The 57,671-nt window shown below is 49.1% G+C and carries 37 protein-coding genes (2 of these 37 cut by a window edge); 14 read left to right on the top strand and 23 right to left on the bottom strand.

Annotation, left to right across the window (positions count from 1 at the left end; translation table 11 throughout):
- The 3 genes from kduI to EFB08_RS02500 all read right to left on the bottom strand — a co-directional run.
- On the bottom strand, positions 1-153 hold the beginning of the coding sequence (gene kduI / locus EFB08_RS02490; protein ID WP_123125313.1) for a 5-dehydro-4-deoxy-D-glucuronate isomerase. It extends 690 nt beyond the left edge of the window; 153 of the gene's 843 nt are visible here — the first part of the coding sequence; its start codon is at positions 151-153; its stop codon lies off the left edge, out of view.
- Between the two features lie 99 nt (positions 154-252).
- Positions 253-1,332, bottom strand: coding sequence for a LacI family DNA-binding transcriptional regulator (locus tag EFB08_RS02495; protein WP_123125314.1), 1,080 nt, complete (start codon positions 1,330-1,332; stop codon positions 253-255).
- Positions 1,333-2,025: 693 nt separating this feature from the next.
- Entirely contained in the window at positions 2,026-5,091 is a 3,066-nt protein-coding gene (locus EFB08_RS02500) for a beta-L-arabinofuranosidase domain-containing protein (protein ID WP_227006180.1), read from the bottom strand.
- A 725-nt stretch (positions 5,092-5,816) separates the two neighbouring features.
- Here EFB08_RS02500 and EFB08_RS02510 point away from each other — a divergent pair.
- A complete protein-coding gene (locus EFB08_RS02510) occupies positions 5,817-6,233 on the top strand; it encodes an SRPBCC family protein (RefSeq protein WP_123125317.1) in 417 nt (138 codons plus the stop codon).
- A gap of 166 nt (positions 6,234-6,399) precedes the next feature.
- Here EFB08_RS02510 and EFB08_RS02515 read toward each other — a convergent pair whose 3' ends face one another.
- The gene (locus tag EFB08_RS02515) at positions 6,400-11,154 is read right to left on the bottom strand and encodes a T9SS type A sorting domain-containing protein (protein WP_123125318.1); all 4,755 of its coding nucleotides are present in this window, start codon (positions 11,152-11,154) and stop codon (positions 6,400-6,402) included.
- A gap of 1,146 nt (positions 11,155-12,300) precedes the next feature.
- Here EFB08_RS02515 and EFB08_RS02520 point away from each other — a divergent pair.
- The 5 genes from EFB08_RS02520 to EFB08_RS02540 all read left to right on the top strand — a co-directional run bounded on the left by EFB08_RS02520 (position 12,301) and on the right by EFB08_RS02540 (position 16,538).
- Positions 12,301-12,702 (top strand): GlcG/HbpS family heme-binding protein, encoded by a 402-nt coding sequence (locus EFB08_RS02520; protein WP_123125319.1) that lies wholly within the window; start codon positions 12,301-12,303, stop codon positions 12,700-12,702.
- Positions 12,703-12,995: 293 nt separating this feature from the next.
- Positions 12,996-13,508 (top strand): GAF domain-containing protein, encoded by a 513-nt coding sequence (locus EFB08_RS02525; protein ID WP_123125320.1) that lies wholly within the window; start codon positions 12,996-12,998, stop codon positions 13,506-13,508.
- A gap of 3 nt (positions 13,509-13,511) precedes the next feature.
- Positions 13,512-13,934, top strand: a complete 423-nt coding sequence (locus EFB08_RS02530; RefSeq protein ID WP_123125321.1) for a hypothetical protein — start codon at positions 13,512-13,514, stop codon at positions 13,932-13,934.
- Positions 13,935-14,210: 276 nt separating this feature from the next.
- Positions 14,211-14,789 carry a heme NO-binding domain-containing protein gene (locus tag EFB08_RS02535; RefSeq protein ID WP_123125322.1) on the top strand — a complete coding sequence of 193 codons (579 nt, stop codon included), beginning with the start codon at positions 14,211-14,213 and terminating at the stop codon, positions 14,787-14,789.
- 519 nt (positions 14,790-15,308) lie between these two features.
- Positions 15,309-16,538, top strand: coding sequence for a PAS domain-containing sensor histidine kinase (locus EFB08_RS02540; protein ID WP_123125323.1), 1,230 nt, complete (start codon positions 15,309-15,311; stop codon positions 16,536-16,538).
- 26 nt (positions 16,539-16,564) lie between these two features.
- Here the strand turns inward: EFB08_RS02540 and EFB08_RS02545 are convergent, their stop codons facing one another.
- From EFB08_RS02545 to EFB08_RS02630, 16 genes are all read right to left on the bottom strand, one after another.
- Positions 16,565-16,978: a hypothetical protein gene (locus EFB08_RS02545; protein WP_125077630.1), complete on the bottom strand. Its 414-nt coding sequence runs from the start codon at positions 16,976-16,978 to the stop codon at positions 16,565-16,567.
- A gap of 624 nt (positions 16,979-17,602) precedes the next feature.
- A complete protein-coding gene (locus tag EFB08_RS02555; protein WP_123125326.1) occupies positions 17,603-18,520 on the bottom strand; it encodes a DUF808 domain-containing protein in 918 nt (305 codons plus the stop codon).
- Between the two features lie 650 nt (positions 18,521-19,170).
- Positions 19,171-19,617: a DUF937 domain-containing protein gene (locus tag EFB08_RS02565; RefSeq protein ID WP_123125328.1), complete on the bottom strand. Its 447-nt coding sequence runs from the start codon at positions 19,615-19,617 to the stop codon at positions 19,171-19,173.
- A 195-nt stretch (positions 19,618-19,812) separates the two neighbouring features.
- The gene (locus EFB08_RS02570) at positions 19,813-21,231 is read right to left on the bottom strand and encodes a glycoside hydrolase family 125 protein (protein ID WP_123125329.1); all 1,419 of its coding nucleotides are present in this window, start codon (positions 21,229-21,231) and stop codon (positions 19,813-19,815) included.
- Positions 21,232-21,285: 54 nt separating this feature from the next.
- On the bottom strand, positions 21,286-22,320 hold the full coding sequence (locus EFB08_RS02575) for a glycoside hydrolase family 43 protein (protein WP_123125330.1): 1,035 nt from the start codon (positions 22,318-22,320) through the stop codon (positions 21,286-21,288).
- 123 nt (positions 22,321-22,443) lie between these two features.
- Positions 22,444-24,936, bottom strand: coding sequence for a glutaminase family protein (locus EFB08_RS02580; protein WP_123125331.1), 2,493 nt, complete (start codon positions 24,934-24,936; stop codon positions 22,444-22,446).
- Between the two features lie 125 nt (positions 24,937-25,061).
- Positions 25,062-27,269: a hypothetical protein gene (locus tag EFB08_RS02585; protein WP_227006181.1), complete on the bottom strand. Its 2,208-nt coding sequence runs from the start codon at positions 27,267-27,269 to the stop codon at positions 25,062-25,064.
- A 15-nt stretch (positions 27,270-27,284) separates the two neighbouring features.
- Positions 27,285-28,406: a glycoside hydrolase family 76 protein gene (locus tag EFB08_RS02590; RefSeq protein ID WP_123125333.1), complete on the bottom strand. Its 1,122-nt coding sequence runs from the start codon at positions 28,404-28,406 to the stop codon at positions 27,285-27,287.
- Positions 28,407-28,480: 74 nt separating this feature from the next.
- On the bottom strand, positions 28,481-30,784 hold the full coding sequence (locus EFB08_RS02595; RefSeq protein ID WP_123125334.1) for a GH92 family glycosyl hydrolase: 2,304 nt from the start codon (positions 30,782-30,784) through the stop codon (positions 28,481-28,483).
- Between the two features lie 212 nt (positions 30,785-30,996).
- Entirely contained in the window at positions 30,997-31,737 is a 741-nt protein-coding gene (locus tag EFB08_RS02600; protein ID WP_123125335.1) for a basic secretory protein-like protein, read from the bottom strand.
- Positions 31,738-31,788: 51 nt separating this feature from the next.
- A complete protein-coding gene (locus EFB08_RS02605; protein ID WP_165864778.1) occupies positions 31,789-32,697 on the bottom strand; it encodes an ROK family protein in 909 nt (302 codons plus the stop codon).
- Positions 32,698-32,876: 179 nt separating this feature from the next.
- Positions 32,877-35,189 carry a GH92 family glycosyl hydrolase gene (locus EFB08_RS02610; RefSeq protein ID WP_123125337.1) on the bottom strand — a complete coding sequence of 771 codons (2,313 nt, stop codon included), beginning with the start codon at positions 35,187-35,189 and terminating at the stop codon, positions 32,877-32,879.
- 183 nt (positions 35,190-35,372) lie between these two features.
- Positions 35,373-36,293, bottom strand: a complete 921-nt coding sequence (locus tag EFB08_RS02615) for a PorP/SprF family type IX secretion system membrane protein (protein ID WP_123125338.1) — start codon at positions 36,291-36,293, stop codon at positions 35,373-35,375.
- A 13-nt stretch (positions 36,294-36,306) separates the two neighbouring features.
- Positions 36,307-39,387 carry a T9SS type B sorting domain-containing protein gene (locus EFB08_RS02620; RefSeq protein WP_123125339.1) on the bottom strand — a complete coding sequence of 1,027 codons (3,081 nt, stop codon included), beginning with the start codon at positions 39,385-39,387 and terminating at the stop codon, positions 36,307-36,309.
- 110 nt (positions 39,388-39,497) lie between these two features.
- Complete coding sequence (locus EFB08_RS02625; RefSeq protein ID WP_123125340.1) at positions 39,498-41,321, bottom strand: RagB/SusD family nutrient uptake outer membrane protein; 1,824 nt, start codon at positions 41,319-41,321, stop codon at positions 39,498-39,500.
- A 10-nt stretch (positions 41,322-41,331) separates the two neighbouring features.
- Positions 41,332-44,586 (bottom strand): SusC/RagA family TonB-linked outer membrane protein, encoded by a 3,255-nt coding sequence (locus tag EFB08_RS02630; RefSeq protein WP_123125341.1) that lies wholly within the window; start codon positions 44,584-44,586, stop codon positions 41,332-41,334.
- Positions 44,587-45,816: 1,230 nt separating this feature from the next.
- Between EFB08_RS02630 and EFB08_RS02635 the strand changes: the two genes are divergently transcribed.
- The gene (locus tag EFB08_RS02635; protein WP_123125342.1) at positions 45,817-46,839 is read left to right on the top strand and encodes a LacI family DNA-binding transcriptional regulator; all 1,023 of its coding nucleotides are present in this window, start codon (positions 45,817-45,819) and stop codon (positions 46,837-46,839) included.
- Between the two features lie 193 nt (positions 46,840-47,032).
- Here EFB08_RS02635 and EFB08_RS02640 read toward each other — a convergent pair whose 3' ends face one another.
- On the bottom strand, positions 47,033-49,225 hold the full coding sequence (locus EFB08_RS02640) for a PAS domain-containing sensor histidine kinase (RefSeq protein WP_123125343.1): 2,193 nt from the start codon (positions 49,223-49,225) through the stop codon (positions 47,033-47,035).
- A gap of 220 nt (positions 49,226-49,445) precedes the next feature.
- The gene (locus EFB08_RS02645; RefSeq protein ID WP_123125344.1) at positions 49,446-49,880 is read right to left on the bottom strand and encodes a hypothetical protein; all 435 of its coding nucleotides are present in this window, start codon (positions 49,878-49,880) and stop codon (positions 49,446-49,448) included.
- A 651-nt stretch (positions 49,881-50,531) separates the two neighbouring features.
- On the opposite strand from EFB08_RS02645, the gene EFB08_RS02650 reads away from it, so the two are divergent.
- The 6 genes from EFB08_RS02650 (at position 50,532) to phoU (ending at position 56,418) form a co-directional block, all read left to right on the top strand.
- A complete protein-coding gene (locus EFB08_RS02650) occupies positions 50,532-51,719 on the top strand; it encodes a porin (RefSeq protein ID WP_227006182.1) in 1,188 nt (395 codons plus the stop codon).
- 28 nt (positions 51,720-51,747) lie between these two features.
- Positions 51,748-52,650 carry a phosphate ABC transporter substrate-binding protein gene (locus EFB08_RS02655; RefSeq protein ID WP_227006183.1) on the top strand — a complete coding sequence of 301 codons (903 nt, stop codon included), beginning with the start codon at positions 51,748-51,750 and terminating at the stop codon, positions 52,648-52,650.
- 24 nt (positions 52,651-52,674) lie between these two features.
- Complete coding sequence (gene pstC / locus EFB08_RS02660) at positions 52,675-53,880, top strand: phosphate ABC transporter permease subunit PstC (protein ID WP_123125346.1); 1,206 nt, start codon at positions 52,675-52,677, stop codon at positions 53,878-53,880.
- A gap of 2 nt (positions 53,881-53,882) precedes the next feature.
- Entirely contained in the window at positions 53,883-54,767 is an 885-nt protein-coding gene (gene pstA / locus EFB08_RS02665) for a phosphate ABC transporter permease PstA (RefSeq protein WP_123125347.1), read from the top strand.
- Positions 54,768-54,847: 80 nt separating this feature from the next.
- Entirely contained in the window at positions 54,848-55,600 is a 753-nt protein-coding gene (gene pstB, locus EFB08_RS02670) for a phosphate ABC transporter ATP-binding protein PstB (protein ID WP_123125348.1), read from the top strand.
- 131 nt (positions 55,601-55,731) lie between these two features.
- Positions 55,732-56,418, top strand: a complete 687-nt coding sequence (gene phoU / locus EFB08_RS02675; RefSeq protein ID WP_123125349.1) for a phosphate signaling complex protein PhoU — start codon at positions 55,732-55,734, stop codon at positions 56,416-56,418.
- A 221-nt stretch (positions 56,419-56,639) separates the two neighbouring features.
- On the opposite strand, the gene EFB08_RS02680 is transcribed toward phoU, so the two are convergent.
- Positions 56,640-56,825, bottom strand: a complete 186-nt coding sequence (locus EFB08_RS02680) for a hypothetical protein (RefSeq protein ID WP_123125350.1) — start codon at positions 56,823-56,825, stop codon at positions 56,640-56,642.
- Positions 56,826-57,083: 258 nt separating this feature from the next.
- Here EFB08_RS02680 and EFB08_RS02685 point away from each other — a divergent pair, with 258 nt between their 5' ends.
- On the top strand, positions 57,084-57,671 hold the 5' portion of the coding sequence (locus EFB08_RS02685) for a YheT family hydrolase (RefSeq protein WP_123125619.1). The gene runs 372 nt beyond the window's last position; the window shows 588 of its 960 coding nt (coding positions 1-588); the start codon lies at positions 57,084-57,086; its stop codon lies beyond the right edge, outside the window.

Here is a 57,671-nt window from a genome sequence, read left to right on the forward strand (position 1 = left end):
GGCAATGTACCGGTCATAGTGGCTGTAGGTCAGGTGGAGTTTATCTGCTTGGAAGAGATTCTCAATCAGAAAATTCTGGCGCAGCGCCTGGGTGTCCATCGCTTTGGTTTCTGCAGGACTAACGGCATAGCGCACATCGTATTCAATACCCATGTTGGTAATTTTTAGGGGAATTATGGAAACGTTTACATAAAGTGATGCTTCCAAACGAAGGCATCTGATTTTGATTTCGGGTTATTTTCTGGAAAACGCCTATAAAACAAGCTCCTGGCCTGAGTAGAGAGGCGTAGCATTATCTTCGCCGCTGTTAGCTCCGGTAGATGGACGGGTTTTCAGTTCAACCGGCGTGGTAAGGGAAATGTAATTATCCTCGTCCTTGATTTTCTGCTGGATTAAATCCATCATCAGGGCGGCAGCCTTTTCTCCTACCAGGTAGGGGAACTGCTCCACCGAGGTAATGGCGGGTTCAATGATTTCGGAACGGGGATCGTTTGAGTACCCTGCCACCTTCAACTCAGCGGGAATGTTCACTTTCAGTTTCTTGGCGTAGTCCATCACCACAATGGCCGCCGTGTCATTGCAGGCGAAAACCGCATCTGGCAAACTGCCGGGTTTGAATAGGACCTCACAGTCAAGCAGGGTGTTTTCTTTGGTCAGTTCATGGAAGAACAGCAGGTTCTCCTCCAGAGGGGCGCCATATTCCTCCATGGCGTCTCGGTAGCCCGAAAACCGGTCGCGGTAAATGCTGCAACTGAGAGGGCCACCGATGTGAGCAATCCGGCGGGCGCCTTGTTCCAGGAGGTGCCGGGTAGTCTGGTAGCCGCCCTGGTAATCATCGCCCTGGATTTTATGGACCTGATAATTCAACGGTACCCGGTCAAAGAACAGCAAGGGCGTATGGGCGTTGGTGAAAACATCAAAAGGAGAGAAATCCTCGGTATGCAAGGTGGTGGACACAATCAATCCTTCTACCCGGGCGGCATACATGGCGTTCACCAACTGCTTTTCCAGTTTCACGGAGTCATTGGACTGGCAAACCATGAGATTGTACTCGTACTCCTGCAACTTGTTCTGGATGGCCGTGATCACCGTGGAGATGAAGTACATAGAGATTTTAGGCACGATTAACCCGATAGTGCGAGAGCGGTTGTTGCGCAGGCTGGCGGCCACAGCATTATGCCGGTAATTCAATTTTTCCACTGCCTCCCGCACGCGCTGCTTGGTGCTCTCGCTTTGGTGCGGATGGTCATTCAACGCCCTTGAAACCGAAGAAATAGACATCCCCAGCTCGGCGGCTATGTCTTTGATGGTATATTCAGGACGTTTCTTCATGTAGGTTCTTCAAAAAACTAAAGGTCTAATTTGCGCATTCACCTTGCCTACCATCCAGGGCAACAGCCTCTGCGGCCTAGGAAAAATTTAAGAAAGGAACAGAAGTTCTAACTGTACTTCTCTTTATCCAGTTCAAAGCAATATGCCCTTTCCAGAGCAGGTTGAAATTTCCTAATCAAACCCGAAGATATCACAATCAACGGCGACAAGAATCTTGGTCTGCCTGAATACTTTAACATCTTTCTTTTAGTTTTCAAGAAATGTCTGCTGAACCAGGTTGCCTTTCAACTCTACTAGATTCTACTAGATATAGAGAAACAATGCGACCAAATTAGACAAAACGGCCCTACATTTTGTTTCTCCGAATTCAATGGTCACTTAATTTAAGTGTACTCATATCACCAGAACCTGGCATTCTCAATCAACCGCACAACTAACTTTACCATGTTAGCTAATGATCTAGACAGATTAAAACATGATGCAATGCCACTGGTTTCTCTGGTGTTAGGTGAGAAGGCAAATAGCTCTGTTCTTGAGCTGCTCATGATCGTAGAAACCTGTTCGTTGTACCCATAATTACTAGAAAAATCAGCGCAAAGGGCTACACAACTTTAGTTTAACAAAACAGTCAAAAACACAATGGGGCCGTCACTTCTCAAAGTGACGGCCCCATTGTGTTTTTGACTTAAAGACTTATTTCAATGTTACATCCAGGTAAACAGAATGACGCCCATAAGTTTCATAGAATGGTTTATAAACCACATCATCAATGGTGAATTGCAACTGCCGAGGATCACCTTTGATGGACTTGCCTATATCTTCCGCATCCAGGGTTACTTTGCGCCATTCTTTTCTTGCCTCGGACTCCTGGGCTGCCAGCAAAACAGGGCCGTAAAACAGACTGGCTATGTTCTGCTGATCCATTACCGGATCCAGGTGAAACTGGAAAGGCATTCTCAATTCTACCACATCGCCATTCTTCCAGTTGCGGCTAATTTTCATATAACTACCAGGCTTCGCTTCCAGCTTTTGTTCCTGGCCGTTGACTTTCACAAAGAATCCTTTGGTAGCCCAGCCTGGCACCCGCACATTGAGGTCGAATTTTCCACTGCCTTTGATAGTCAGGCGGGTGTTGTCTTCATTGGGAAAATTGGTGGTTTGCTCCACGGTAACTTTGCGCTCTGACCAATTCAGGGTGGAGGGAACAAAGAGATTGACATAAAGCGCCTGGTTGTCTTTACTTTTGAAGTAAATGGAATTTTGCAGTTTGGTACTACTCTCAATTGCCGTACCGTTGCAACATGTAAAACCTGTCATTTCAGGGTTCCCGAATTGTTTGACAGACCCAGGTCTCAGTGGTACGTGGTAGGTATTGGCAGGGGTATTCTCGGCGACGGAAGCCAAAATATGGTTGTACAGTCCGCGCTCGTAATAGTCCATCAACTCAGCCCGCTGATCAAAGAGAAACAGGTCACTGGTCAGTTTTAGCATATTGTAGGTGGCACAGGTTTCGTTCTGCCCTCCGGCCGCAAAGCCGTTTTCATACAAGGTTCCCGGCTGGGCAACAAAGCATTCTGCGTTGTTAGGATTGCGTGCCCCGGCCACTCCGCCAATACTGTACATATAATCATTGACCATCTTATACCAGAAGTTATCGGCGATTTTATAGTACTCCGGGTTATTGGTGGCCCGGTACGTTTCTATACTCCCCACCACTTGTGGTATATGTTGGTTGGCATGCAAACCCCGAAAAAGGTCTACGTTTTTGGCCAGCCCATGCGAGTGCTTTGTATCGCCGTAGAATACCCTGATGTTGTCAAATAACTGCGCTGTTTTCAGGTGGTTCGGTTTACCGGTAATCCGGTAAAGGCGGGCCATCGCCTCATTCATGCCCCCGAATTCACCGGCAATGTAGGTGTTCCACATCTTTATAAGCGTATCGGTAGGCACCTTGGTTAAGCGGGCGTATACCCAATCGCCCATGCCCGACGCTGTGGCCAGCGCTTTTTTATTGCCGCTTACATCATAGACATCCATTAAGCCGGCTAAGATTTTATGCAACGTATAATACGGTGCCCACACCTGGTTCTTCTGCCCGCCGTACTTGGCACCGTTTTCCAGCATGATAAACTGATCTGGGGGATACGCGCTGATGTATCCGGTTCCCCAATTCCAATAATCGGTCCGGATTCCTTCATCACTGAGATCTGAATCATAGGTTGATTTTCCAGGACCAACCGGAACCGCTGAGGGGTCAGACACCTGTTTACCACCTGCTTCCTTCGCCTTTCCGGATAGTTGGGATAACTCGTGGAGGGTATTCACCATTTGGTCCATTTTCTGGGAGAAATTGGCCTGGAGTGTTTTGTCATATCCTGTGCCGGCGTAGGCTTGGGCTATGGCCGTGAGGTAATGGCCGGTAGCATGCCCCCTTAATTTGGTATCCTGACTGTCCCATACGCCCAAAGGCTTTGCTCCTTCGGGTTGCTTCTGGCCAAAGGCATGGCGGAACATGTAAAGAAACGAGTTAGGGTCCGTTTTGGCTAAGGTGTTTATAAACTTATCGCGGTTTTCAGTGAACTGGGTTTGTTGGCCTTTGGCGTTGGTTTTCAGAGACACTTTACTTAAATCAAAGGCCGCCAGCTTTACATTTGGCGCAGTTGATTTCTTGGCTGCTTTTACTGTAACATTTGCCTTGGGTTGAAAATTTGTTCCCGCCACACGCCCTGTAATAGTATAACGTCCGGGCTTGAGAACAGCGCTATTATCCGTATCAGCTGGCCACACTACCCGCACTTTAGGGCCTTTTCCTTTAAATTCACTTTTGTAGGTTCCTTCTACGTAGCTGGGTAACCGTGGCAAATTCCCAACCTCAGTTTCCACTTCTACATCAGATACCTGAACTAAGTAAGAATTGTAAAGTTGTGGCTGTTCTGGAGAAAACTTAGGTAGATCATCCACCACACGCTTACCAGTTGTATTCACGGAACCTTCATTGAGGCCTCCGCCTTTCTGAGCATTGGTATAGATTCCGGCAACCTGCCTGCCCGTTAGGGGAACACGGTAGATGCGAAAATCATGTACCAAGGCATTCAGATTGGGATCTCCCGGCATCAGCGATTTCCCGATATAAAGGAGTGGTTTCTGACCGAATACTTCTGTTAACTCTCGTGGGATATCCTTTGCTTGCCCCACTGGCTTTCCATCAACATAGGTACTCAAAGACTTAGAGGAAACATCCACTACTATGGCAAGGTGAACCCATTTATTTGCTTCTATAGCCGGAGAAACTGCCCCTTTCTTAGTACCCTTTTCCGCTGTTATCACTGCTTGAAAGCCTTCCTGTTCCTTTGTGCCCGCGGGCGCCGCAAAAAAATGTTTGGTGGCATCCTTCCCGAAATCAAAAAACCGTTGGCCAGGTTGTTTCGTACGCAAATAGACCCAACCGGATATACTGATCGATTCTAAATCCGTTAACGCTTCTCCTGGGATCGTAACATAAGCATTGTTGTCCCCGGCAAGCGACAAGACTTTTCCAAACCGATTGTCATTGACAAAGGATGCTTGGGTGCCCTGAAATTTGGCGTGCAACGTGTTTCGGGACCAGTCTTTTAGATCTCCGTTAAACACGTAACGGGCAATCATTTCCGTTTCACCAATCCCATCCAATATCTGGTCTCCATTCTGCGCCTGGGCGGTGTTAACACCTTGAGTGAAAACAGAGACGAACAGGAGGGCACGCAAGAATACTTTGTACATTTTCATATTTTAAGCCTGTTTTAAAAAAACTGAATACTAGGGTAAGAGAAGATGTATAGAAAGAGCAGCGAACAGAAAAATTTATTAATTCACCCATTCACCATTAGAAGTAGTGTTTTAACCTGGGGTTCACACCAATTAGTATTTCCCTACTTTGATCCGCATGAGCAAAGAAATAAGACATTGAAAGCCAGTGCATACAAAATGTTTACCAAGGCCTATTTGTTCTTTATAAAACTATCAATAACCCAAGTTCTTCAATAAGCTTATCTTAGCTAATCCTTATATGATATTAACAAGTACCCTTTCTCAAAACATCTAAGCAACCAACCATCTACACGAGAGCCTCTACCAAGGAGTAAACCACGAGCCCCCAAGTGAAACGTTTACAAGGCATAGGCTATGAGGTGGAGAAGGTGAAATAATAAAAGTGCCTAGTTTCAGCAGTTCATCAATTACTTGCAGCAAATCCGGCCAAGCCACCCTCCATGGACCTTCTTACCGGTGTTGCCTATTGGCATGAATAATCTGTGGTAAAGGCTCAATACAAGATCATAAAAGAATGCCTATCTTTTGCTCAATTAAGTGAGCACCAAGAGTCGTTTACAGCAAAATTGGAGAGACCTGAAAGGGCTCATAAAAGAAAGTCAGAGCCCGTGTATCGGAAAATACCTTTAGGAGAATTGACTAATCAAACAGTGATAATCAACCAACTATTGTAGAACATGGAACAAACAAAGATTACGGTCGAGGCAACTATCTCGGCAGACACAAAGAAGGTCTGGGATTTCTGGACAAGACCGGAGCATATCACAGGATGGAACTTCGCCACAGAGGATTGGCAATGCCCTAGAGCAGAAAATGATTTAAGGGAAGGCGGAAGGTACTTCGCGAGGATGGAAGCCAAGGATGGAAGTTTCGGTTTCGATTTCGAGGCGACTTACGACGAGGTCCTCCCTCAGAAGAGAATAACCTATACGATGGATGACGGAAGGCAATCCACCACCGAATTCGAGGACCTTGGCGGGAGCACCAAGGTTACCACAACTTTCGATGCTGAGAAGCAGCATGACTCGGAGATGCAAAGAGCAGGCTGGCAGGCAATCCTGAACAACTTCAAAAGCTACGCCGAAGCTAACTAACAAAGGGTATAAACTTATATAAGGGTAGAGCAGTACTCAAATAAAAGAGCATCCAACAGGTATCTCCCCTGGATGCTCTTTTTTTTGAGTACTGCCTAGATTAAACCCGCTACTTCTTACCAAAGAAGCATGAGGATTAGGTTTGGTTTAAAGGTAACTTAAGATTTTACTGACGGACAATACGTATCGTCTTGGCGCCAGCCGCGGAAGCAAGGCGAACAATATAAACCCCAGCCGGAGTATTGGCCTCACCCCACTGTACCTGTACTAGTTTTTTGGCCTGGGCTTTACCTGGTTTTAAGGATTTCACCAAAGCACCATTGGCACTGTAAACCGTTAGGGTATACTCTTCATCGGTATCGAAGGCAAACTGGATAGTTGCTTGATCCTGGAATGGGTTCGGGTAAGCGGCAAGTGTCGCTTCCTGGATGCCAGCGATTGGTTCAGCAATGGTGGCAGCTACTTGCTGAGTAGTAATGGAAGTGGTGATGCCATTCTGAACCTGCACATTCCCCCCTCCAAGCACTTTCCTTGCTGTCGTTGCCCCAGTCCAGTTGCTGCTAAACAGAATTGTAGAACCGTTCTTCAGGCTGATGCTAAGTTCATCATTCTGACCACCGTTTGAAACATCATACATATCCACAAGTAGGTCAAGGTTCCCTCCCAAAGACACAGGGTTTGAGGGATTGGTGATATCCGTCAGCGTGGCTTTTGTACTGAAGTTTCCGAATTTGCCGCTGGTACTGAGCGAATTGATGGCATTGCTCTTAATCTGATAGACTTTATTGTTGCTGCGAATGATAATATTGCATTGGCCTTTGGCACTCCCCCCATTCTTGTTGAACTTCATAGAGAACCCAAAATTGGTTTTTGTACCATTTGTGCCCGCATAGGCCCCAATTGAATTGGTTAAAGACAAAAAGCCTCCTCCAGTTACTGCATCTGAGCCAGGAACAGAAACCGTCACGGAACCTGGGTCGGTGCAATTGTTACCTGTATAGAAATCCTCTACCACGGCATATACAAGGAGCGTAGTTCCTTTGTTTGCAAAATCAGTATTGGAGAGTGCATAGGTAAAGGTGGTGGATACCGTACCAACTGTAGCATCAGCACCATTGATGAGCACTGGTTGTATTTTTGAGGCTCCTAAAACTGGGCCTGTAATGCTGCCACTCCGGAAAGTTACTCTTGCATTCCTTATATCGCCCCTGTGAGCATCAGCAACGTCTGTTACAGTCGCACTAAGGGTAATGATCGCACTATTGGATGAAGCGTTGGCGGTGGAAAAATAAGACAGACCTGAATAAGTGACAATAGAGGTTTCGGGAGTAACGACAATATCAAAATCGGTATAGCCTGAATTATTGGCAGAAGAGACGGTTCCATCGGTAATGGCTACTCTTATGGTGTAGGTTCCAGGGGCAAGGAGTGCCTTCCCAGCCAAGGACCAGGATCCCGTTTCATTGGTTAAGCTAAGTCCTGTGTTTCCCAATCCAGGGCTGAAGGCAGCAGCGTTTTTAAGTTTCCAAGAGGCTGTTGCAGACAATTCATCAAAGGCATTGTCAACATCAGTCGCAGTGATGGTAACGGGCGCAATTAAATTGCTGTATTGAGAACTCTGGGTCAGGCGATTGTTAGCCACCACGGGAGCGTCGTTTACAGGGTTAACCGTAATGGTAAAGGACTGTAGAGCACTTTCATCTTTGCCACCGTTTGCTGTACCCCCATCATCTTTTATTTTCACGCTTACCGAGGCTGTACCATGGGCATTGGAGGCCAAGGTATAGCTTAAAGTACCGTTTGCTGAAACAGCTGGTTGGGTTGAGAACAACTCGTTATTATCGTTTGTAACGATGAAATCTAACTTTTGGGCAGATTCATTACTTTGACCTGCGGAGAGCGCGGTTGCCCAGGCGTTAATGGTCCGAACGCCAGCGTCTTCGTTTACTTCCTGATCAGCGCCTTTGGTAAAGCTTGGTGCGTCATTTACTGCATTTATTGTCACCGTGAAGGATTTCTCTACAAAACCATTCTCAGCACTTCCATCACTAACTCTAACAGTGATTAGGGCTGTACCATAAGCGTTGGCAACCGGAGTATACTTAAGGCTTCCGGTTTCGGCAGCTGAAGTATACTCTACTGTTGGGTGAGCAATGAGCAACGTGTTATTGGAAGTGGCGGTAACGGCCAAGGCTTGGTTTTCATTAGGCGCTCCCGCCCCAATTCCGCTAAGGTCGATGGTTTGTTCATCAGCATCTTCCTCAATGGCTGAAGGGTTAGCGATGGCACCTAGCGTAGGTTGGTCATTCACAGGGGTCACGGTGATGACAAATTCCTGCTGGGCACTCACGTCTACCCCACCGTTTGCGGTGCCACCGTTATCCTCCAATTTAATAGTGATGGTAGCCTCTCCACTGCCATTGTCTGCTGAGGTAAACGTTAGTTTACCTGTTTCATCAATAGCCGGTGCTACGGAGAACAAGCCGGGATTGCTGTTGCCGATAATAGTAAAAATAAGGTTCTGGACTCTCTCTCCTCCATCACCATCATTGATGGCAGTGGCAAAGCCCGGTAACGCTTGGGGACCTGCATCTTCTTTCGTTTCTGCAGGGTTAGCGATAGTGAAAGAGGGCGCATCATTCACGGCATCAATCGTAAGGATAACCTTTTCAGCCCCGGAGGCATAAGTAACCCCGTCAAAGCCGTTCCAGGTAAAGCTTGCAGTACCGTTGAAATTCTTTGCTGGAATAAAACTCAGTTTTGAGACATCTGCTGTTGCTATCTCCTGGCCTACAGTAACCGGTATTGTCCCTAAATTAAGGATTCCGGCTGAAGAGAGTGGCAAAGAAGCGATCCGGACCTTCTGTAAATTGTCTTCTTCTGAATCTGAGAAAGAACCGGTAAAATCTGAAGCGGCAAACATTACGGCATTATCTTCCTCACCTGATTTGGAAACCTCAGATATTCTGGGTGCCTGGTTTGTCACCTGGACTAAGACAAAGTCGCCGAATGAATCTAACCCACTAGCGGTATATTTAGATCCTGCACCAGTAGTGGCATGCAAGGAGATAGGAGTTGAGTTACCCGCATTATACTTTAATATCTTAACCTCACCATCTGGGTTTGTTCCCGTGCCGTCTAGAGTAATGGAATAAGTGAGAGAAGAGCCTCCAATCTGGGTGAGACGCCAGAATCTACTTCCCAATGCAGAGACACCCGATGGGAAGGTACCCCCGAAACCAGTTTCAAACTGTTCAGCTATTACTGTGCTGGTCCCTGATACATTAGCGTAATTCAGCGACAATGTCCTGTAATGTTCGTTTTCCCCTACCGGGAATTCTATGGAACCTGTGCCACTAAAACTACGGGCAAGTTTGCCACTCAAATACTTGGTGGGACCTTCATTGATAATATTACCTCCTGCACCTATAGTGACCTGTAACTTTGGATTAGCCAGGGTTACCGAGCCGCTTTTGAAATCCAGATTTCCGTTCACCGTGAAACTTTGATCCAAGGTAAGCCCTGAGCTACGATTGACTACAAGGTTATTGACTGTGTTAGCGGCGGGGGTCGTTGCAAAGGTGCCGGTATTGGAGCCCCTGAACTCGTAATTGGCGCTGCTGCTAAAAGATTTCGGGCCACTTACCTGTATACTTCCGGCCAGACCTAAGTTGTGGGCTGTAATGATAGTACCCCCGCTTTCCAAAGTAAAACCAGGACCATCGGGTCCAGCGTCTGTACTCGTATTGGTAAGCGTGGCAGTTCCAAAATTTACAATTGCGCCGGTCCTTACGGTAAAATCAATGTTGTTGTCAATGTCTGTTGTTCTATTGAAACTTTGCTCTGTTTTCCCGTTAAAGAAGATTTGACCTCCTCCAATCCCGCTCTCTGTCAGGTTACTCGCTGCCTGGGTAAAGTTACCGGCTACATTCAGAACCCCAGGGGCGGCAGCATTACTCATATTATAAGTTCCTCCGGTGTGGCTGAAGTTGCCGCCTACCGTGATGATACTGCTTCCAACCCCGTTTCCCCTTTGATTTAAGGCGCCGGAAGTTTTGTTGAAGTTGCCTGTGACTTCAACGAGCGCTGATCCGGCGTTTCTTTTCATTAAGAACGAACCTCCGTTCAAGTTGAAATCACCTTTAACCTTAAGCGTACCACTACCAGCCCCATCAACAAAACCAAAAGCCACACCGGCGTTCAGGTTCATGGTAAAATTTCCATTAACCGTAAGAGCCTTGCTTAAGGTGCTATTTACCAATGTCTTTTCACCGCTACCAGACAAAGTCAAGTGGTGATAAGGGATGGTTTCCAGGATTACCTGAGGAGCCGATCCATTATACTCTATTAAACTCCCTGTTCCGGTAGTAACTGTGCTGTTGGCCCCGATTTTAGTAAATGCGCCACCTACCTTAAGGAAGCTTTCTGACCCTACATTGATGGTGCCATAGGATGAAGTACCCCCAACAATGATGTTACCAGCGCATACCAACATTGTGTTTGGATTTAAAATTAAGGTACCGTTACCTGTAGAAGAGGAACCTCCTGCGCCAATGGATATACTCGCACACTTAGCCCTTGTATTATTAACCGTTAAAGTGGCGCCATTGCTTACCACAATAACATCATTCAAACTAGGTTCTCCGCCTAAAGCCGTTCCGGTAGTAATATCAGACCATCTCTTGCTACTGGTTATGTAAATAGTAGTGCCTAAGAAAGGGGCTTGGGTTGTAAGTCCGGAGCTAAGCCTAGCTCTCTGCGGCATGAATGACTCATTTGAGTGGATTGGCTGAGCCTCTGCAGCGGGGGCAACGCGAGCAAAGACGCTCAACGGCAATAAACTACAAAACAATATAAAAATAGCAATATTAGATAAATAAAGGCTTCTTTTACATTCTTTAAGAAGTGATAAATGTTGCATGACAAATAATGTTAGGAAAGGTTAAGGAAAGAAGAAGAGGAGAAAAAAATCGGATGATTTTTTTAGAGGAGGGACAATTTCACTTGGTAAACTCTTCCAGAGGGGTACTGTAAGGCGAAGGAAGCTCGATGGGGCCTGTTTGTTGATTCAAAGGTAGCCAACAAGGTTTTTATGGCTAAAGACTTAAGTCAATACGAGGAGTGACATATGTCATTACCTCTAATCATTGCTCATCCATCTTATGAAAGATAAACATATATAGGTAACCTGATTTACAAACTAGCGCTTTGCTTAACACAAAACTTTTAGATTACGGGTCAGTTTGCGTTAACCTTCAAAAGGCTGAACAAAGAAATATACCGCAACCAACCTTTATAATATTTACTTAAATTATATCACTTTTATTATTGAGCATACAAACCTTCAAAGTTAATGGTTCATTTTAAACGGCAAATTTTTAGGTTTATTTTCAACATCAACAAACATCACCTTTTTACGTATGAAATTTTACAACTTACTGAAAATAACACACTATGTTAGTTTTAATTTAATTATTCCAAGTAAAATTATCTAAAAATGGAAACTGTATTTAAGCTCTTCCATATACCGGCAAAGAAGGGCATTTACCTAGACGAAAGGGAATAAGAAGGTAGCAGCAAATCCAAAGGAACGTAAGACACTGCTTGTTTGAATACCCTATTCATATTTAAAGGAAGAAGGCGGAAGATTGCTAATGCCATGAGGCGCTCCGAAAGGGGACAAGGCTTAAACCAACCAAAAAGAGGATTAAAAAGGTTAAAACCAGTAGTCTGACATCGGCAAAATTGATCTAACTCACAGACACAAGCCGAATGGGTATATATCAATAGAGAAGTTTCACATAATTAAAGGCCCCACAAAACGGCACATAAGTCAAAATCTGAAAGCTTTATCCAGCTAACTTTCGCCACCATGTAAAAAGCGAATTCTAGAAAGAGCCCCTCTTCCCTAGCCTTTAAAGTAATTTTCAGAAGACCGTTCAAATTTAAAAAGCACCCTCATCCATTCATTTGACCTGATTTAACCAACTTTTCGCGACACTTGCAGTATTCAAATAGAAGACCAAATACCACATTCAATCTTCTTTACTAAACACACACAAGACATATGGGAATAACACTGGAACAAGCCGACCGAGCCATTAAAGCAGCGATTGCTGAAGCACAGGGGCTGAACTTGAAGATGAACATCGCCGTGGTGGATGCTGGGGCTAACCTGATGGCCTTCTCCCGCATGGAGGGTGCCTGGCTCGGCTCAATTGACATTGCCATTCGTAAGGCCAGAACAGCCCGATTCTTCGATATGTCCACTGGTGACTTGGGCCAGGCTTCACAACCTGGTGGCCCTCTCTATAACATAGAACATTCTAATGGCGGCCTGATTACGTTTCCCGGTGGTATCCCTATTCAAGGTAGCAACGGGGAAATTATTGGAGCCATCGGGGTGTCTGGTAGCACGGTGGAGAATGACCATAGGGTGGCAGAAGCTGGTTTGAAAGCTATTTCCTAGCACACGGCAAGCTATTCATGCAAGTATTGGTGCCCTTTGAATAAGGGGCATAGATGATTGTCATGCGCCAACCATACCAGTAGGCACCAGTTTAGCTTACACAACCGTCTTCCCGATGAACCAACCTTTAGCTGCCCGCGACTATGCCTTTCCTATAAATGGAAACTTAGAGAAGAACTGCCATAATATAAGCTACCTTTGATCGCGCTGGTTCGGCTCTACAACCTTCAACCATAGGGTAATGATTACCGCTGAACCAGACCCAGTAACGAATTTTACGAAACCAGCCATTAATGGAGAATACTTTCGGGATAGCCATCATTCCCGACAACGAAGAGGAAAGACTGGACAAGCTACGAAGCCTACACCTACTGGACACCCACCGGGAGGAAGGCACTTTCAAGCACATCGCAGCCATGGCGGCCCGAATGTTTGACGTTCCTATTGCCATGGTAAACCTGGTAGCTAGCGAGCATGTGCACACAAAAGGCAGTGCGGGAATGGCAGAACCTCTATCATTGGTACCCAGGGGCATTAGCCTTTGCTCACTGGCCGTACTTAGGGAAGAGACTACTGTGTTCCAGAATGCCCTGGAGGAACCCTGTCTTCTGGCCAACCCTCTGGTCTCAGGTGAGTTCGGACTGCGCTTCTACGCGGCGGCACCCCTGACTACCAATGACGGTTATACCATTGGGGCAATCTGCCTTGTGGACAAAGAACCACGCAAATTTCCTGAGACCGATCAGCGGGTGCTGGAGAACCTGGCCTCCGTAGTGATGGAGAATATAGAACGGGGAACCACCTAACATATGGAACACCAGAAGAACCCTGGCACAGGCGGAAGACTGTTAGTCAATGAACCCTATCTTACCATTCGGCACGAGATACTGGATGACACCTTATACGCCGATTGGATTGGTGAGCAGACAGAAGCAACCGTGCGTGAGGGCTGTGAGAGAATCCTTAGGTTTCTGGCGGCGCAAAACTGCATCAAGCTGCTTAATGACAACACCTTCGTCACGGGAATGTGGTCAGATGCTGCCGAGTGGGTGGCGTTGGACTGGATCCCGAGGATGTACCAGGCAGGCTGCCGTTTTCTTGCCCACGTTTATTCTCCAGACATCTATGCCAAGCTCTCGGCCGACAAGGCCATAAGTTTCGGGATAAAAGGGGTTATGGTGGCCACCTTCCAGGGGAGAGGAGCCGGAGAAGAATGGCTCAGAGCGGTGTAATTTCTATACTCGTCTCTGGCTCTCCTGCTAAGGCAGATTGTTTACATACAAAAGAATCGACCCACCAGTCAATGGTCCTATTTTTAAACAGCCGCAAGCCGATGGCCTACAATCCAAACCTACCTCATAGTAGGAGACCATCTGCCCGGCTATCTTATTCCCGAAAGGGCACACCATTGACACTAAGCTGGAGAGTGGCCAAAGGCGACAATTCAACAACCCGCCCGCCCTTTGCCGTATAAACCTTGAACTTTTGAGAAACCTCAAATAAACCGCATGAATCCAACTATGGGAACCAACACCCAGGACACAATGCATGGCTCCATTTTCGTGCTGCTGAAGCGCTACGTAGAGAACACGTACGACTACAGCACTTGGGTGCGGCTTTTGGAGAAGGTAGGGATAGACCACACCTACCAAATGCATGAAATGTACCTCACCGATGAGCTTTTCGCCATTTTGCACCAGGCAGCAGAGGACACGGGTATTTCCGCCTATGACCTGATGGAACGATACGGAGAGTTCCTGGTGCCCGACTTGCTGCTGGTATACAAGAAGTACATCAAGCCAGAGTGGCGCACCTACGAGATGCTACTCAACACCGAAGAAGCCATGCACGGAGCGGTAAAGAAGGAGGATGACAGAACCTCTCCTCCAAAATTGCTGGTAACCAAGCAGGGACCAAACCGCCTGATCATTGACTACCACTCCAAACGCCGTATGTGCGGAGTAGCCGTAGGAATTGTGCGGGGCATCGCCAAGTACTACAACGAAGGCGACTATGTGGTGGTCACCCGTATGACCGATCCTTTCGCGGAAAGGGTGCAGATTCTGGTAGACTTCAAAAAACAATAAGGCTACAACCAGGCCGGAGTTGCCCACCGCACAGGTGACCCTTGCCTCCATCAGCTTCATCAAAGCTTCCCTCCTTTCCTTATACAACCGGCAAAACTTTCGCTAATTGTCTCATCTGAAAACAAGAGGAACAAGGCGTGACGTTTTTTGCTCGTTTTTGGCAAAAGACTGCTTAAACACCTTTGTATAACCTAAGCCCAAGGGCGAATTCCTGTCCCCAAACATGGCCGCGCTGAATCAATAAACAAAATGCCTTCAACCACCCCCTTCTCTCTGAGATAAAGTTTGCCACGCAGATCAAAGGATCAATTGGTAGCTTTTTCAGCTTTTTTTACATCACCTTCCTATATCCAAATAGTCTATTTTCTGCTCAAAAATCAATATTTGCCTCTATTTCTATCACTATTTTATCTAAACATTAATAAAATTTATTCTATACATCATTGCTATTCATAATTTTTCCATTATATTCATGAAACAAACAGGCATTCTATACAAATAAAAATAAGGAGACAACCATTGAAAGTATCCCAAATCAAATCAGTTAAAAGTAGAGTAGAGTGGGCGAGGTTTGCCCAAGCTTCCTTAGACCTTTTCTGTACCCTTGATGCAGAGGGGTACTACTCTTTCACGAGCGAGGCCAGCACTGATCTGTTGGGTTATGAGAGTTGGGAACTGGAAGGGCAACACTTCACAGACCTGCTGCACCCCGAGGAGAAAACCAGCACCCAGCAGGCGCTTCGGGCAGTTTACAGCGGATTCAAACGCCGCGATCTGCAGACCCGCCTTCTTCATAAAAACGGAACCGAAGTACACGTTCTTTGGTCTGCCGCCTGGTCTGAGGAAGACGAGGCAATGTTCTGCATAGGCCGTGACATTACAGGCCTTGTGGTGAGCAGCCAAAGAAAGGGAAGTTGCGACCAGAGCCCAAAAACGGTTTCTTTGGCCAAGACAGCCATCCATCCTTCCGGTTCTCTGGTTACCCAGGAAGAAGCACCTGCCTCAGTGGAGGCCCCGTGCCAGGAAGTTAAAATGGAGCTGTCTGAACTCACCAAGGACCTCACCCGCAAAAACAGCGACCTACAGCAGTTCACCTACATCGTATCCCATAACCTGCGCACCCCGGTAGCCAACGCCATAGGACTAGCCAACCTACTGACCAGCACCGACAGGACCTCGGCTTCCTATGACAGATCCCTCTCCTACCTAAGACTGAGCCTGTACCGGATGGATAACGTCTTGAAGGACATGAACACCCTCCTGAGCATCAGAGACAGACAGGGCAACACCGGCAAAGAGCGCACCGATGTAAAGGAAGTGATCCTGCAGGCCATGTCGGCGCTGGAGGAGCAGTTCCGGGAAACGGGCGTCACCCTGAACGTGGACGTAACCGATGGCTTGACCGTGCAAGCCAACAAAGCCTACCTGTACAGCATCCTTTTTAACCTACTTTCCAACGCGGTGAAGTACCGGGCCGAAGGACGTCGGCTGGAGGTGAACATCCTTTGCCGCAAAGAAGCCGGGGTGGGCACCACCATCTCCTTCACTGACAACGGTTCTGGCTTTGACATGGAGAAAAACCGGAACAACGTTTTCAAACTGTACAAGCGTTTTCATCCGCACACCGAAGGACGGGGCATGGGTTTGTTCCTCATCAAGGCGCACCTTGATTCCATGGGAGGCAGCATCCAGGTGAACAGCCAGGTAGGCAATGGCACCAGTTTCCTGATCAGTTTACCCAAAAACTAACCCCAGGGCCTGCCCAGCAGAAACCCTTATTTCACCTTCGTCCACTTTTCGGTGGTCATTAGGCCATTGATATCGCCAACCTGGTTCATGGTTCCGGTGCCGGATAGAGTTACCTTAAAGGTAAACGTCTTGCCGTTCATATTAGCGGCATTCTTGCTTACATTCAGGATGCTTTCGGTTAGTATTCCTTTGGCCAGGCTGTAAGTCCCGAACAGCGATCCCAGGATCTCGTTCGTTTGGGCATCCAACTGGAGGACGGTGAAGTGGGTGGTGGAGAAAATCTTCAATCTTTTGAAGCCCCGCTCCTGCGGAGTAGTAGGCAGACTGTCCCCGAGGGTGAATTGGGAAAGATCCCAGGTTCCCATTATGCTGGCGGATGTGGTCTGCGCCTGGGCTACAACACCAACAAACATACTCAAAACGGTCAGGAGGGTTTTCATGAGGTAGCCTAAAATAGATATGAAACTATTCAATACCCGATCAAACATTCAGCTTCTTAAGGGCGGAAAACGGCAGCCCCTAGACGAAACAAAGACGAAGGCCCCTACAGGGAAGGCTCTGCAGGAAATCAATACGCATACCACACAGTTCCTCTGAAAAGAAACAGGAACAGGAAACCAGAAAACGACCAACCCTTTCTATGATGGTGCTAGAAACCCGGCCTCATGAGCCGTTACCATTAGCTTATTGGTCATGCATGCTGCTTAGCTAATTTAACCATATTACCTGGGCTATCCATGGAGAAGGCGTTGTATTTATTTGTCTTGGTTGTTCACCAGATCAAGGATTCTGGCACTTCGCAGTTTAGGGCCTGTTTCCCGAAAAAGGACCTAAAACTGATTTACTTCATTTTAAGTCAAGCCCTCCTTCAAAAGGAGGAAATCAATCCTGTCACCCTTCCGCAAAGCTTTCAACATTCCTTCATTGGCCAGTCACCCATTCTTGAGGTTAGGTAAAAGCAGTTGGTCCCGTTTTAGGCCTGTTTCTGTGAAAACAAGCCTAAAACGGGACCAACTGCTTACGTGGTATGAATTCTGAAATTTGCGAGTACCCGCCTCCTGAGGTTAAAAGAACCTACGGACAGCCACCACTATTTTCTCGATCACGGCACCCAACGCTAATCCACCTATTCCGCAGGCCAGGGCTTTCGCAAACCAGGCCAGAGCGGGCATATCGGCTAAGGCGTGTTCTAGGTCATGCAGGGCATGGCTGGTAAAAGGAATCCCGTGGGCGATGATCTCGGCTCCAACCCACAACATGGCGGCGGTTCCTACATATCCCAGGATTTTCAGAAAATGGGGCATAAACGTCACAATACCCCGCCCGATCTTCCTTACCTGCGGATGGAAGTTTTCTTTGGCCATGTGTACCCCTAAATCGTCTGCCTTCACAATGAGGCCCACAAACCCGTACACGGCCACGGTAATAAACACAGCCACGCTAAGCATTACTGCAATCTGGGTGACCAACGGCTTATCGGCTACGGTGGAATAGGTGATGGCCACGATCTCGGCGGACAGAATCATATCCGTCCGGACGGCGCCCGTAACCCTTTCCTTCTCCAGTTCCTCGGGGGTGATCACCTTCACTTCTGCGCCGGAGCCATCATGGGAATCGCCGTGGCTCTTGCTGAACATGGAATGCACCTTCTCGTAGCCCTCAAAGCACAGAAAGGCACCGCCCATCATCAAAATGGGCGTGATGGCCCAAGGCGCAAAGAACCCAAGCAGCAGGGCCGCGGGACTCAACAGCAAGACTTTGTTGATGAGGGATTTCTTAGCGATCTGATAGATGATGGAAAGCTCACGCGAGGGATCAAGCCCCACCACGTATTTGGGCGTAACGGCGGTATCATCAATGACAATCCCCGAAACTTTCCCCGTGGTTTTGGCCACCTGGGTAGGAACATCGTCCAGACTGGCGGCGCTGACCTTCACCAAGGCCGCGATATCATCTAATAAAGCGAGGAGGCCTGCACTCATGGCCGGCCTCCTTTTCTAAGCAGAGGATGTACCTCCTTGTTTCCAGAATCCCGGTGGAGCGCAATGCCCTGGTTGGTCTTAAAACTCATTTTGTCTTTTTCTTGTACGTCGTCTTTTTCTTGTACGTCGCTGCCAGCATTTTTTGACTGAAATCCGCTGGCCTTGCCGGTAGTGTGTATCAATTGGTGTGTCATCTCCTGTTTTTATCGCTGCCTGGGGGTTGGACAAGCGAACCCTAGGCCTTCATCGGCTTGCCTTCATTCCCTTGAAAACTTTCCTCGGCCAGCCTAAGCCTTTTCTGCCGAGAGCTATCCTTCTAAACGGATTTACCATCTTCCCCAAGTTTCCGCGTTATGGACTTTGAAAGGCAAACAAACCTTTCGGCTGGAAGAAAGCTCTCTCCCCCAAGAAACAATAATACGAAGTTCGCCTCTCATTTGGCGTATCATTTATAAAATCGATCCTTAACCGGGCCAAGCACAAGAAAGCGTTTCTGGCCTGATTTGGGAAAACAAAAGCTAAAACGGAAACGAGATTACAGAAAAAGAACCACGGCACCTGCCTATAAGGCTTGGTTCCCGTGGTTCTGTCTGCGGTTGCCCTCTTTCCGGAAGGTGGCCAAAAACTTTTCAGAAGGCCCAAGCTACTGCTTATTTAAATAACCCGCCTAAGTTCCCTAAACTTCCTAAACCGCCCGCACCCATTCTGGAGATAGATTCAGAAATATTATCTGGGGTGATGCTGTGGTCATTAGGATCAGCGGCCTTGTTGGCGAATTTTTGCAGCAAACCGGGCAGAGCCGCCGCAATGGCTCCGGTGGCTGCTGGCGGCAACCCGAACTTATTACCCAGAGTGCTTACAACCCCTCCGGCAATGGCACTGGTAATGGGGTTGCCCGATGAAGTGCCTCCTCCCTGGAGCATGGACATCAATCCGCCCACGCCCCCCTGAGAAGCAGCTTGGCTCGCCAACCCATGGGTAACCTGATTGGCAATCTCGTGGTGCACAGCATCGACTTGGCCCGCAGGAATAGTAGACGCCACCTCTGGATTGTTCCCCACATGTTGTTTTACAAGGTCTAAGATTTGATCAAACATACGTCCTCCGCTTTAATGAATGTAAATAAGAGTAAACGGGCAAAAAGAGGAAGGGTTGATTTCACCTCCAGGATCGCTCCTTTGCCAGAACCTGACACCCTTCTTTAACGCCAAGCGGTTACCCTTTTCACGTAGTACGAGTTCGTCTTATTCTCTTACTTATAATAGGTACTTTACCTCCCCTCCGGCCAAAGTTTAGGCCAGTAGTTTAGGATTTTCCTGGTACGTTTTCCAGATGAATTCCCCGAAAAGCGTGTTGGCCCAAGCAAACCAAGAGCGGGTGAAGTTCTTAGGATCGTTCTTGTGGAAAGACTCGTGCATGAACCCTGTTCCGCCGTGGGTGCTTTTCAGCATCTCAATGCAGGTTTTTACTTCCTGGGCATCGGTGGAGGTGAGGCCGCGCATGGTGATAGCCATGGGCCAGATCATGTCCTGCCCCACGTGCGGACCGCCAATCCCTTCGGCGGCACTGCCTTTGAAGAAGAACGGATTGTTCTCAGATAAGATGTATTTGCGGGTATTTTGGTAAACCGGGTCAGAAACAGAAACCGCCCCCAGATACGGCAAAGACAACAGGCTAGGCACGTTGGCATCGTCCATGAAATAATAATTCCCGAAACCGTCTACCTCAAAGGCGTAGATTCTGCCGTGCTGCGGATGGTCTACCACCGCGTGGGTCTGCAGCGCTTTTTCCACCTCAGAAGCCATGGCCAACAGCGTATCTGCGGTATTCTTGTCTTTGGCGATAGCATTCATCATCTCGGCGGCCTGCCGTAAACTCACTACCGCGAAGAAGTTGGATGGCACCAAAAAAGAGTAGATAGTAGCATCATCGCTGGGCCGGAACGCGGAGCAGATTAAGCCCACGGGCTTTACCGGGAAGCCGTAGCCACCCATGGGCAAGGTATCCGTAGGGGCATGCGTGACGCGCTGGAATTTGTAAGGCCCTAAGTTCTCTTTGCGTTGCTGTTCTTGGAAGGTCTTGTGGATGGTTTTGATAGCTTGTTGCCATTGGGCATCGAAGGGCTTGGTGTCTCCGGTTTCTTTCCAGTAATGGTAGGCCAGCCGGATGGGGTAGCACAAAGAATCAATCTCCCACTTGCGCTCATGCACGCCGGGTTGCATTTTGGTCAGGTCTGTCTTCCACTCCCCTACCTTGTTTTCGTCGCCGTAGAACGCGTTGGCATACGGGTCTTTCAAAACGTATGAGGTCTGACGGTCAATCACTCCGGCTACCAACTGTCTTAGCGGTTCATCTTTCTTCAGGAACTGGAGGTACGGCCACACCTGGGCCGAGCTGTCGCGCATCCACATGGCGTCAATGTCGCCGGTGATGACGTAGGTATCGGGTTTGCCGTTGTTTGTTCTGTGGGTAACGGTGGTATCCAAAGTGCTGGGAAAACAGTTCTCAAACAGCCAGCCCAGTTCTTTGTCTTTCACATTCTTCCGGAACTCCTTGATGGCTGCCTCCACCGATTTACTCTGGAAATTACGCTTGGTCGCCGGCACCCGCACCACCGGAAAATCAGAGGTAGAGGCAAATAAAGACATGGGGGCAATAACGGCGCCGGCGCTTAAAAAGGCTGAGCTTTGAATAAAGGTTCTCCTGTTCATGTAGGTTGATTTTTGAATATCGTGGTAAAAAGCTTTTTCCTGAGTAGGACTAGCTTATTTGATTTTCTGCTTGGCCACGCCTTCCTGCGTAATCTTCACCGGCTGGATAAAGCCATTCTCGTCAAAGGCCATGCGGTCAATGCAGGTCACGCGATGGTCCCTACCTGTATCGCCTAAGGGTCTTCGGTGGTAGACTATGTACCAGTCGTCTGACTTGGGATCATGCATGACCGAGTGGTGCCCGGCGCCCGTGGCTACCTGCGGGTCCTGCGCCAGGATGGTGTTGATGCGCTTAAAAGGTCCCATGGGAGAATCGGCGATGGCATAGGCCACCCGGTAATCGGGACCTCCCCAACCGCCTTCAGACCACATGAAGTAATACTTGCCGTTTTTCTCAAACATGAACGGACCTTCCACATAGCCTTCCGGGGTGATTTCCTTGAAGGTTGTTCCGTCTTCAAAGGGTGTGAAGCCGGTGAAATCGTCTTTCAGTTTGGCGATGTTGCAGTGCCGCCAGCCGCCGTAGATCATGTAGTACTGGCCGTCCTTGTCTTTGAACACGAACTGGTCAATGGGCTGGGCGCCGTTATGGAATTTGTCGATCAGCGGCTTGCTCAGGTAATCCTTGAAAGGGCCTTCTGGCTTATCAGCAACCGCCACACCAATACCCCCAATTTCATTATCGCTCTGGATATCATTGGCCCCGAAGAACAGGAAGTACTTGCCCTTCTTCTCCACAATGGCCGGGGCCCAGATGGCTTTCTTTGCCCATTTTACCGCCGTGGTGTCCAGGATGCGGGGGTGTTTGGTCCAGTTCACCAGATCTGGCGAGGAGAAGGCATCAAAGAACACCTGCTTTTCATAAACCGCCGAAAAGGTGGGATAGATCCAGTACTTTTTTCCGAAAATGGCACCCTCGGGATCGGCGTACCAGCCGGGGAAAACCGGATTGCCGGCGGTGGTTTTCTCAGCAGTTTTGGCTGTTTTCTTAGGAGCCGTTTTGGCTACGTTTTGGGAAAAGGCAGGCAAAACCGCACCAGACAGAAGGCCGCCAAGAAGTAACGTTTTAAGGGATGTTTGAAGAGACATAAAGGCAGTTGAAATTTGTAAAGGCTGCCTTCAGGAAAACTGAAGGCAGCCCGGATGAGGAAACATAGGCCCTACAAAATAGACAAAGTATCGGTCTGTCTCGCAGAGTGGCCCTGTTGATTTTTATTTGGTGTTGGCGCTTTGAAGCGGCTGTTTGTTTAGCTTGTCTTCCAGCACTTTCATGAAATAACCGCCCACCACTGAACGGGCCCGGAAATTAGGCACCTCGGCGTTGGTGGTCTCGTGCCAGTCACTGATCGGGATCCTATAGGAAGTCTCGTTAGCGTATTTCCAGACCGGGGCTACAATGGCTTTGAAGTCGGTCGGGTTGTCTGACAGGGTGGCGGTCCAGATAATCCAGTCAGACTTGGTGTAGGTTTTACGGCTATCCAGCGGGAGTCCGTAAGGCCCCTGTTTGGTCAGGTAAAACTTCACCTCGGTTTCACGCACGCTTTTAGGGAAGATGTTCAAATCCAGGATATCATCCCAAGCCAGGTTGTACTTCTGGCTCCAGGTGCCTTTGTTTTCGAAAGCCAGGGTATAGTGGTTTCCGTCCTCGGCCAGTTTCATCCACTTCTGCGCCATCTCTTTGGCATCGGTGGTGTACTGTTTGGCCACATCTGCCTTGCCTAGCATGCCCGCTATCATACCGTAAGCTGCGAGGGCCTCAATGGCTTTCACCGACAAGTTCGCGTTGCGGGCTAGGTGACCGGCAAAGTCATCGGTAGAAAGCTGGTTCTCGGGGTCGAAGCCGCTTTTCCTTAGGAATTCGGCCCAGGTGGTAAGGGTTTCCCAGTGCTTGCGGGCGTACTCGGCGTTGCCTTCGGCCTTCGCGATGGCCGCCGTTAAAATAAGCATGTTGCCCGCTTCCTCCACCGGCATGTCCTCGCCGTAGGTCTGGCCGTTGGCGATGGGGTACGTGCCCAAGTCATGCGCCGGGAAAGGCTTTTTCCACTGGCCGCTCTCGCTGTAGTAGAAGATGCCGTTTAGCATACCTTTTAGCAAATCTGGGTTGTAAACAAGGAACAGCGGTGCGGACGGATACGTCACATCCACGGTGTTGATAGAACCGTTGCTGAAGTTCTCCTTGGACAGGAACAGGATCTCGCCCTGCGGACTTTTCACCAGAATGTGGGCCGCGATGGCCTGGCGGTAAGCCAACTCGCACAAGTCAGCGTATTCTTTGCCGCCGGCTTTCTGGGCGTCCTGGTACAACTGCTTGTCAAAGGTCTCGCACTGCTTGATGGTCTTGGTGTAATCAGTGGAGGCTTGGGCCAGTTCTTTCTCTATAGTCGCGGCTTCGTTTTCTTTCCACCAGGGGCGTAGGTTCTGCTTGAAATACTGGATGGCGTATACCTCATCATACCCCAGCATGAACACCTGTTCTTTGGCTTGGGTACCCACTTGGCCCAACGGCACAATGGTGCTTAGCATCAGGCTTCGGCCCTGCTCCGTGTTCTGCACCGCCGGAGTTGTGGCGGATAGAAATGGCGCCACCGCTTTCCCCACTGAGGTCACGTACTGGTTGGCTTTGGCCGTGGCCGGAACCGCGACGTACAGGTATCCCCAGTCTATGCGTACATCGTCGCCTTTCTTCTGCAGCATGGGCTGGGCAGTGGTACCGGCTTTGAGGATGGATAGCTTCTCGGCGGTATACTCCTGGGCTTTCACTTCTTGGTCTTGTGTGTTCACCGCGATGTCTGAGGAAGCACCTAAATACAGTTGCACGTTATGGGCTACCTTGTCATTGGACTTCACTTTCATGGACACGTAAGACACCGGCCGGGCCAGCACGTCCAGGTTGTTCATGAGCAGCGGCGAGGTGAAGGTGGCGGTCACGTCCACTTTGCCGCAGGTGAATTGGTAAATGGTTTGGGTGGCGTTCAGTTGCACGCTTTTCTGCACGGCCGGTAGTACCTTGGCGTATTCCTTAGAGGTTTCCTCGCGCACGATGCCCGCATCTAGCCAGCGGCCGCCGGCAGTGTTGGCTACGTGGATGGCCAGCACGTTGCCTTCCTTCTTCAGCTTTTTGGCGACTTCCGGCTTAATGGGAATGTACTCGTACTTATGCACCCAGCCCACGTGGCGGTAAATCTCCTCGCCGTTCAGGTAGACTTCCACATTGTCGTCATGGTTCAGTTTCAGGAACAGGTTTCCGGCATCGGCCTCAGAAAAAGAGAAGGTTCTGCGCACCCAGAGGTTGCTGCTTTCCCAGGGGGTTTTGGCCTGGGTTTTATCATCCCCGAAAGGCGCTGCCCCGGTTTTCCAGGCAGACGCGTTGAATTGCGCCGATTGCCAGCCCGCGCCGGGTTCATTTTCTGTGTAGGTGAAAGAATAAGGTTTCTCGTCTGCCGCCGGAAGCACTGGCGCGTACACCCTCGCTTCCTGCCCCAGGAAACGGTACACGGCACCGTCTACCTTCACCATGCCAATGAGGGGCATCTCCTGGCCGGTCCAGTGTTTTGTAGCCGATTTTGACAAATCATCACCAAAAGACCAGATACTGAAATACGGGTTATGCGTGACTAACGGGTAAGCAGGCGCCCGGAGATCCTGCGCCGTGAGCACTAATTGGGGCAACCATACCAGAAATAAAAACAGACTTATTCTTTTCATACAAATGGGGAAGAAAGGTTTGTTAGCTTATAAAGATGAATTTCAAAACAGTGGAGAGGCTATAATAAAGTTAAGGTTTTCTGCATCTTACACAAGAGAAGTACAGGGTTCACAAGAGGATCATCTTACCAATTCACCTGCACTCTGATGCCGCGGCTGTCATTCTCAAACTGAACCAAATAGGTGTTGGTCTCCTTGTGCCAGGCGGTCTGCACGTCTGTGAGTTTCTGGCCTCCAGCATCAGTCAGGGTGATGGTTTTGGGTTCAGCGGGCAACACCATCCGCATGGCGTTTATAGTATTGGAAGGACTCTTGGTCAGGAAAGAATAAGCAGTTTTGCCTTTCTTCTCTTCGTACACCCGGGAGGCGGCACACAGCACCGCTGGTTCTTTTTTGCTTTTCAGGCGAGTGAGGTTATAGAGGTAGGCTTGTTGGCCGGGCTTTACTATTTTCTCCGGCAACACCGGTAACGCAGGGTCAAACAAATCCACCACCGGGCCTGGTATTCTCAAGGGAGCATCACCCACACTTTCATCCAGAACCGCGGCAATGTCATAGGGTCCGCGCTGCAGCAGGAAGTGGTTTTTCGTGATGACTTTGCCGGCCTTGGCATCTGTTTCGTAGGCGTTTTTCACCAAAGAGATGAAATCTGAATCCTGCTTTGCTTGCAGCACCAGTTCTTTGGGATCGCGGCGCAGGAGGTACACTTTGCCTTTGCCCACCGCATAACTTTGCTTTCCAGAAGCCTCTGAAATACCTAGTTGCTCCAAGAGATGCTCTGAGGGAGCTTTGTAGCTTTTGCCACCCGTGTTCCACCATTCTTTCACTGTCTGGAAAGGGTCTTGGTCCCGGCCCACGTACACCAGCACGCCGCCGGTTTTGACCCATTTTGCCAAAACCTCATGCGAAACAGGCGATATGGGTTTCATGTTGGCGTAACTCATGATGAGCACTTTGGTGTTCTTCAGGGTTTGGTCTAGACCCAAGTTTTCCATGTGCACCGTGCCTACTGGAATACCCTGTTTCAGGAGGGGCATCACCATGCCGTAGAAATTGGAAAGCTGCGGGTCTTCGTAGCCTTTGTGCGTGGGGAACCGCTGGAACATCATGGAATTGGCCAGCAGAATGTCGATGCCTTTGGTGCCGTTCACCTGGTTAGAAGACAAGGGCATGTCGTTGAGGGAGTTCACCATCACCTGCATCTGGGTGGCATAGGTTCTGGGGATGGGCTGAGTTTCATTGCTGTTTTCCATCTTGAACTTACCCAGGTAGATGCGTTTGGGCCAGGGCATCACCTCGTAAGAAGCCACCATGGGGTACAGCAGCTGCGCGGTGAAGGTGGCTTCGTAGTTTCGTTTGTAGTCGTCCCAGGTTTGGCGGCGGTCTTCAATGGGATCGGTGAGGAAGAACATCTTGCGGCCGGTGGGCGCGGTCATCGACACCATGGAGCCGTACTCCAGAAAGGCGTTCTCAAATACGCGCTCCTTCAGCACACCGTTAAAGTGGATAGGCTCCCGGGAGGTGCCGGTCCAGACTTGCGCGATGTAGCCGTCCATTCCCTCCAGGTTCGCCAAGCTGGCTTCCGGACTCACTATGGCCCAGGAGGAATAATTGATGAGCGAGTGCGTGGGCACGTAGCATTTGACGGTAAGGCCTTTGCTCTGGCTGTAGGACCGCACATAGGCGAACACCTCTCTCAGGGCGTTGAAGTAGAGCTGGTATTTCAGTTTGGAGGAAAGGTAGGTCGCCTCGGGAGACTCGTCCTGCGCCATCCAGGGGAAGCCGTACTGTTTTTCCCATTCTTTTTTGAAAGAAGGCCCATAACCCGCCCGCGCCCAGAACTCAGGTTCCTCCAGGTGCACGGCTGTTACACCTGCGTCAATGGCTCTTTTCACCAGTTCCTTCATGTAGGTGAGGTACGTGGCCGAGGGAACCACGTAGGGCACGTCTTTGCCGTGCCAGATGGTTTCGCCGTTCTTCATGACCTGCCCGTCTTCCCAGTGGGTTTTGCCGTCGTACTTGCCCGTGAAGTAATCCTGGTACTCGCCCCAGGCGATGCCTGTCATGAAGTGCACTTTGTAGCCTTTGTCGCGCCAGCTTTTCACGCGGCCCTCAAAGTCACCGCCTGCATCATTAATGCCGTAGACAATCGCCACATCTGAGCGCACATCATAGTCCGCCGCCCAAGCATCGGCAATCTGGAAAGCGGTTTTCTCGCCATCGGGTTTGGGGGCTTTCAGCTGGGCATGACTCGTCCATCCCAGCAATAGGGCACCACTCAGAAGGAAAGCGACTCTTGATTTTAGGACCATGGGGGTTACGGTTGAAAGCATATAAATAAACTCAAGCTATTCCTTAGGAGGGCACACCTGCATCATACCCACCACGCTGCTGGCCTCGTAGGACTGAATGGTGCCGGTAGGGCACGCCACGCGATAATCCCTAAAGGTGAGGTTCCGTGCTTTATCCCGGTTTTTCCAGGCCAGGGTGATGTTGTCCTGAATCCAGGGCAGGTATTGAGGTTGGTTCGCGTCTTTGATGAGCATCATGATGTAGCGCCCGAAGATGGCTTTGAGAACCCCTTGCTCGTTCCAGTCACCCTCAGCGGGAAGAATGCCGTTTGCATCGCTCATCTTCTGCTTGGTGTAATCAGCGGCTAGTTTGGCGTCATTCAGATAAGACTCGGTGCCAGTGGCTTTGTACAGCATCACCGCAGCGCCAATGCAGGTTCCCTGGTTATAGGTGTAATCGCTCCAGCCCACGTTGCCCTGAACCACGTGAATGTTATCGGCCACCCGCCCGTTGTTGAACAGGTTGGCTCTGGACCACGCGTAAATGGTTTTGGCTTTGTCCAGGTACTGGGCATCTTTGGTAATGTTAAACAGCTCCATGGCCGCAATGACCGTGGGGTAATTGATGCAGGCGTTCTTGCCGTCCTTGGCAAAATTCCAGAACATGCCGCCATTGACTGGGTCATAGGATCTGCTCCAGACATGCTGAAACCCTTCTTTGGACTTGTCCAGGTACACCTGATTGCCGGTGATCTGGTGCGCTCTAGCTAAAGAGATGATCCACCACATCATGTCATCGTAGATAAACCACTCGCGGGTGTTGTTCCAGTTGTAGCCATCGTACCGTTGGAAACCGCCCTGGTAAATGTCATTCACCAACTTCAACTGGTTGGCGTCTTTGGTGCGGTTGTAGGCATCCATGGCGATGTCCCAGTAAACAGCCTGCGTCCATATGGCGCCTAATCCCGTCTTGGCTGAAGTGCTGTAATACAGTTTTGCCTCTGGATTGTAAAAATGGGTGTTAAACGCAGTGTAGGCGATATTCACATCGGCGGCGGTGAAGGAAGCCGTTTCCACAGGAGGTTTGGTGGGAGTTACCTCCTCCTCTTCCTTCTCGCTGCCGCAACCTAGGAAAAGCAGCACCAACGCTGACAAAGAGAGATACTTTAGCTTTTTCATCTTTTGAGGGTTAATCGTCTGAAAAATGGCAGATTTGTCTACCTTCCCACCTGTTCCCGGGGTGCCCCCAAGACCTACTTCTTGCCTAATTCTACAGTTTGTTCGCCGCCGGCAGCCGATAAAGAGAAAGGTTTGTTCTCTTCTTTGACACCCCGGTTCAAAGCTGGTTTATCGCCCATCACGAAGCTCAAGGTACCGCCGGCGGTGATGTCTGCGTGCCGGATATAGTTGTGGTCGTAGGGCTTGCCGTTGAGCGTGGCCGACTGGATGTACACGTTCTGCTTGCTGTTATTCTTGGCCTCGACGGTGAACTTCTTGCCGTTCTCCAGGGTGATGGTGGCTTTCTGAAACACGGGGCTACCGATGACATATTGGTCAGTGCCGGGACACACGCTGTAGATGCCTAGGGCGCTCAAAACGTACCAGGAGGACGTCTGGCCTTGGTCTTCATCGCCGGGGTAACCGTTCTCGGTGGAGTTGTACAGGCGGTCCATGACCATGCGCACTTTCTCCTGCGATTTCCAGGGCTCGCCGCCGTAGTTGTAGAGGTACGGCATGTGCTGGATGGGCTGGTTTCCGTGCGCGTACTGGCCCATGTTGGCCATCACCATCTCGGTCATCTCATGGATCATGCGGCCGTAGGAACCTACTTTCACTGTGTTGGGCACGCTGAATACCGAATCTAGTTTGGCCGTGAACCGCTTCTCGCCGCCCATCAGTTTAATCAGACCTTGGATGTCTTGGAACACTGACCACTGCCAGTGCCAGGCGTTGCCCTCGGTGAACGGTCCGCCCCACTCCACCGGATCGAAATCGGGCAGCCACTCGCCGTTTTCTTTTCTTCCGCGCATGAATCCGGTGCTGGGGTCATACACGTTTTTGTAGTTGTACATATTCCGGGCGAAGAGCTGCTCATAGAAGGAGTTGCCCGTGAGTTTGGCCAGTTGGTAGCCGCAGAAATCGTCGTAGGCGTATTCCAAGGTTTTAGCGGTGGCCTCGCCATGGCGGGGCATGGAAACGTAGCCCAGCGTGTAGTAATCTTTCCAACCTTCGCGGCCGTTAGCTGGCCCCCATGGCCCTTTGTTTGTGGCTTCATGGTAATAAGCATCTAAGGCGCGTTTCGGATCAAAGGTGCGGATGTTTTTTACCCAGGCATCGGTGAGCAGGGAGATGGCATGGTTCCCAATCATGCTGCCCGCCTCGCCGGGAAACGACCATGACGGCAGCCAGCCGCACTGGTCTTTGGCATCCAGCAGAGCCACCATGTAGCGCCCATGCATGGTGGGGTGCAGAATAGAATTCAGCGGAAACTGTGCCCGGAACGTGTCCCAAAAACCGGTATCGGTGTACATGTAGCCTTCGTGCACTTTGCCGTCATACGGGCTGAAGTAGTACGGCTTGCCGTCTTTGTCGTATTCAAAAAACTGGCGCGAAAACAGGCTGGCTCGGAAGAAGCAGGAGTAAAAGGTAGCTTTCTCTTCTTCGGTGCCGCCCTCTACCATCACGCGGCTCAGGTGCTTGTTCCAAACTGCCTCGGCAGCGTCTTTGGTGTCTTCCAGTTTCTTGTGCTTGCCTAACTCTCTGTTTAAGGTGAGTTCGGCCTGCTCCGGGCTGATGTAAGACGAGGTAACTTTCGCCTGCACTTTTTCCCCGTCTTTGAACTGCACATAGGCGCCAATCCCCTGCCCTTCGCCCGACAAGTTGCCGGCGGAGATCTTGCCGTCTTTGTTTTCCCAGGTTCCCTGATTGATGAACGGTTTGTCAAAAACGACCACGAAATAACTTTTAAAGTTGTCCTTCAAACCGCGGCCGTTGTGCACGTAGCCAATGATCTTGCGCTCTTTGGGGATGATCTTTACCATACTCGCACCAGTGTAACCATCCAGCACGATGTAAGAGCCTTCCGTTTTAGGGAAAGAGAAACGGGCGTGTACGCCGCGCTCGGTCGGCGACATCTCGGTGGTGATGTTGTTGTCTAGCTTTACCTTGTAGTAGTGCGGTTTGGCCACTTCATTGGCGTGGCTAAACTTGGTGGCCCTTTTATCTTCGTGCACCTCCAGTTTCCCGATCACCGGCATCAAGGAGAATACCGCGTAGTCATTGGACCAGGAGCTGCACTGGTGTGCCTGCTGAAATCCTCTGATGGTGTTTTTGGAATATTGGTACTTCCAGCCATCGCCGTTCTGCCCGGTCTGGGGGGTCCAGGTGTGCATGGCAAACGGCAGCGCGGTGGTGGGATAAGTATTGCCGCGAGTCAGGTCAAACGAAGAGTTGGTTCCCTGCAAGGTATTCACATACTGCACCAGGCTGGGAGTACCGGCGTAGAGCGAGGCGCTGCAAAGCCAAAGAAAGAGAAAGTAGAGAGGTCTTAGTTTCATCTGTGTCTGGGGTAAAACAAATTGAAAGCGTAAGCGAAATCAGAACTGATCCAACCCGGTTTTCTGCTGTTTTACAGAAAACAAGCTGAAATCAGAAAAGCTAATCTAAAAGGCACAACACCTTATTAAAACGTTTTAGCAAAAAGCCATTTACCCAGACAAGAAGTAAGATTTGTCTGCTTCCCTATGCTCATATATCAAACTGATAATTATTACAAGGCAGGGTTCAGGGCGTATTGCTGCCACAGCTCATCCACCGTTTTACCCGTCAGTTTCACCCAAAGCTCGGGGGTATAGGTTTTCTTGCGTAGGGCGGCATCTAAGCTATCCACTATTTTGGGGTTCTTGTTCTTTTCTAACCAGGCCAGAAAACGGCCGGTGATGCGGTAACTGTTGGTGTAGTGGTGCTCTGGTTTGAACGGGGTCAGAGACCAGCCGCCGCCGGCGTTGTCTACCCCGAATTTGTAGCGCACATAATCGGTAATGCCTTCGGTGAGCCAACCCGGACCGGCGTCATGCGGATAGGCCTGCACCAAATGGAATACCTCATGGGTGACCACATCAATATCATTAGGATTCTGCAGCATCCAGAGCGGACTGTACCGAATAATTCCGTCACTGGCTGCCGCTACTCCCTGGTAGGCGGGGTCAATGATGAAGGTGACTTTCTTGGTGGTGTTGGGGTTGAAACGGGCCGCTTCTTTCGGGTATACTTTAAAGAAGGCATCAATCATCCGCTTTTTGGTTTCCTCGCCCTCCTGCGCAAAGGCTTGATCCCGGTTGTAGAAGAGGAGCGTGTACGGACCTTTGGTGATGGAATCCTTGCTTATGTAATTCCCAATGTAGGTCCAATCGTCTATACGGTCTTTGTTCTTTTCCTGGTTTGGACCTTGTGCACAGGCACCGGTAATGGAGCCAAGAACAAGCATAGAACCTATTAGAAATCGTTTCATATAAATTAGGGATATTTCGTGTAAGATGTTGCTGCCAAAGACAGCCTAAACTTATTTTCTTAAGGTACTCGCGGCTTCCTCTTTCTCCAACAAACTTCCTTTCCAGGAACTGGCCGCCCCAATCAAAGCCGACTCCTCCCCCAACTCGGCTACCCTTATCGGAATGGATAAGGCATGGTTTAGAAGATGCTGCTCCAACTCCCCAGAGAACAGATGATAGGCTTTGGAGATGTTGCCCCCGATCACCACCATCACGGCACCCAAGGGTTTCACGGTCGTTCTGATGAACTCTGCCAGATTTTTCCCAAACTCATCAAAGACAGTTTGCACGGTTAGGTTCTGCGGGGCAAGGTCGGCTAGTTCTCTCACCCCCTTTACCTCTTGGCCAGTGAGTTCCCTGAACCGGTTCACGAACCAACGGGTGGAGAGATAGTCCTCGGCGATGCCCTCCTTAAAAGGCGAATTCCACAGGTCGGCGTCTTCTACCTTGCCGTGGTGGCACCAGGCCGAGCCCAGGCCGGTGCCTAACGTTAGACCCAGTACTTGTTCTACGCCCTGGGCGGCGCCGCAGAAGACCTCGCCTAACAAGAAACACTCGGCATCGTTCAAAAACCGGATGTCATCTGCCTGCATGGAGAGCTTCTCTGCCAATAATTCCTTTACATTGAGCTTGTAGAGGATGTCGTATTTGTTCTGGTCCTTGATGAGGGAAACGCCGTTGGGGTAATCAAACGGGCCCGGCATGGCGATGCCGATCTTTCCCGACGAGGTACCATCAAAGCTCTGGGCTTTTTGGATAACCTCGCACCAGTTGCCGATGATCTCGTTCACCGAGCCCTGGGTGTTTATTTCACTTCTCACATAACTCCCAGATACAAGAGCGCTCGTTTCCATATCGACAAGGGCTGCGGAAATGTGGGAGCCCCCCACGTCAATGCCAACTACTGTTGCATGTTTCATAAAACTGCTTTTTTGACCTGAAGACATGACTCGGTTATAAGTAAACCCACTCACGTTCTTTCTAAGGCTTGTTCCTTCTGCTATATTTTGGTCTGCTTGAGCTACTCTCCCCTGATGAAAGCGGAAGCTTAGCTCCGCTCATCAGGGTAAAATGCTTCTTATCTATCTCTTACTTCAACTTATTTCGCGTTTTGAGTAACATATTGAGGCTTGGAGAACGAGTAAGGGAACGCGCTTTCCTCGTTTCCACGTTTGGTGTTGGGCTTGTCAGCCATATCGAAGCGCAGCTTGGCGCCTTTCATCAGCTCAAAATGGCCCACCCAGTTCTTCTCGTGCTTCTTGCCGTTGAGTTTCAGGTCCTGCACGTACAGGTTTTCTTTGCTGTTGTTGGGGGCCTCAATCTCCACTTTCTTGCCGTTTTCCAATTCTAAGGTCATTTTGGGGAAAAGCGGTGCGCCTAACACATATTGGTCGGTGCCGGGGCATACCGGGTAGAAGCCCATGGCACTGAACACGTACCAGGCCGAGGTCTGGCCGTTGTCCTCGTCGCCGCAGTAGCCGTCTGGGGTTGGTTTGTACATGCGGTTCATGGTCTCACGTGCCCAGTACTGGGTTTTCCAAGGCTCTCCGGCGAAATTGTAGAGGTAGGTCATGTGCTGGATGGGCTGGTTGCCGTGCGCATACTGACCCATGTTAGCGATCTGCATCTCCCGGATCTCGTGAATTACGCCGCCGTAGTAAGAGTCATCAAACACCGGAGGCAAGGTGAACACCGAATCCAGTTTCTTCACGAAGTTCTGCTTGCCGCCAATCAGGTCAATCAACCCTTGCACGTCATGGAACACGCTCCAGGAATAGTGCCAGCTGTTGCCCTCGGTGAAGGCATCGCCCCACTTGAATGGGTTGAATGGGGCCTGGAACTTGCCGTCCTTATTCTTGCCGCGCATCAGGCCAGTGGCCGGGTCATAGAGGTTGCGGTAGTTTTGGCTACGCTTGGCGTACAGGTCAATCTCAGCCTGTGGTCTCTTCAGGGCCTTGGCTAATTGGTAAATGGCGAAATCGTCATAAGCATACTCCAAGGTGCGGGCGGCGTTCTCGTTGATGTTCACATCATAAGGCACGTAGCCCAACTTGTTGTAGTAGTCCACCCCTTTCCGGCCAATGGCGGTGATAGGCCCCTCGTTGTTAGCCCCGTGTACCAAGGCTTCGTAGAGCTTCTCAATGTCGTAACCGCGCAGACCTTTCATGTAGGCATCTGCCACCACTGAGGCCGAGTTGTTCCCGATCATGATGTCAGAATAACCTGGGCTAGACCACTCGGGCAACCAACCGCCTTCTTTGTAATCGTTGATTAAACCTTCTTGCATCTCTTTGTTGATGGCGGGGTACATGAGGTTCAGGAAAGGATACAAGGCCCGGAACGTGTCCCAGAAACCAGTTCCGGCAAAACGGTACCCGTCATGGACCTTGCCGGTGTATGGGCTGTAGTGCACCACTTTGTTGGCGGCGTTCAGCTCATACATTTTGTGGGGGAAAAATAGCGTGCGGTAGAGGCAAGAATAGAAAGTGCGTTGCTGCTCCTCGGTGCCTCCCTCTACTTTGATGCGGCCCAGCGTATTTTCCCAACGGTCACGCGCTTTGGCCATGGTAGCGTCAAAATTGTCTTGGGCCAGTTCGCGGCTCAGGTTCAGCTCGGCCTGCTCTTGGCTGATGAAGGAAGAAGCGACTTTCAGGTTCACCTTCTCGCCTTTGCTTGTTTTAAACCCAATCACCGCGCCCGAATGGTTAGAGGTCAGCTCCAGGGAATCTCTACCGGTGAGTTTGTTTCCGCGGAAAGTGCGGGCCAGTACAATGGGTTTGTCTACGTAGATCACGAAGTGGTTCTTGAACTCTTTCAAGGGACCGCGGGCGTACTTGGTGGTGTACCCCACAATCTTCCGCTCTTTGGGCAACACCTTCACGTAAGAACCTTTGTCTAGCGCATCAATTACAATGAAAGAGCTGTCAGACTTGGGATAAGTGAACCGAAACTGAGCAGCGCGCTCGGTGGGGGTAAGTTCTGCGGTCACGTCATGGTCTGCGAGGTAAACGCCATAATAGTATGGCTTGGCGGTTTCAGACTTATGGGAATACCAGCTGGCGCGGCCATCCTGGTCAAACTTCATCTTGCCCGTTACCGGCATGATCACGAACTGGCCGTAGTCGTTCATCCAGGGCGAGGGCTGGTGCGTCTGCTTGAAGCCCCTGATCTTGTCGGCGGCGTAGGTGTAGGCCCAACCGTTGCCCATGGTGCCGGTTTGCGGGGTCCAGAGGTTCATGCCCCAGGGCACAGCCACGGCCGGATAGGTGTTCCCATTGGAGAGTTCCGGTTTGGAGTCGGTGCCCATCAAAGGGTTCACCAAATCCACGGGGGATACGTCTGCTTTCTTAGAAACCTGGGCGGAAGAGAAGAACGGTACGCTTGCTAGAATCCAAATAAAGAGTTTTTTCATTTATAAGGGTATTATGGTTTTGCCAGATGACCTGGTTGATGTTTGTAGAAAACAGCCTTAAGCTACATGCTGTCACATCAAGTATAAATCCTGTTTGCTAGGAAGGGCTTGAAGAAGCAGCCGTTTTAAGGCCATTTTCTACAAATTTTTGCTAAAACGTTTTAAGAAGGAAATATAACAATTTTATTGCACGTTCCAGAGCGAAGCCCTTAAACCCAGCTCAAAACTTCCTTTCACCCCGGTAAGGCTGTTCAGGGCCGGAGAACCGGTGGTATACATGCCCGTTACCGCCAGTCTTTTTTTCACGTCCACCCCAAAACCGAAGGTCACGTTCTCTGAGCTGTGGTACATACCGAACACGTTGAACTGGTTGTCCACGAAGGTCAGGTTAGCACCGGCATCAATGAGGTCATCGTACCCTTTCACACCGCGGTACACCACTTTCGGTTCTACGCCTACACTGGAACCAAACGCAAGCTTGTAACTGGCGGCGGCAAAGTAAGTGGACCGGTTCACGGTATTGCGCTCATTCAGGCTCTTGTCCAGAAAAGCCCTGATATTAGGAAAAGAGCCCTGAATCGTGAGTTTTGAATCAGTATAGGCCACTCCTACTTCCCCTTCAAAATAAGGCCCCTGGTCGTTGAATTTAGCAACGGTGTTGTCATCAACATCGCCCACCATTTCATCCATGTCAATCTGCTCATTCACTACCCCGGCAGATAACCCGAAATGCAACTGGCGGGTACTCTGGTTAAGCGGCAGGTGATAAGAATAGGTGGCCATGGCTCTGGATCTTTTCAGCAGGCCTTCGCGGTTCTGCCCCAGGTTCAAGCCCAGGCCTACTTTGTTGCTCAGGCCGTAATCAGCGGTGATGGCTTCCGTGGTGGGAGCATCAGAGATGCTCCCCCACTGGTTGCGGTAATGAAGGTTTACCCTTAACCCTCCGTTCACCCCAGCCATGGCCGGATTAGCCAGGTACTGATTCTGAAAATACATCGCCTTCAACGGATTTATTTGGGCAGCACCCTCCTGCACCATTGCTACGCAGCAGAAAAGAAGAAAGAAGAAGGACAGCCCTTTTTTTAGGTTATATAGCTTTTTCATATGGCTTCTATTTTTAATCACGGATAATGGTAAGGGCTCCTTTTGCGGGCGCAATACCTGAACCTAAGTCAATCACATAGTAATACACGCCCTGTGCCAATGGGGAACCTTTGTAAGTACCGTTCCAGTCATTGGCATAGTTCTCCTTCTCAAACACCACTCTACCGGCTGTGTCAAACACCTTGAGTTTGCTGCCTGGATAAGTGTTGATGTTCCAGATTACCCACACATCATTTTTGCCGTCATTGTTAGGGGTAAGGATGTTGTTTGCCTGCAAGGCCACTCCTCCTTCTACCAGCACCGTGAACTCAGCCTCCTTTGTACATCCTTCAGCAGTGCTGGCGGTTACCTTGTAGACATATCCCTGGGTTGGTTTGATGGAAAGCACATTGCTGTTCTGGCCACTGATGATGCCTGGTCCGTTTGCCCAGGTATAAGTGTAGCCTTCTTCGCCTGTCACCGTCAACTGGATGGTCTCCCCTCTAGGCACTTTTCCACCCCGATCAGCGGAGATGCTCATGTTCAGTTCATAAGAGGTGATCTTGAAGGTTCTGGTGAAGGTGTCGGTGCCGTCGTTCAAAGTCCCTCCATTGTCTTTGGCGGTTATCGTGATCGTCGCATCACCGGGTTGGCCTTTTACTAGTTTGTAGGTAAGGACAGCTTTTCCGTTTTCAACGGTGCTCACTGACAAGTCACTGAAGAGTGCGGGCCTGTTGGTGGAAACTGATAAGTTAACCTGTTGTCCGGCTTCTGGGCCAGCAGTTATTCCCTCTAAAGGAATGGTATAGGCATCTACCACGTTACAGCTTCTCTGATCTGCGATGGCTGCAATAGTTGGCGCCTGGTTTGAACCGCTGGTGACGGCCTCAGCCACCGCAGAATAAGGGGCACTGATTCCTGAAGATTGGCTGTAAGCATTGAATGGCCTAATTCTGTAGTAGTAGCGCGTAGCTAGTTTTAGTCCTTCATCTGTATAGCTAGTTACATCAGCTGCTAAAGTTTGGAGCAAGGAGTAAGAGGTACCGTTGGTAGACCGCTCAATCTGGAATCCGGTTTCGTTTTCTGCCCGGTCAATCCAGTCTAATTTCACCTGGTTTTCTGACAAGGTAGTGGCTACCAAATTCTCAGCAGGCAAAGGCAGCCGTTCATCATAGAGGGTAGTTCCGCTCACCACCGCCGAGAAGATGGTAGCATTGGTCTCTCTCTTTGCCCGCACCTTGTAAAGGTACGTGGCCAGCACCCCTAGATTTGGATCTGTAAAACTGGTGGCGCCAGCGTCTACCGCTTGCAGCATGGTAAAGGTGGCACCGTCTGTGGAACGCCATACCTCGTACCCCGTTTCATTCGCCACGTCATTCCAGTTGATGGTGATGGCACTCTCCGTGATGTTGGTTAACCTGATGTTGCTTGGTACTGCTGGCATATTCTGTGGAATACCCCAAATCATCAGTTCGGTCATCTGGATGGCATCACTGGAACCATTGTTCACCGTAATATCTAATTTGTAGTACTTGAAAGCGGTGTTGTTCTCAAAAGAGAAAATCCGATGCTGAAATCTAGAGGTAAAGCGCTGGTTTCTTCTGGTGTCCAGCACTGTCCAATCGGTACCATTGTTTGACCCCTGGAAAGTCCAATCCTTTGGATCCCGCTCCGGCGCATCATTGGCGGAAACGATGGTGTATTGGGTAACAATATCGGTTGGGGAGGTAGATTCATACTGCACCCATAAGGTTCTGTTAGGCGCTTCCAGGAATTTGCTCTCCAAGTTGTTATCAATCAGTTTGGTCGAGTTCTCATTGGGGTTGTTATCGTTATCCTTGGAAACAGTCAGGGTTCCTCCGTTATCCGTGATATCCGTTAAGGCACCGCTATAATTCAGCGTTGTGATATTCTTCACAGGAGAGAACCCCGAAGGACCGTAAGCCCCAACTGCTCTTACCCGGTAATAGTAACGAGTAGCCTGTTTTAAGCCTTTGTCATAGTAAGTAGTGGTATTCGCAGCCAAGTCAGCCACCTTAGTATAGGTTGTTCCGTCTGTAGACCGTTGCAGTTCAAAGCTGGTTTCTGTGCCAGCATTGTCCACCCAGGTAAGGTACACTTCATCACCACCGGTGGAGAAGCCGCTTAATGCTGAGGGCGCTAACGGAGGAACTCCTTCAAATAACCGCCACTCTCCCAATTGGAAAGTATCTCCATTTTTAATGGCACTTATGAAGAAGCGGTAGTATGTATAAGCGGTGGAATTGGTAAGGGTGTAGGTCTTAGTCTGGAAGCGTTCAGAGAACATCTCCCCGGTACGAGTGTCCAGCACGGTCCAATCTGTTCCGTTGTTTGATCCTTCTATTCTCCAATCCTTCGGGTCACGGTCTGGGGCGTCATTCGCAGAAACCAGCGTGTAGGTACCGGCAATGGCTGGCGCAGTTAATTGCAACTGTATCCACTGAGATCCCGGGAAGTTAGACAAGAACTTGGTATTAGAATCATTGTCAATCACTTTGGGGGAACCTTCCCCTGCATTTTGCCCCCCGCTATTTTCTTTGAAAACGGTCAGCACCCCTCCTCTTTCGGTAATATCAGGGGTTGGGGCCGCCTCAAATAAGCGCCATTCCGCCAATTGAAAGGTATTGTTCGCCTTGATAGCTGAAATATTGAGGCGGTAGTACTTATAAGCAGTAGAGTTGGAAACAGAATAGGTCTGGGTGAGAAACCGCTCTGGAAACATCTCTCCGGTACGGGAGTCTAGTTCAACCCAGGTTGTCCCATTGTTAGATCCTTCAAACTTCCAGTCTTTAGGATCACGGTTTGGGTCATCATCTGCCGAAACAAGGGTATAGGTCCCCACCACAGCAGGCTCGGTGAGTTCAAACCTTAGCCATTGCATGTTTTCAAAATGGGACAGAAATTTAGTATCTGGGTTATTATCAATCACCTTGGCAGAACCTTCCCGGGAAGTTGGGCCATCATTATTATCAAGGAAAACCGTTAAAACCCCTCCTTTTGCTGTAAGGTCGTCCTGCGCTGAGGCTTCGTTTATGACGCTGAATACAAACAGCGCACAAAAGGTCACCCTCACAAATTGTAGTAGTTGTTTCATATATGATTTCTTAGGGATATATGGAAAATCTGAAGATGCTTTTACAATCCTATTGGTTAGTGCAGTGCTAAGTTCAGGTTGGGAAGTCCTTCCTGAACTTAGCCCAATCCTTACCAACCCGTATTTTGCACCAGTAATTTGTTGATGTTCATCTCGCTCTGAGGGATTGGCCACAGGTAATGGCGCTTGGTAAACACCCTGGTTTCAAATGGCACCTTGTTGTAGAAATTCTCAATTTGGCGGGCAGAAATATCCAGGGCATAAGTTGGACCGTTGAAAGCTGTTTCAGCAATCTTCCACCTTCTGGCATCAAAATACCGCACATTTTCAAAGGCCAATTCTACCTGGCGCTCTTTCCTGATGGCTTCTCTTACCGCTTCCTGTCCGGTTGGCGCTTCTAACTCAGCGGAGCCGTATTCAGGGATGCCTGCCCGGTTTCTGATGAGGTTCACGTAAGTGAGGATATCAGGATGGCCAGGATTATATTCATTCAGTGCTTCGGCATAATTAAGATAGATTTCCGCCAGGCGCAGCATCACATAAGACCTGCCCCCATTACGCCAGTCACCTGTGCTCATGTTCTTTCTCACAATGTACCCGGTTGGCGTGTAGTCATTACCCGCCCCAGAGTTTTTGCCTGAGTTACCTTCATACCAGGTTCTAGTGACGATATTGCCGGTATTCTGATTCAACCATAAACTGTTGTCATAAGTGATTCCTACATAGAACCGGGGTTCCCTGTTCACCCACTGATTAAAAACCTGTCTTGCTTCAGTATCATTTGGCGCTTTGAAGCTGGTAAACCCAGAAGCCATGTAACCAGATTTTGGATCATTAATGGATCTTCCGTTTGCAGTAAAATAAGCATCCACAATGTGCTGGGTTGCTCCCAATCCCCCACTTCCTTTGGCTTCGGCTTGTGCGCCGGCATGGAAGGGTGTCATTTCATACTGTCTAGGATTGATACCTGCATCTATTCTGGCGAAAATGACCTCCTTGTTCCATTCATCAAGGAAAACATCGCGGGTGGAGAGGTAAGGATCAAACTGGCCCTGAGCATTATTCTTCCGGTACAGATCAAAAGTACCTGGCACAAATTCATCGATAAAGGCCTTTGCTGCATCTGCTGCTAATTTCCATTTGTTGACATCGTACTGCTGGTTGATCAGTTGTTTTCCGTCTGTGCTCACCAAAGAAGCATAGTCTGAATTACCGTTAAAAAGAGGGCTGGCCGCAAACAACAAAACCTGTGATTTAATGGCTTGCACATACGGTTTAGTCATACGGCCATATTGATCTGGGTCAGTACCATTTGGCAAGTCTTGGGCCGCTGCATTGAGTTCTTGGAGTACATAAGCAACACATTCATCATAGGAGCTTCTATGCATCTTCAACTGGTCTGCAGGAGCGTCCACCGGGACAGACTCATTTCCTACCAACACAACCGGACCATACAACCGCATCAAATAATAGTAGTACAAGCCTCTTAAAGCCCTGGCTTCAGCTTTATACCGTTTCACGATAGCTCCATTAGCGCCACAGTCAGTGCATTGGTCTACGTTCTCAATGAACACATTTGCTCTTCTGATTCCCCGGTAGAAATTAGACCAGATAGAATTTACAAAACCCGAGGTTGGGTCCCATGCCCCGATATTCACCGAGTTACTTCCTACAAAACCCCAAACATATTCTGCCTCGTCAGAGGCCGCCAGCCAGGGACCTACGTTCCCATCTCCGCCTAATCCTCTTTGACTTACATCATCCGGAATCTGGGAATATACATTTGCCAGATACTGGTCTATGGTGTTCTTATTCTTAAAGGTAGATTCCAGCGTTAACCGGTCATCTGGTATCTGGTCCAGAAAATCGTCGTTGCATGAGAAGTTCAGGCTTGTAAGCAAGCCTACAAGTATGATTGATTTTATCTTTTTCATTCTTAGGAAATTAGAATTGGAGATTGAAGCCTAAGGAGTAGACTGAAATGTTAGGATATCTTGCCCCGTTTCTGGTAAGCAACTCAGGATCCCATAATTTGAAATTACTGAAGGTCAGTAGGTTCACCCCTCTTAGATAAACCCGGGCGTTTCCTACTCCTATTTTTCCGGAAATGGCACTTGGAATGGTGTACCCAATCTCGGCAGTTTTCAACCGCAGGAAGTCAATATCTTTCACCCACCAACTGCTAATTTGATTGTTATTATTGCTTCCGTTGGCACCAGATCCGTAAGACAATCTTGGGTAAAACGCATTTGGATTTGGGTTCTCTTCCGTCCACCGGTCTAAGGCTATGGTATACAGATTTTCTCCGCCACCATCCCCACTAAAGGGCCTGATACTTCTTCCTTCCAGTATGATGTCTGCCTCAGCCTGGCCTTGGAAAAAGAAACTGATGTCCAATCCTTTATAACCCAAACTTGTTCCAAATCCGTAGGTAAGCGCAGGTACATCTCCCTGCCCTATTTGAGAAACGTCATTAGCATCAATTCTGCCATCACCGTTCAAATCTTTGTATCTGATATCACCCGGCTGGATTTTACCATATTGTGCTGGATATTGGTCTCCATCCTCAGGGGTAATGAAACCGTCTCCATTCACATCGTCCTCAAAGCTGTACAGTCCTTCAGCGGTCAATCCCCAGTTTGCCAATAAAGGCGTTCCTCTTCTTTCTAACCACGGATAAAGCTGAGCTGGTTGGTCATTTTCTAGGACTTTATTCCGGTTGTAAGAGAAGGTGCCCCTAAAGCCTATGGAGAAATCTCTTATGTTTTTGTCATACGTGATCGTACCATCAAACCCTTTGTTTTCTGAAATCCCCAGGTTCCCGGATGGGATGGAAGTAAGCCCAATATAGGCAGGCACATCACCCCTTGTCACAAATGCTCCTACTCTGCGGTCTTTGAATACATCGAAAATGATTCCTAAACTGCTATTGAAGGCATTGATTTCAATTCCTATATCTTGCTTTCGAGCTTCTACCCAAGTAACAGCCACTCCATAGGTTTGCTCGATAATGCCGCCATATCCGGCTCTGTTTCTACCAAACGTGTATCCCCTTATGTTGTCCCCTCTATCATCTTTGTTCCTGACTTCCCCCAAGAAGGCGAACCTACCAGCCCCTGAATCCTGGCCTACTTTGCCGTCAGTGTATCTCAGTTTTAAGAAGTTGATGGTATTTGACAAGGGTTCAAAGAACTTTTCATTGGAAACCACCCACCCTAAACCAAAGGCTGGGAAGAAGCCGTACCTTCTGTTTGGGTCAAAATTCTCTGAACCGTTGTATCCAATATTCACTTCCGCGAAGTACCGGTCATCAAAAGAATAGGTAGCCCTTCCGGCAACTCCTTCGTTCCGGTAAGGAATTGATGCCTGGAAATTACCCGCAAAAGCATCTGATAAATCTGACCGGTTGCCTAGCACCATTCCACTCACCCGGTGCTTGCCAAATGCTCTGTCATAATTTAGAGCACCTTCCATGTAAAATCTTCTGTTTCCGCCGTTTGAACGGCCATAGGATAAAAAATTCTGCCCTGAAAAGGTAGGAGCTGTTCCCAGATTCAGCGTCCCGTCCGGATTTCTTGGGTTGTTAGGATCTACAATCCAAGTGTCTTCCCGCTTGCTTCTTTCAATGAAGTGCTGGTTAAAAGCATCAAAGGCGAACATGGCAGTAGCAGACAAACCTTCCGTTACTCTATCCAGCTTTTGCGTTATTCTTAAATTAGAGAATAGCTGGTTCTTGTTCTCGTTCTGATAACCCCTTAGGGCGGCATCTGCATAAGGATTTCTTGATCCGCCATTAGAGCTTCTGCCAGGAACAAAACCGCCCGGGTACATAACTGGATATTCTATAGGACTGATTTCCAGCGCCGAACCATAAATATCTGCAGCACTCTCAGCCGGGTAATTACCAGTGGCAATATACCCCTGGATACCCAGGTCTACTTTGGTGGATTTAGTAAGGTCCAGCGTTACGTTAGAAGTAACATTGTAACGGGTAAACCTTGTAGTAGCATTGTACTGCGCGATGGCATCTGTATTGAACAAACCTGTTTCATCATAATACCCCAGAGACACATAGTACTTTGCCTGAGGAGAACCGCCACTCACGTTTAAATTTGCATTACGGTTGCGCCCAAAGTTCTCAAATACCTCATCTAGCCAGTTTACATTTGGGTAAACAAACGGGTCTTCGCCACTGGCAGTCTTATTGATTATTTCCTGGCTGTATTTTGGAAGGGGGCCACTTGTGCCGGGTTCTCTTCTCGTGTATTCTGCCTCATTCGTGAGGTTCATATAATCTACGCCATCTATGAGTTCAGGAACCTTGGTGAATCTGGTGATGCCCTGGTTATAATCAAACGTAACTCTGGGTTTCCCTTCCTCGCCTCTTTTGGTCATGATCAAAATCACCCCGTTTGCTCCTCTCACTCCGTACACGGCGGTGGCGGAGGCATCTTTCAGAATGGTGAAGGATTCCACATCCTGGGGATCAATGTTATTCATGGACCGTTCTACCCCATCTACCAAAACCAAGGGACCACTTCCCCCGCTCATAGAGGCAATGCCCCTGATCCAGATGTCCGCTCCGTCATAGCCTGGTTGGCCAGAGCGCTGCACACCTGTTACACCGGCCACCCGGCCGGCTAACATGGTACTGATGTTAGCAACCGGCTGGTCTAACTCTTTCACCGAGACCGACGACTGCGCCCCCACATTGCTTATCTTACGCTGGGTACCGTAGGCTACTACCACTACCTCATCAACCTTGGTCTGGTCTTCCTGCAAGGTCACATTTAGAGTTGCCTTGCCGTTGATAGGAACTTCCAAAGGCAGGTACCCAAGGTAAGAGACCACCAACGTGCTATTCCCATCCGGTGCATTCAGGGCATAATTACCGTTCACATCAGTGATAGTGCCCAAAGAGGTGCCCTTCACACTAACGGAGGCCCCAATCAATGCTTCGCCCTTGCTATCGGTTACCTTCCCTTTTACCTGGAACTCAAAAGCAGATGAGGCCTTAGTGGCTCGTTTAGATTTAACAGGCTGGTGAGAGGACTTCTTTGGGGTCTTCTCACCAGCCGCTACCGTAGGCACCGCACTAGTTACAAAACAGAACCCGGCCAGAATTACCTTGAGCCAAAGCCCTCGGTTCCTCTTTGTGTAACTCCTGAGAAGAAATTTAAGCGGTAAATCTCGTTTCATATGGTCCTTTTTAGTTTGAGTATTGCTTTCTATATGCTACTTGGATATTGTAAACTGTCTTTGGAACTTATCTTCAAATCTGATTCACTTAACCGGCTTCTATTTCCTGGCCGTCATTAATAGTGGTTCAATAATTATGGTAAATCGTTTTAGCTAAAACTTAAACAAACACTCTTTTAGAGATGCCAAAGGCAAAAGACTCTTTTTGTTGATTGAAATAAAAAATGCGGGTTCTATCCTAAAACTGACAATGGAAAACTGGACTCTTCTCCTAAAAAGAAGCAGAGCTACTTTCAGAGACTTCCGTCTCATTTTTAAACTATTGCAAATACACCTCTTCTCACAGGAGTAGAGCAATCAGCCACCTGTAGCAAACAACTTGCTTACTAAAACGTTTTAGCAATACTTTATTAAAAACACCCTGTTTTCAGGGCGGAAACTAGAAGCTGGAATCTGTACTAATTTTATAAAGGATCACTACTTTGATTCAGTAGCGAGTAAGGAATATGGTAGCGCACAGGATTTATCAACAAAGCCGCCCACTATTAATCCTACGCTTCTTTAGACACCAGAAAGAACCTTCAAAGAGTTAAGTCTTCTCCTTAACTGGTACTAAATCTTGTAAACTGATACTAAAATTACATCTATTAAGAAAGTTGGAAATAATGGCAATTACAAACCCTTTTACTTCCCCTTTGTTAACGATATGATAAAAGAACAAACATTATTTTTTAAAAACAAGAACCTCCAAGGAAATTATTTTGCAATTCTGGCCCATAAATGAAGAGTTCACCCCTAGAAGATGGGGTTGAAAACCCTTAAAAGAGCTTTAAACTGCATTTTAGAAGGAAGATTGCATAAAGGCGTATAAACCACATGCAGAGAATAAACTTCGATGAACTTGTAAATCAAGCAATGGAATAAAGCTCATTTTTCAAAAATGGCTTCAAAACGGTGGTGATCTCTTCCTTCCTTTTGGAATCCCAGCAACTCTTTGACTTCCCAACCAACCCGATCTTTCGTCTCCCTACCTTGGCTTTACATATTTTCACACTGCTAAAACAGTTTAACATATTTAATGTTAGCTTTAGATTGATTTAGGCATCTCTCCTTTAAACGGCCCAAAGCGCCTTGCCTGATTGACAATCGTAACGGTACCCTTACCTTGTTTGTCCCTTTCTGAATGAAGGCTTAAGTCTATAAAAAGGTGTCGTTCCAATAACCTAAAGAATGAAAAAAAGGCTCTCCATTAGAGACATCGCGCAACAGCTCAATATTTCTATTACCACGGTTTCTTTTATCCTCAATGGGAAAGCAAAGGAAAAACGCATCAGCGAACAGGTAACTGAACGGGTCCTGAAACTGGTGGAGGAGTTAGACTACAAACCCAACCAGATTGCTAGAAGCCTAAGAACCGGAAAATCTAAGATTATCTGCCTGATGGTGGAGAATATCTCCAACGAATTCTTCTCCTCCATTGCCCGCCATATTGAAGAAAACGCCTTTGAGCAGGGATATAAAATCATCTACTGCAGCACCGAAAACAAGCCGGAGAAAACCCGTGAACTGATCAAGATGTTCCGGGAAAGGAACATTGACGGGTATATCATTTCTCCGCCCGAAGGCATCAAGGAAGACATCCAATCTTTGCTGGAAGACAAATTGCCCGTAGTGCTCTTTGACCGACTCATCCCTGACCTTCCTACAAACTTTGTGATGATTGATAATTCCGATGCTACGTACAAGGCCATCCACCATCTAGTGGAACAGGGGCGCCAGAAGATTGCCTTTATTACCCTGGATTCTCGCCAGACCCAAATGAAAGACCGGCTGGAGGGATATAAAAAAGGCATTAAGGAACAAGACCTGAAACCCTATGTGCTGAAAGTAAACTACACCGACTCCTATGCCCAGCACGTAACCAGCATCGCTACGTTTCTGAAGAAGCACAAAGAAGTAGACGCCGTTTTGTTTTCAACGAACTACTTAGCCACCCGAGGTATCGAGGCCTTGAACACACTCAACCTGAAGATACCTTCTGATATAGGCGTCATTGCCTTCGATGACCTGGATTTCTTTAAACTCTATCAACCCACCATTACCGCCATTGCACAACCCGTGGAGGAAATGTCAAAGAAGCTGATTGAGATTATCTTAAAGAAACTGGAAGGAGGGCGAGAGGAAAGTGACCAAGAGGAAGTAGTTCTGCCCACTCAATTGATCGTGCGAAATTCGTCCCTCGCTCAGAAGTAGAATTTACCTATTCAAGGGGTTAGCACATATCTGATTAAAACCCCAACAGGTTGCTGCGGCATAAACACGCCTATTTTACCTAAAAACGCTTTCAACTCGGCGCGGAGTACATCCTCGTTTAAGGTTTGTTTTGAGGAAAAGTGCCTCAAAACAGCAACAGCAAAACAAAGGCTTTACTTCTCTAAAAACTTTCTTAGTGAGGCAGATAGAGCAAAAAGCTGGTACCTTCTCCTACCCGGCTGTTTACTTCTACGTGCCCGCCCATAGCATCTAAGTGACTCTTGATCAGGAAAAGCCCCATGCCTCTCCCCTCCTGTTTAGTGTGGAAACGCTTGTAAAGTTTGAAGACATTTTCTTTCGCTTTCCCCAAGTCAAAACCTAACCCGTTGTCAGTGAAGGAAAGGGTCACACCGTTTTCGGAGTATTCCAGGCACTTGATTTTGATCTCGAGTTTCCGTTCGTCTGACCGATACTTAAGGGAATTGGAAAGCAGGTTGTAGAAAATACTGTACAGGTACGCCTTATTGGCTTTAACAGATAAATCTTCGTTTAAATCAACCGCTACGGTTGCGCCGGAATGGGCAAGTGGTTCTTTGAAAGAAGAAAGTGCTTGGTCAATGACATCCGGAACGTTCACCTGCTCCAACTCAAGGTTGCCTTTGCTGTCCCGGATGCCCAGAATGGTATTCACGTCTTTCAGGACGGCATCTAATTTCAAAATGCTTTGCCGCAGGAACTGGATGGATTTCTGGAACATTTCGGAGTGGTTCTGCATGTCCAGGAGCAAGTCTACCAGACCCAGGGCGTTGGCTACGGGTCCGCGCAGGTTGTGGGAGATGATATAGGAGAATTGCTGCAGATCGCTCTTTTGCTTGTAGAGGTCGTTGGCTAGTTGGGCTAACTCCAGTTCAGAGTTCTTCAGGGCGGAGATGTCGGTCTGTACCACCACGAAACGGGCTAATGCATTATTCCCGTCGAAAACCGGGCTTATCTCTACACTGACCCATAAGCCCTCCCCGTCTTTTTTGCGGTTCAACACTTCAAATGACAGGGATTCTCCCTTGTGGAGTTTTTCTTCAATAGGCTTATAGATAGATTGGTCTGCCTTTGGGTGGTGCAGCAACTCTGAGGGCCTTTTCCCGATGGCCTCTTCCAGGTGGTAGCCGTGCAGCCGCGTGAACCCCTCGTTCACCCACTCAATGATTCCGTTTCTGTCAATAATGAGTACCCCATTGTTTGACTTGCTGGCTACCAGTGACAGCTTCTCCAACTCCTGTTGCGCCTGTACCTTGTCGGTGACATCGTCAAAATAGATGGAGAGACCCTCCTCCGAAGGATAGGCTTTTACCTGAAACCATTTCCCGTGGCCTTTTAGATAGGTGGTAAACGTGACCGTCTTGCCGGTCTCAAACGCCCGATGGTAGTGGATGTAAGAGTCCCCACCTACCTCTTCGGGGAAAAGATCCCAAATATTCACCCCCAAGTCCTGATTTCCGGAAAAGGGAAGCAGGCGCTGGGCCTCTTTGTTCAAGTACGTGATGGTCCAGTCTCTGCTAATCGTCATAAAGGCATCGGTGATGCTTTCCAGGATAGCATTGAGTTTCTGGGCTTGCCTCTGAATGGTTTCGTGGGCCAGTACCGTTTCCGTGATGTCCTTGCAGATGGTCTGCGCCCCAATCACCTCTCCGTTCACATACACCGGGTACTTGATGGTGTCAAAAACCCTTCTTTGGTTCTGAATGCACAGTTCAACCGTTCTTCTGACGGTGTGGCCCTGTAAAACGTCTCGCAAGGCAGCCTCTGCGATAGAAACAAGGTCGGGTGGCATAAAGGAAGAGCCGCTTCGGGAGAGGGCTTCTTCGCTGGTAAGTCCCCAAAGCTGGCAAAAGCTGTCGTTCACCTCCGTTACCATTCCTTCGTGGTTTTCCAGGAACACCACATCTGGGTTGTTCTGAAAAAGGGCTTTGTACCTTTGCTCACTTTCTTCTACCCGGCGCCGGCCTACCTGTAGTTCGGTGATATCACGGGCTACGCAGTACAGCAGGCCCTCTTCCTCAGACCAGGCCGCTGACCATAGAATAGGAACCGTTTTGCCGTTCTTATGGAGAAGCTGGTTCTCAAAATTCCCTTCTTTTAATCCGCTGGAGGCCACCTGAATGGCGCGGTGGGTTCGGTCCAAGTCCTCGGGGTGCAGCACTTCGGTGAAATGACGCCCTATCAGTTCTTTGCTCTCATACCCCAGCATGTCGGCGCTGGCTTCACTGACATAGGTGTAAACCCCGTCAGCGTTCAGGGTGCAGATCATGTCCAGGGAGATCTGCGCCAGTTTCTCCCACTTGATCTCACTTCCCTCGGCCGGACCTACAGGTATCGTCGTATTGGTCACGCGTTTCTATCTATCTTAAAAATACCGGAACCCGAACAAACCTGATGGACGGTTATCCCCACTTCTCTTTTCCAGGGGCATAGGAAGCCTTTCCGGATATAAGATATTTTATATAACTTCTATGAAGACCAAATATACACTTATTGGGGATTTCTCTTGAGCCCGGACGCAGCTTTTAGGCGATTTCTAAGAAAACGCCTCTAAAATGCCTCCGGTTTGTTTAGGCGGCTTCTACGGTTTCTTTGGCGTGCACGGTTTTGGATTGGGCAGAGAGCAACCACCTTTCGGCGGCCAACTGGCTTTCGAAAATGCCAACTTTCACATTCTCTACATCTAGCCGGTGCACGTAGTCAGGGGATAAGTTGCTTTTAGGGGGCTTCACCCAGGCAAAGTACGCGCAGGTGGTTTTATCTAACTCCAGAAAACCCACGGTGGCGGCCCAGATGGCCGTTGCCTTCCAATGGGAGGTAACATTGGCGTTACTGTTCAGGATCATGTTGCATTTCTCCTGCTTGAGCATGCTCAGCAGATGTTGGCAGCCATCCATGACGTTTTGTTTGGTGATATCTCCCCACCAATCTACGTGAAGGATATCTGTCTCCGTATTCACCCAGATGGTCACGTAAGGCTCTATTAACAAGATGGTTCTCCCCATAGCAGCAATTGGTTAACGTATTATTTTACCTTTAAAAAATATCATTAAATATAGGCTTAATTATTTCACCCCTCAAAATTTATTTTACGCTTTCTCTTCTCTTCCGGATATTTTTATCTGCCTGGCTTCCTTGCACTTATTTTGAAGCTGTTTTCCTGAAAACACCCCTAAAGCATTCCTACAAATAATCTGTTTAAGCTTAAGGTTTCCGGCGAAAAGGGATTTCTGAAAAGGCTGATGAAAGAGACTCTCTGAAAAAAGGTTTACCGGAAAATGCCGGCGATTCCATGCTTATAGAAAATCTTAAGAAGAGCCCTTCTTAACAATTAGATAACATAGCATTAATATTCAGGCAATACCCCCGCTCTACTTTTGCAGCAGGAAAAGGCAAATGCGTTCGGCTGCCAGACTTACGCTTAGACGCTTTGCCTTTTTTGGGGACAGAAGGAAACCACCGCTTGACCGCCATGACCACCTGATATCCTCACGCTACTCCTGTTTTCTGACTAAATCCAGGAAAAGTGCCTGTTTTCACAAGAAGAACTTTATCTATTTCACTTTTTGCTTATGTTCTCACCCATAAACAAAAAAGTAACAAGGGCTTATTTCAAAAAGATAAGCGCAATTGCTGCTTTTATTTTCTCTGCTTCTATGGCACAGGCGCAGGTAACGGTCACCTCTGCTCAGGATTCAGTGATTGCGCAACCTAAAAAAACCGAAGCTCCCAAATCGCACTGGTATGACAAGATATCGCTGCGGGGCTACGTACAGGTTCGGTATAACCGCCTGCTGGAAACCAGCCCAACCCTCCGGACCGATTATGATAAATCTGTAGGCGACAAAGGTGGATTCCTGATCAGACGAGCCCGACTGGTGTTCAGCGGAAACGTGCACGAGCGCGTGTACATCTACATTCAGCCAGACCTGGCCTCTACGCCTAGCGGAAGCTCAACCATTCATTTCGCCCAACTTCGTGACGCCTACGCAGACGTTTCACTGGACAAAAAGAAGGAATACCGCATTAGAATTGGCCAAAGCAAAATCCCGTACGGTTTCGAGAACATGCAGTCCAGCCAGAACCGCCTCACCCTGGACCGGAACGATGCCTTGAACAGTGCCTTGCCCAATGAGCGTGATTTGGGTGTGATGTTCTACTGGGCACCGGAGCACATCCGGAAAAGATTCAGTGAACTGGCCAACAGCCGCCTCAAAGGCTCCGGTGATTACGGCGTATTCGGTTTGGGCGTGTACAACGGCCAAACCGCCAACCGGGCAGAAGCCAACAACAACCAGCACGTGGTAGCCCGGGTTTCTTACCCGTTTGCCTTCAAGAACGGCCAGATTATAGAACCCGGCCTTCAGGCTTACACTGGTCTGTATACCGTTACTTCTGATCAGTTGAGCAGCGCCGAAGTGAAAGGCGGAGACTTCTCTGATCACCGCGTAGCCGCCAGTGTGGTGGTTTATCCGCAGCCCTTCGGGTTCCAGGCGGAGTACAACGTGGGCAAGGGCCCAGAGTTTGATCCCGCTACCTACAGCATCCAGACCAAGTCTTTGCAGGGGGGGTACGCCCAGGCCATGTATGCCTTTACCTTAGGAGAGCAGAACTTCATCCCGTTTGTGAAAGCCCAGTTCTACGAAGGCGGCAAGAAAGCTGAAACAGACGCCCGCTTCAGCAAGGTCTATGAGACTGAGATCGGGGTGGAATGGCAGCCGGTTCCCAACTTTGAACTGGCCACCCAATATACCATCACCGACCGCACCACCAAAGACGGCAAAAACCTGAACAACCGCCAGCACGGGCAACTCTTACGGGTACAGGCACAACTCAACTTTTAATGCCTTTTGGCGAAAACGACGTAAAAACATGAAAACCAACACCATGAGATCCATCAAAACCCAGGTAAGCGGCTTATTGGTAGCTACCCTACTGTTGGGTGCCTGCGGAAAAGGCGGCGATGCCAAAACAGAGAATGTAGAAGCAGATAAATCTACTTCAAGCGCTACTTCCATCACCATCAAAGGAAGTGACACGGTTCTTCCGTTGGCCCAGCAGGAAGCAGAGAAATTCATGGGTAAAAACGCGGGTGCTTCCATCACCGTAGTGGGCGGCGGAACCGGCGTAGGTCTGTCTGCCATGCAAGAAGGCACCACTGACATCGCGATGGCTTCCCGCGGACTGAAAACTGAGGAGAAACTGAAACTGAAAGGCGCTAAGAAAGACGTGAAAGAAGCCCTGATTGCTTATGACGCGCTTTCGGTAATTGTGCACCCCAGCAACAAGGTAAACCAACTCACCCGCGAGCAACTGGAAAGCATCTTCACCGGCAAAATCACCAACTGGAAAGAAGTGGGCGGCGCCGATGAGAAAATTGTGGCCTATTCCCGCGAGACTAGCTCCGGAACCTATGAGTTCTTCAAAGAGCACGTGCTGGACAAAAAGAACTATGCCAACGGAATCCTCATGATGCCCGCCACTGGTTCCATCGTGCAATCCGTGAGCCAGACTACCGGCGCCATTGGGTACATTGGGTTGGCGTATGAAACCAAGGAAGTAAAATCCCTGGGTGTGTCGTATGACCAAGGCAAGACCTTTGTGGCCCCAAGCATGGAAACGGCCAAAAACAAGAGCTACCCTATCTCCCGTCCGCTTTACTTCTTCTATGACGCCACCTCAGAAGCTAAGGTAAAACCCTTCGTGGACTACGTGCTATCCGCCGAAGGCCAGCAAATGGTCCAGGAGATTGGCTACATTCCGTTGAGCAAATAATTTTCACTGCTTAGTTACACGACCTTGAAACGGTACTTCCACAACCTGGGTGAACGTGTCATTGAAGGATTGATTCTGATCAGCGGTACGGTGACCAGCATTACCGTACTGCTGATAGTTTTCTTTCTCTTCAAAGAAGGCCTGGGTATTTTCAGCCAGACTCCGGTAGCGGAAGGGTCCGTGATTTCCGTGCACCCCAATAACCCGGTCAAAGAGCTTTCCGCGGCCGAAGTGAAGGATATCTTTGACCAGAAGATCACCAACTGGAAAAAGGTGGGGGGAACAAATGCGCCCATCAAGCTTTTTGAGGTAGACGACATCACCGACTATTATACCGAGGAGCAGATTGGGGCCAACTTTGAATACCTGCCCCAGCGCATTAATGAACTGGTGATCAAAGACCCCAATATCCTAGCCTTTTTTCCGGAAGAATACCTGGCTCCTGATTTTAAGGGAAAACGGATAGAATTGGCCAAAATCTCGCTAGGAAGTTTCCTGGGCGGCCGCGAGTGGTACCCTACCATTCAACCGGCAGTGCAGATGGGCGTTCTGTCACTTATCCTGGGCACACTTTGGGTTAGCTTGGGCGCCATTCTGATTGCCCTTCCCTTGGGTTTGGCAACTGCCATTTACCTGGCCGAGATCGCCAACCCTAAAATCCGAAACATTCTAAAACCGGTGATAGAATTGCTCGCGGGTATTCCGTCGGTAGTTTATGGGTTCTTCGGGTTGGTGGTGATTGTGCCTTTGATTCAGGATGTTTTTGGATTGCCGGTAGGGGAAACAGCCTTGGCTGGTAGCATCATCCTGGGCATTATGGCGCTTCCTACCATTATCTCGGTGTCTGAGGATGCCATGCGCACCACGCCGCGGGCCATGAAAGAAGCTAGCCTTGCTTTGGGCGCGAACAAATGGCAAACCATTTACAAAGTCATCATTCCGTACTCCATGTCGGGAATTTCTACGGCGGCTATCTTAGGAATGGGTCGCGCCATTGGCGAGACCATGGCCGTGCTGATGGTGACGGGTAACGCCTCGGTGATTCCTCATACGTTTCTGGAACCGGTACGCACCATTCCGGCCACCATTGCCGCTGAGTTGGGCGAGGCTCCGCAAGGAGGCATCCACTATCAGGCACTCTTCGCGTTGGGCTGTATCCTGTTCCTGATGACGCTGGCCATTAACCTGACCGTGGATTTTGTATCGGCTAAACGAAAAGAGAACAGATAATCATGGCTTTCGGAACTACCTCATCTTCGCATAAAAGCAAGAAGCTTACCCAAAGCATTGCCTTCTCCGTTTTCCGGCTGCTCAGTTTCTCGGTAGTCGCCATACTGATTGTGATTCTGGGCTTTATCCTCATCCAGGGCATTTCCGTGATCAGTTGGGAGTTCCTTACCGAAATGCCCCGGGCAGGCATGACCGAGGGCGGGATTCTGCCGGCCATTGTGGGTACGCTCTGTTTGGTGGTAGGCAGCATGTTGTTTGCGTTTCCCATTGGTATCTTATCGGGTATTTACATCAACGAGTACGCCAAAGACAGCTGGTTTAAGCGGTTCATCAAACTTATGACGAATAACCTGGCCGGGGTTCCGTCTATTGTGTTCGGGTTGTTTGGGATGACCTTGTTCGTGAACCAGTTCGGGTTTGGGGACTCTATCCTGGCGGGTTCGCTTACGCTGGGGCTGCTGGCCTTGCCCGTGGTCATCAGAACCACCGAAGAAGCCCTGAAAGCCATTGATGATTCGTTCCGGATCGGGTCGCTGGCGCTGGGGGCCACCAAATGGCAGACCACCAGCCGGGTGGTGTTGCCCATGGCGTTCCCCAACATCATCACCGGCTTGATCCTTTCCATCGGAAGGGTGTCTGGCGAAACGGCTCCCATTTTGTTCACGGTTGCGGCGTATTTCCTGCCCAAGTTGCCCAACAGCATTTTTGACCAGGTTATGGCGTTGCCGTACCATTTGTACGTAATCTCCACCAGCGGCACCAACATTGAGGCCTCGCGCGCCATGGCCTACGGCACGGCTTTCGTGCTGATCATGATTGTGCTGCTGGCGAACCTATTGGCCAACTGGCTGCGCCGATACTTCGGCAAAAAAGTAAAAATGAATTGATTCCGTTTTTAGCGTAAATTCCAGAAAACAGCCTTAAAGCCAGTGGCTTATTTCTTTCCCGCTGCCTCCTATAGTTTGATATGAATAGTGTAGAAACCAAAGACGTTCACCTTTATTACGGCGATTTTCATGCGCTCAAAGGAATTACCATGGCCATGAAAAAGAACCAGGTAACGGCTTTCATTGGCCCCTCGGGCTGCGGCAAGTCTACGTACCTGCGCTGCTTCAACCGCATGAACGACCTCATTGACGGCGTGAAGATTGAGGGCGACATCCTCATTGACGGGGTAGACATTTACAAAACCAACATCCAGGTAGATGATCTGCGCAAGCATGTGGGCATGGTGTTCCAGAAACCGAATCCCTTCCCTAAGTCCATCTTTGAGAACGTAGCCTATGGGTTGCGGGTGAACGGCACCAAAGACAAGCAGTTCATTGAGGAGCGTGTGGAACGTTCTCTCAAGCAGGCTAACCTCTGGGAAGAGGTGAAGGACAAGCTCAAGAAAAGCGCTTTTGAGCTTTCCGGTGGCCAGCAGCAGCGCCTTTGTATTGCCCGGGCGCTGGCCATTGAACCATCGGTGGTGTTGATGGACGAACCTACTTCGGCATTGGACCCGCTGTCTACCGCTAAGACCGAGGAACTCATCCATCAGCTCAAGGAGAACTACACCATCGTGATTGTGACGCACAACATGCAGCAGGCCGGTAGGGTAAGCGATTACACGGCGTTCTTCTACCTGGGCGAGTTGGTGGAGTACGCAAAGACCAAAACCCTGTTCACCAACCCCAAAGACCAGCGCACGCAGAACTATATCACGGGCCGTTTTGGGTGATGGGGAAGAATTAAAACCCGAGTACGTTTCAGGGGTATTTTAGGCAAAAGGGCCTTAAAGCACCCACCCGATGCGCATCGGGGAAAACCTTCTTTTCAAGTATCTTCCTTTAGCAGAACCAGGTTATACCTATGAATCAATTAGACAAAGAACTTCTCCGGATCAAAACCAAAGTAGAGGAGATGTGGGATTTGGTGGACTTCCAGTTGACGGCTGGACGGGAGGCGCTGCTTACCTCCAATCCGGATTTGGCCAAAAAGGTGATCAAGAGCGGAAAAAAAGTGAACGCCTATGACATCAAGATAGACCGCATGTGCGAGAACATCTTCGCGCTGTTTAACCCGGTGGCTGTGGATCTGCGTTGGGTGCTGGCCATTCTCAAGATCAATTCCAACTTGGAGCGCATAGGCGACTATGCCGAGAGCATCGCCCATATGCTCAAAGAAGCGAACCCGCCCATTGAACCTACTTTATTGGCCGATAGCCGGTTCCTGGAAATGTTCGAAGCGTCGGAAACCATGCTCAAAAACGTGCGGATCGCTTTTCTGGAGGAAAACACCGAGCTGGCCCGCCAAGTGATCAAGCAGGACAAACTCCTGAACAAGATCCACGGGAAAACAGACAAGGTCCTGATGCGGTACTTCCAGACCCATCCAGACAATATTTTCCAAAGCCTGAAAGTGTCGGGGATTATCCGGAAACTGGAACGGATTGGGGACCATACCACCAACATTGCCGAGGAGATTGTCTTCTACGTAGATGCCAAGGTGGTGAAGCATCAGCAGAAAAAGAAGAAAAACAAAGGCTCAGAGGATTAAGGCCGGGGCAAGCGAAGAGGCTCTGACCGGTATTCTGGTAAGCCAGGGTTTGCTTTTAGGCCTCTTTTCTGAAAACAGGCTCTAAACATGGTTTTTCAGGCCCGAAGAGCCAGATGTACTTTTAAGGCTTTGCAGCAGACGGAAGACCCGGGAATGCCTTGTTTTTCTGTATCGATTCGTGCTAAACGAAGCAGATAAAGGAGAAAACAGGTAGAGGGGTTTTAGGCGAGGGAGACCTTTTCCAACACCAAATCAAATCCCAACTGCTGCCGGTAAAGGGCTTTCAAGAACTCCAGCTTGGCACTGGCAAGTTGGATCATTTGATCCGGCGTGATATATCCCTGGGCTTGCTCATCCAGAAGTGGACTTTGAGGAGTTATATTTTCGATTAAGTTGGTCAGCTGCATCTTGGTATACAGTTTGGGGGTGAATGGGGTAAACGAGATAATAACAATACAAAAATAGAGGCTTATTTTCGCCTATCAGTACCTTTTAGCCCTACTCCTCTTTGTTCACGGTGAACATGCAGAAAAAACCGATGAATAAGTAAATTACAATTTAGGGTTATAATTCTTGTCTATTTTTCAAATTGTACGTTTGCGACCCCTCTTTAATTGCCGTAATTTTGCAGACCTCGGCCACGTATTTTGCTGGGGCTGAACCTTATGCCGCTTCTTTCCTCCCGCTTCCATAAACGACCTCGCTACCTTTTCAACGGGCATCTACAGACCATTCTGCCCAGCACCCTGCGTAAACTGCCGCCGGTCACGTATTCGCGGGAAAGGATTGTGACCCCAGACCAGGACTTTCTGGACCTTGACTGGTCTAAAACCGGGTCTGATACCTTGGTGGTGTTGTCGCATGGGCTGGAAGGTGATACCAACCGGCCGTACATGAAGGGGATGGTGCGGGCCATGAACCTAGCTGGCTGGGACGCCCTTGCCTGGAACTTCAGGAGCTGCAGCGGCGAGCCCAACCACCTATTGCGGTCTTACCACATGGGCGCCGTGGAAGATTTGGATTTGGTGGTGCGCCACGCCTTGAAAATGGGCTATAAAACCCTTTACCTGGTGGGTTTCAGCATGGGCGGCAACCTGACCCTCAATTACCTGGCGCAATGGGTAGAAAAAGTGCCGGCGCAGGTTGCCCGGGCAGCGGTGTTCTCAGTGCCCTGCCACATGAAAAGCGCCTGCGTGCAGTTGGCCAAGCCCGCTAACCGTATTTACATGCGGCGTTTTTTGCGGTCGTTGCAC

Origin of the sequence: Rufibacter latericius (assembly GCF_003721515.1) — a bacterium.
Taxonomy (GTDB): Bacteria; Bacteroidota; Bacteroidia; order Cytophagales; family Hymenobacteraceae; genus Nibribacter; species Nibribacter latericius.

Excerpts from the sequence above, each read along its gene's own strand:
- EFB08_RS02635 (WP_123125342.1), top strand. The coding sequence starts at position 45,817 with ATGAAAAAAAGGCTCTCCATTAGAGACATCGCGCAACAGCTCAATATT.
- EFB08_RS02545 (WP_125077630.1), bottom strand. The coding sequence starts at position 16,978 with ATGAAAACCCTCCTGACCGTTTTGAGTATGTTTGTTGGTGTTGTAGCC.
- EFB08_RS02535 (WP_123125322.1), top strand. The coding sequence starts at position 14,211 with ATGAATCCAACTATGGGAACCAACACCCAGGACACAATGCATGGCTCC.
- EFB08_RS02585 (WP_227006181.1), bottom strand. The coding sequence starts at position 27,269 with ATGCTTTCAACCGTAACCCCCATGGTCCTAAAATCAAGAGTCGCTTTC.
- EFB08_RS02565 (WP_123125328.1), bottom strand. The coding sequence starts at position 19,617 with ATGTTTGATCAAATCTTAGACCTTGTAAAACAACATGTGGGGAACAAT.
- EFB08_RS02525 (WP_123125320.1), top strand. The coding sequence starts at position 12,996 with ATGGAGAATACTTTCGGGATAGCCATCATTCCCGACAACGAAGAGGAA.
- EFB08_RS02600 (WP_123125335.1), bottom strand. The coding sequence starts at position 31,737 with ATGAAACGATTTCTAATAGGTTCTATGCTTGTTCTTGGCTCCATTACC.
- pstA (WP_123125347.1), top strand. The coding sequence starts at position 53,883 with ATGGCTTTCGGAACTACCTCATCTTCGCATAAAAGCAAGAAGCTTACC.
- EFB08_RS02580 (WP_123125331.1), bottom strand. The coding sequence starts at position 24,936 with ATGAAAAGAATAAGTCTGTTTTTATTTCTGGTATGGTTGCCCCAATTA.
- EFB08_RS02645 (WP_123125344.1), bottom strand. The coding sequence starts at position 49,880 with ATGGGGAGAACCATCTTGTTAATAGAGCCTTACGTGACCATCTGGGTG.
- EFB08_RS02575 (WP_123125330.1), bottom strand. The coding sequence starts at position 22,320 with ATGTCTCTTCAAACATCCCTTAAAACGTTACTTCTTGGCGGCCTTCTG.
- EFB08_RS02605 (WP_165864778.1), bottom strand. The coding sequence starts at position 32,697 with ATGAAACATGCAACAGTAGTTGGCATTGACGTGGGGGGCTCCCACATT.
- EFB08_RS02620 (WP_123125339.1), bottom strand. The coding sequence starts at position 39,387 with ATGAAACAACTACTACAATTTGTGAGGGTGACCTTTTGTGCGCTGTTT.
- EFB08_RS02595 (WP_123125334.1), bottom strand. The coding sequence starts at position 30,784 with ATGAAACTAAGACCTCTCTACTTTCTCTTTCTTTGGCTTTGCAGCGCC.
- EFB08_RS02520 (WP_123125319.1), top strand. The coding sequence starts at position 12,301 with ATGGGAATAACACTGGAACAAGCCGACCGAGCCATTAAAGCAGCGATT.
- pstB (WP_123125348.1), top strand. The coding sequence starts at position 54,848 with ATGAATAGTGTAGAAACCAAAGACGTTCACCTTTATTACGGCGATTTT.
- EFB08_RS02625 (WP_123125340.1), bottom strand. The coding sequence starts at position 41,321 with ATGAAAAAGATAAAATCAATCATACTTGTAGGCTTGCTTACAAGCCTG.
- EFB08_RS02555 (WP_123125326.1), bottom strand. The coding sequence starts at position 18,520 with ATGAGTGCAGGCCTCCTCGCTTTATTAGATGATATCGCGGCCTTGGTG.
- EFB08_RS02530 (WP_123125321.1), top strand. The coding sequence starts at position 13,512 with ATGGAACACCAGAAGAACCCTGGCACAGGCGGAAGACTGTTAGTCAAT.
- EFB08_RS02615 (WP_123125338.1), bottom strand. The coding sequence starts at position 36,293 with ATGAAAAAGCTATATAACCTAAAAAAAGGGCTGTCCTTCTTCTTTCTT.
- EFB08_RS02630 (WP_123125341.1), bottom strand. The coding sequence starts at position 44,586 with ATGAAACGAGATTTACCGCTTAAATTTCTTCTCAGGAGTTACACAAAG.
- EFB08_RS02610 (WP_123125337.1), bottom strand. The coding sequence starts at position 35,189 with ATGAAAAAACTCTTTATTTGGATTCTAGCAAGCGTACCGTTCTTCTCT.
- EFB08_RS02495 (WP_123125314.1), bottom strand. The coding sequence starts at position 1,332 with ATGAAGAAACGTCCTGAATATACCATCAAAGACATAGCCGCCGAGCTG.
- EFB08_RS02655 (WP_227006183.1), top strand. The coding sequence starts at position 51,748 with ATGAAAACCAACACCATGAGATCCATCAAAACCCAGGTAAGCGGCTTA.
- EFB08_RS02570 (WP_123125329.1), bottom strand. The coding sequence starts at position 21,231 with ATGAACAGGAGAACCTTTATTCAAAGCTCAGCCTTTTTAAGCGCCGGC.
- EFB08_RS02500 (WP_227006180.1), bottom strand. The coding sequence starts at position 5,091 with ATGTACAAAGTATTCTTGCGTGCCCTCCTGTTCGTCTCTGTTTTCACT.
- EFB08_RS02515 (WP_123125318.1), bottom strand. The coding sequence starts at position 11,154 with ATGCAACATTTATCACTTCTTAAAGAATGTAAAAGAAGCCTTTATTTA.
- EFB08_RS02680 (WP_123125350.1), bottom strand. The coding sequence starts at position 56,825 with ATGCAGCTGACCAACTTAATCGAAAATATAACTCCTCAAAGTCCACTT.
- EFB08_RS02590 (WP_123125333.1), bottom strand. The coding sequence starts at position 28,406 with ATGAAAAAGCTAAAGTATCTCTCTTTGTCAGCGTTGGTGCTGCTTTTC.
- EFB08_RS02650 (WP_227006182.1), top strand. The coding sequence starts at position 50,532 with ATGGCACAGGCGCAGGTAACGGTCACCTCTGCTCAGGATTCAGTGATT.
- EFB08_RS02510 (WP_123125317.1), top strand. The coding sequence starts at position 5,817 with ATGGAACAAACAAAGATTACGGTCGAGGCAACTATCTCGGCAGACACA.
- phoU (WP_123125349.1), top strand. The coding sequence starts at position 55,732 with ATGAATCAATTAGACAAAGAACTTCTCCGGATCAAAACCAAAGTAGAG.